The organism is Methanomicrobia archaeon (assembly GCA_016930255.1).
In the GTDB taxonomy this organism is placed as follows: Archaea; Halobacteriota; Syntropharchaeia; order Alkanophagales; family Methanospirareceae; genus JACGMN01.
Map to the genome: position 1 here is coordinate 1 of JAFGHB010000022.1, position 57,028 is coordinate 57,028.

The window sequence follows — 57,028 nt, forward strand, 5'->3', positions numbered from 1 at the left end:
GGTTCAACACTAAAAGGTATCATAGAGGGATCAAAGCCATACCAGCATCACTTTATACCGGGTAGTTTCAAAGTTTACTTAACACTACCTTCACCCACGAGATACCCGTAGAACCGATCTTTCCAGAGGCCTCGCAGACGTTTCCAGCCGGAGCCACCTCCGGCACCACGATTATCATAGTATGCCGATACATTTACGACAAGGGTGCCGTTACTCATGTCCGCCTCAGCCGAGTTGATGGTAGCGGAGAGCGTGGGGAAGTCGTGGTTCCTGTGATAATGGTCTTCCCAGAAGACGCCGTCAAATGGATCTGAAATATCGTATTTGAACGCTTCGACGCCTCCCACACACCAGATTGAACCTTCTTCATCCAGTTCCAGCCGATATGCAGTTATTAATTCGCTGTCGGTTAGTGGCGATAACGAATAATCTTCACAGTTTGTACCGGAGAGATCGGTGTCGAAGGTATGCCAGCAGTTCGCAATGCCGAGTCTGGCGTGGTTGCCGTCCCAATGGTCAGAGGGGAGAGTTGAGGAGAGGGTACAGAGAATTAACTCAGCACCTCGCATATCACCATCATATGAAGTATTTCCGTAGGGGTAATACGCTTATCGTTTGTGTGAGTGCCTCCGGGAACATCGTATTCGCCATCTGAGAAGCCGCTCCAGAGATATGTTCTATGAATCTCATGCGTATGCCAATTAGTTATATCATAATGGTCGTAAGCCACTCTGTACGGTTTATCTCCGATATTTTCTACCCAGATAAATATTGGTTCATAATCATACTCATGATATGCAGGAAAGCAAACTTGGCAGTTCCAATATGCAAAGTACTGTATCAAATATGCATCAAACCCCGAATAAGCATCATAGCCCTTGACAACACGGTAATAGACTGCGTCCGGGCATTGATCAGTTCGATTATACAACCATGGTTTGTAATCATTGGCGACTTGATAAGCAGTTTTAGAAGGGGATGTTCCGGGAACAGGATCACTACCAGTACCAACCCAGAGATCGGGTTCTGCGAAACGAGAATATTCATTTGTTGGTATTTCTCCTAATCCTAAAGCCCTTTCTTCGCCAAGTCCAAGTATATTAGCAGAGGATGGAAGTTTCGGAAGTTCCCATTCATCTCCAATACTGGCTTTGGTCACACCAGCTAGAGCTTTTTCTGTGTAACGGATATCTAACGGATAAATCCAATTGTAGTTGTAATATGTTAGTTCATTTCCTTCTATTTCATTTGGTCCTGGATTTATGTTTGTCAAAGTCTTATTTTGAGGTATCATAACCTTTAAAATACTTACTGAAGCGGGTGCATATTCGTTAAGCTCATAGGTATATCTGAATTTTCCTGTCACAAAATTATTTGTGAAGTTCCCTTTAAGAGTAAAAGTCACGATAAGGGTTTCATCTCCTCGCGTGATCTTTATATCCTGCACATCGTGTAATAACAGGTCTTCTATTCCTTTTTCAACACTTTCAATATTATTTTTAAACAATTCATGTGCAAACGGCAGGTATTCTGCATATTTACTAGGATAATAAATGCGCCATTCTCCAGATGCGGTTATATTATCTAGAATTATTATCATCAACTGATTTGACGGCTCTTCTACCGAAGAAGCTGACATTACAGGTGTTAACTTGGAATTGACCACTTTTTGTGCTTTATAACCAGTTATTGGTTTTAACACTCCTGCTATTCTGCGATCAGTCATATCCCTTTCGTTGATTTCATAATTCTCAGTAGTTGTCTCATTGTGGACAGTCATAGGGATATTTATATTCAAACCTTCATTAACCCGGGGGACATCGGTAAAGTTTTTACCCACTCCTCTCCCTTTTGTAGCATTCCGTGTAAACGCAAAGACTCGCAAACCCTTCTGTGGTTGAGCAACTTGCGGGAAGGACACGTCTCTTCCCCTCTCTTGAGGTATACCAATCAATCGCTTCTCAGGCGCTTTCAATCTCTGCAATCGCGCTATCTATGCTCTTTGCCGCTGAGGTGAGCTTTCTCGCTTCCTTCTCGCCTTTGAACCATACCGCAACAGCGAATACGCCGAAAATGACGCCGACCGCCAGTAGACCATAGATCACGATAGACTGCGTCGTGTCCGATAACGATGAAATGACCTTACTCCGGTATTTCTAACACTATTAGAAGATAGATTACTTTGCCGGTCCTTTTATATCCTTCATCCGCTCGGCATCATAGTGCACCCGCGAATGCGCATCGGACGCTAAAAGCCGGTAGCGGTGAATAAATTCCCGTATGTCGGAGGCTGATATCGACTTGAGTTGCTCTATCTCGCTCATCTTGTCTTTCGTCCAATATTCCACGGGATAGACCTCAGTCGAGGGATTCTCCTTAGCTATCTCCTCCTCGAGTTCGAATATCGCCTTATAAATCGCTTCAAGCGAGGTGATCGATTTGCTTACGAGTGCATCACCGTACCCATGCAGCGTGACGATCTCCGACGGCACCGTGCACGCCTCTATGCTTTCCATTATCGCTTCTACCTCCTTTTTGTCCGCTTCGTTATCCGCTATCTCTGAGACGGCACGTGCCAGCTCGAGCGTGTCCTCTTTGTACCGGTCAAACGCATCCGCCAGGAGCGCAATCAATCGCTCGATCATGCCTTTCAATACGCGTGACGCGTTCTCATAGTTGCCATGCTCCATGCTGTGCTCAACGATTTTTATATCGGTTTTGATCCTGGAGGTATCTAAATGCGCGATCTCCCGCCCTTCCGCTTCTAACTTCTGCGCGTCCCGCAAACAGATCCGAAACGTCTCTTCCAGGATCGCCGCAACTTCGTTCATAAAGAGTGAGAGCTCGAGTGAATCCACCTTCATACGCTCCCCGTCTCGCATCGTTGACTCCATCCGCTCTATCTGACCTCGTACATTCGCATAACCTGCGCGTTCAAGCTCGTTTAGATCCGCCACGTAATCCCTGCACTTATCCATCATCCGTGCATAGAGCACGACCTCGTGTCGGTCTTTTATGCCCTCGAACAGCTTATCCGCCCATTCAACGTCTGCAAACACCACGTTCCTGAGCTTCGCTCGGTCGATCCGTATCCGTCCATTTACCTCGCAGCCCAGTTCAAGCAAACCCTCCTTCAGCTTCTTCAACTCCTCCCTGAATTCTTTCGTGCTTATCCCGTATTTGTTCTCGAAATCGTATAACATGCGCATCTCTTCAACATAGCGATCGGCAATTCGCATGACGTCACGCTCCATCACCCGCTCCCTTACGCTCCGTTTCTTTACCGCCACGAGGTAGCGCACCAAAAACGAGACCCCTACCATCGCCGGGATGAAGAGGAGAATAACGGTTATTGCGTCGTCAGAGCCGGTATTGAAGAGGACGAAGATGCCGAGCGCGATCAATGCCAAAAACACCAATGGTACCAGAATCCTATATCCCCTCATGCGCAAACCTCCGTATCTCACGTAATCGTTCCAGTTGGTCAAATTTAAAGGTGAACAGGTTGGTTATCGATGCGATGTTCCGCTTTGTGGTGGAGACGACCAAATGGCTCTCTTTTGCGTGTGCGCGTATGACTTCCTCGACCTGCTCCCGATCCACACTCCTGCTCCTGATATAATAGTGCGGGACTTGCAGGAAGGTTACGCTCTTCTCACAGCCGGGCGGCGCATCAGAAACGCTGAACTTCTCCAGAGAGACGCGAAGAAGTGTTCTGAGGTCAAGCGGTTTGTGCTTCAGAAAGGGGAGGATATAGCCCCATAACCCTTTGGTAAGCTCCGAAGCTCGTGACAATGCCACATAGCCCGGTCCGTCATCGAACGATAATGCCTTCACAACCTCGTTCATCGGCATGGACAGGTGTCGTTCTGAATCGGCCACTGCGCCTGAGCCCTGTGCTGCTGAGGTTCCCGCGAGGAAATCCGCGATGCAGGATGCGATATACCGGTTATAGCTCGAATAGTAGTCCTCGAAATTCGGAAGGTGCGCTATTCGCTCATTATCCACGATGAAGAACGTGTTTACGTGCTCTTCGAGCCGTTCAAGCGCGTGATACGCATTTATGAGTGTCTCTCTCTTTTCACGCCTGTTTGCCGGTACAATGCCAGCGAGAACTACCGGTACGTTTAGCCCCGAGAGTATTTCTGCTATACGGGGCGTTAGATCGCTATCACCCAGACCTGAGAATACAAAAGCGACCTCAACGCCCGTTGTGCTCTTCAACGTCTCTTCTATTGTATCCGCTTTCGCGCTCTCCGGCTTGATCCTGAGCACAATTGGCCTGGCTCTTCTTACCGCCCTATAGCCGAGTAACGCTTCGAGATTCGCCTCCCCGGCATCCTCTATTCCGATAAATAGGTGGGTCATATCAGTCCTTTAAAAAATTTATAGCTTACCGCGCTTTATATGTTTTGATGAAGCGGCTTAAGTTCGTTACCGTGCTGACCATACTACTTACGGTACTTATAGTTAACACTTTGTTCTTTCTCCCGCCTGCCGCCGGCTCAGACGAGTTGAAGCGGCAGCTGCTTGAAGAGCTAATAGCTCTCGATGCGACAGAAAAGACCGATCTCTTTGCGGACTATGATGAGCTCTATCTGGCAAAGACGAAGACCCAGGCGGTGCTCCAAGGCATGGAAGGCCGGGAGGTGACATCGAGTACAAAAGCGTGGGTGGATATTCTTCTCGGCATCATTGGCGATTTCGAAACGCTCGCGGATTTGAGTGCCAGTTCACTCCCTTCAGACCACAGCGCGGCACTTGGACTCGCGGAGCAAATAAATTCCTCCATTACGATGCTTGACCAATACGACGCCGCAAAGGAGAACGGGCTACCAATGCTCGCCACGCTTGCCTTGGAACGATTTTACCGGGGCGAGGGGGAGTTCTTTGAGCTGCTTGCAAAGGGCGAGGAAGAGACGCGCGTGAAGATCGAGTATGAGAAGCTGAGCGCGGCTTCGTATAAGAAGGGCGGCGTCTATACGATCAGCGATGCAAGCAGGATGGAGTTCGAGTCCCGGAGAGACGAATGGATATACGAGCGAGATATGGAACGGGCAGCGGAGTATCTCACTGCAGCACGATCACACCTCGCGAATGCGCGAAATCCCTCTTCCGGGTTCTTCGGCGCTGCGTTCATCGAGATACTAAAAGCAAAGGAGTCGTTTGAGCAAGCGCAGAACCTCTATGAGAAACATAAGGATCCCGAGTTGGAGAATCTGAGCGGAATTGAATCAGAGATAGCAGTCGTGTATCAGAGTTTGATGCTGGAAACGCTCAAGGTTGTTGCCGTTTATCTTATCTTCCTTGTTCTCTTCACGGTTCTCCTCTGGATGGATTTTGAAAAGTGGGGTGGTGATGTGGATGATACCAGATTGGGTGAGGAACTTATTGGTTAGGAGTGCAATAGGAGCGGTTATACTCGTTGCTCTTGTGCACTGTGTGGGGATTGCGGGCGCGTCTGATCTAACAGTAAATCCTTCTTCGATAGCAGTAAGCTTCGATTTCAATCAACCAAAGGATACTGCACACTACGAGGTGCAGCGCACCATTACGATTACGAATACCAATCCTGACCCAAATTCCACGATCAGCGGCGCTATAAGTTCGATTGGCGGCGATATCAGCATTACACCGAGTCCTAATTATTTCCTCCTTCGTGGTGGCGAGTCATTACCGGTGGCCCTGACGATTGTGGCCGACCCGTCGGCTTCGCAGGGAACGCAGAGCTTTACAATAAACGTAGGCGAAGAGCACGTCACCGTCACGGTAACGATAACCTACTATGCGAGGATCGAAGTGTCACTATCACCAGCAGTAGGAAAAATTGATTTTGGAGAGGTTCGTCATGGAACTACTCCAACCTCAAACACGAGGATTAAAATTAGAGAAATATACGGGTATAAATCTGTTGCGGTCGTGTTAAAAATAAGTGGTGATAACAATTGGGTTACCTCCAGCCTAAGTGGTACGATATCGATCCCTGCAGGCGGCGAATCTGAAGAGATTGAATTTACGCTAGTGGCTCCTGACGATCCAGATCATAACGACTATTCGTGGACCTTTTCCGTGTCAAGCACGACAAGCCATACGACAATCAGTCCAAGCTCGATACACCTCGAGGCGTACATATTGATGCCACCGAAGCTTGGTAGGCTTGACGATGAAAAGTTGGACATTACGTTCGATGAGCCAAAGGGAACCGTTTCGAGATACGTGCGGGATATCGACGTGCGCGTGCGAAATACGGGTGATGAGACAATGCGGGTGAGCAGCAGCGTCTCGCAGTCACCTGGTGGTGGGATCAGTATCAACATCGTCGATTCTCCTCGGTCCGTTACCGAAAAGAGCAATAGAACCCTTGAACTACGTGTCGTTGCACCTTACAATGCGCCTGAAGGGACCTATTACGGGAAAGTGTACGTGGATGCTGGAGATGCTGGCAGTGGAACGGTGGAGATAACAATAGTGATCAAATGGCCTGTTGACTTCAGCATCGCGCCGACTTCGATCGATTTCGGCTCCATCGAGTTGGAGGAGCGCGGCTATGAGACGAAACAGGTGGAAATAACAATAACGGAGACCTATCTGTACAAATCGGTGCGGAATTTACGCTTCTCGACAACAGGTGAGGAGTACGGGAACTGGCTAAAAGCGGAGCAGGATTTCGCGGAAATCCCGCCTGGTGAGTCGAGAACTGTTACCCTCAAGATAGAACCGGGATTGGAGGCGGTGCCCAAGGACTATGCGTGGACGTACAATATTGGCGCGTACGAGATCGCGGCGAAGCACATAGCGATAACGGCGAAGATTGTTCCTCTCAATATCACCAAGGCGATAGACGGTCTTCAGTCGTTCCGGGGAACCCCGCTGTATACTAATTATCCATCCTCCGAATCGATCATAGCAAATGGCGTAGCGATGCTCGAGGTCGTCGAGAGCAGCGAGATCGGTACTGAGGACTGGGCGAAAATACCGGTTTTGATGACGGGAACGCTCTCGCTACTCTCATCGTTGAATGACGGTATTGTCTTTACCGAGGCGGCGAACTACGGAAGCGCGGTGGAGAGCTTATCGTCAGCCTCGGTCTCAACAGCCACAATCGAATCGAACTCAGATCTGAATAACGGAGTCCTATCGGGATACGCAACGGCCATATCGACTGAGGCGGACAACACGACGGCTGCGGTGTTGCGGGATGAAGCGAAGCTGCTCGAACTGCGAGGATGGACTTTGAAGAAAGCAGTGGAGTACGCACTCGCGATTGATGATATCAGTAGCTTAAACGAGGAAGAAAACGTGCTCGAAGCTGCGCTCTCCTATCAATATGCGGCTATGCTCTACGGGCTGCTCAACGATAAAGAGAAGAGATTGGAGAATGTCTACGAGGGATCGGTGCTCATGGATAGACATGACGAACTGGTAAGCGATGCAACTGACCTTCGGCTGAGAGCGGAGACGAGTATAGCAACGAGCAAGGAGAAAGACCTCACTCGAATCTGGGACTCGTATCTCCTGTTCAATCCGTATCATTACGATACCTTCGTAGCGAGCTATAGAACGGCAGAGGACTATCTGGAGACTGCGTCACAAAAGTATAAAGTCGCAGGCGAGCGGTTTCTGTACGAGCAGACCGAAGGAGAGTTGAATCAGCTCCAAAGCGAACTGCGCTCTGTACTCATTTTGTTCTTCATTGCGTGCGGTCTGTATGGCGTTCTTTTCCTCTATGCGATAACCCGGATTGTGCGGGGCACGATGGCATATCTGAGGGACGTATACGAGCGCGAGGTGGGGGATGTACTGGTTACCGGGTAAGACTAAGCAAATACCAGTAGGTACAGAAAATGGTCGATGAAATCGAAGTCAAATCAGTTTTGAACAAGCATAAGAAACGAGACGAGTGGTTCCTGGACGATTATTCGGTAAACCCATACCAGGGCTGTCCGTTCAAGTGCGTGTACTGTTATATTCGCGGTAGTAAGTACGGCACGCATGTAGCAGATACATTGACGGTAAAGATAAACGCACCGGAGATTCTGGAGAAGCAGCTTAAAAGAAGGGCGAAGAAGGGCGAGTACGGCATTATATGCTTCGCCTCGCAGGAGACGTATATCCCGATTGAAAAGGACTACAGGATAACGAGAGAACTGCTTGAGATAACTCTGCGGTATAGATTCCCCGTTCATATCGGAACCAAATCGACCTTGGTGCTCCGGGATTTAGATATGCTGGAGAAGATCGACGCGAGCGCGATTCTGCCCGAGGACTTACAGCAGAAACTCAATCGTGGCACGATCATCTCGTTCTCCTTCTCGACGCTTGATGAGCACTTAGCGAAACTCTTTGAGCCCGGCGCACCAACACCGCAGGCGCGATTGGAGACGTTGCGAACGTGTAAAGAAGCAGGGTTCTTGGTCGGTGTGAACTTCATTCCCGTGCTGCCGTTCCTATCAGATTCCGAGGAGCAGCTTGAAGCAATGATACGAACCGCGAAAGATTACGGGGCTGAGTTCGTGCTAGTTGGCGGCTTGACGTTATTTGGCACCGAGCCAACGGACAGCAAAACGCGGTATTACAAGGTCTTAGAAAAGCATTTCCCCGAACTTGTACCCAACTATAAAAGTCTGTTCAGGATTTTTTATGCGCCGCCGAAAGAATATCAAAACGAGCTTGAGCAAAGATCGAAACGGCTCTGTGAACGATGTGGGATTAGATATGGGATTATCCCTTAATGGCCGAATATTTTACTTTGGTCTGATACCTGCTGATCACTTATATCCCCAACTCTTCAACGATATCCTAGATCTTCCACAATTTTGTCTTGCGAGTCTTCCGAATCTGGCGCGCATCGATTATGGGAAATACTGTAGAAGAAGTCCAACTTAGAGGGGATATATAAATAATCCTACGGCATAGATAAAAGTAGTGAGGATCGCTTAAGCATAGAGGTGATAGTATGCTTAATTCGCTAAAAAAGATAAAAGAGGAGGTGAACCATCTTTTTAACCAGCATAATGAAATTGTAGATTATTTCTTCGAGCATGTTTGGAGTGATGAAAGGCCTTCAAAAATAGGAGAATCTAGTTCAGCTTTGGCTATTGATTTCGATTTGATTCAGTATACACCAGAGGAGAGAAAAATCCCCATTGAGTTTAAACAGAGATACCATGACTGGTATTCTTCCTGTAGCGCTCTTCTAGAAAGAAATTATAATCGAGAAAGAATAAGCGAATTCAAGTTGGAATATGATAATGAAGTTAAGCGTATCATATCAGCAGCATATATAACGCAAAGTGAGGGATATAAATTCATAGATTCATTCAAACACCAAGCTTCAATTTTAAAAGCGCTACCAAATTACTTGGAGCAGAGAGTTCAGGATATAGAATTGACTATTGCATCAACTTTAATGGATGACGAACTTCTTGAGGCTGAGTATCTACTTAATAAAGGCTTTATCAGAGCATCCGGTGCTTTAGCTGGCGTTGTATTAGAAAGATATCTAAAAATGAGATGCGATAATAACGAACCAAAACTGAAATATTCAAAAAATGCTACAATTAGCAAGTTAAATGATATTTTAAGGGATAATAACTTGGTGGATATTATCGAGTGGCGAAAAATTCAATATTTGGGGGATATTAGAAATAAATGCGATCACGATAGAAAATCTGAGCCTAAAAGAGAAGAAATAACAGATTTAATATCAAAAGTTAAAGAGATGATACATTATTACTAAGGAAAAGAAAGGACTACAGCAGGTTACGGCATGTCTGTGATCTGTTTTAAACTGATTAATGACCGATTCTTTTGTTTTGCTTTTGGGATTAATATCTATATTTTAATCAATAGAAAAATCCTGAACCATGCCTCGAAAAGTAGAAATCTTATCACCAGTCGGAAATCGTAAGGCTCTTAAAGCGGCAGTTGAGAACGGTGCCGATGCCGTTTATTTCGGCGTTGGGAAGTTCAACGCGAGACGCCGCGCAGAGAATCTCACGATTGTGGAACTTCAGGATGCCGTTAAGTACGCGCACGACAACGGCGTTAAAGTCTACAACACCTTCAATATCCTGATAAAGAATCACGAACTCCATGCGTTCTTTGCTGATATAGAAGAGGCGTATGCGCGTGGCGTAGACGGTATTATCATCCAGCACATCTCGTTTGCGCGTCTGCTCAAAGACGCGTTTCCTGATTTGAGGATCCATATCTCAACGCAGGCTGCGATAACCAACACGTACTATATTGATCTACTCTGGGGCGCAGACCGGGTTACGCTTCCTCGTGAGTTCTCTATTGAGCAGGTGCGGGACTTTATCGAAAAAGCAGATAGGAGATTAGAAACCGAGGTTTTTGTGCACGGTGCGCTCTGCTTCAGCTACAGCGGCCTGTGCCTCTTCTCCAGTTTCCTGGGTGGTCGCAGCGGCAATCGCGGCTTGTGTGCGCAGCCGTGCAGAAAGAAATACAACGACAGTTATCTGCTGAGTACGAAGGACTTATGCCTCGTCGAACGGATTCCTGAGATTATTGCGGCTGGCGTTACCTCCTTCAAGATTGAAGGTCGGCTCAGAAGTCCACGATACACCGCGCTTGCAACACGCGTCTATCGCCTCGCTGTTGATTCTTTTTATGACGGTACGTTTAAGGTCCCCGAGAAAGAACTCAAAGATCTCGCACTCGAGTTCAACCGCGAATTTACCGAGGGTTACCTGTTCGGTGCTACTGACATCGTCGCACCCGAAACGCCAAAGAACCGTGGCATCTTTCTCGGTGTTGTCGAAGAAGGCACCACAATTACACTCGACGAACCCCTATCGGTCGGTGACGGGGTCGGCATCTGGACAAAAGCTGGGATTGACGGTGCTGTGATAAAACAGATAGAAAAAAATGGAACGTCCGTAGCGGGAGCGGATGCCGGAGAGAGGGTAAAACTGTTCATTCGTGTAGCAGCAGGTGATATGATTTACAAAACGTCCTCTGAAACAAGACCGCAGTATGCACCACTAAAGTCAAAACCCAAGATAGCTACTCCGGCTAGATCAAAACGAGCGGTAACGATTCCTGAATTCGATACTTTTGAATCTAGTGACATAGAGCTTTTAGCAAAAGTATATTCAAAAGAGGACGCACAAGACGCGTTAAAAGCCGGTGCAACTATGGTTTTCTACTCGATCTTTGCGCACGATTTCGCTGAAAGCGAGGCATCACCCTATATTCCACGGATTCTGTCCGATTCAGAGTCTTTAGATGCCATACATCGATTAAACGAGACGAATCCTGATACTATTCTCCTCGGCAACCCTGGTTTATTATCTGAACTATCGAAATCAGCAGCACGAACGATTTACCTCGACTATTCCGCGAACATCTTCAACGACCTCGACATGAAATTTCTCAAGAACTACGGCGTGGTTCCTGTCGTATCAGTGGAACTTAACCTCGCTGAGCTGGCGGCATTCAAGAACAAAGAATTCGCCGTGCTCGTTCATGGCCGATCGGTTCTCATGACCACCGCATACCCCCTCCGTGAAGGGGGATCACTGAAGGACGAAAAGGGCTTTGTCTTTCCTGTACGGCGGGAATTCAGGTACACGCAGATTCTGAACAGCGTGCCCATCGGTCTCTTCAATGATGTGCAAAAACTTCGCGATGCCGGTATCAACAAAATCTTCTTCGACCTTACCGATGGCAATGCGGAGAGAATAATCGGTCTGTACACAAGGGACGTCCTCGCCGGTAACCCCGTCAAGAAATCACGGCGGCGAAAGCACACTCGCGGCCATTTCAGTCGTGGTGTCAAATAATCCCTCGAGCGCTTTCTGTGCTTGCCTGCCAACGCACAGGCTAACTCGGAGTGAAACAAAACAAACCAAAGCAAAGAATAAAAAGAAAAGGGGGTGGAGTGAGTAGAGTAGTATGGTATGGCTCACTCCGCAGCCTGTTTATTCTACTTTTACAGCTTCAGCTGCTGGTGCTGCTGCTTCTACCGCTGGTGGTACTTCCGGTTCAGCCTCCGCTTCTACTGCTTCGGACTCTTCACCTGCTCCTATTTCTCCGAATCCGAGATCCACAAACTCGATGGGTACTGCTCTTTGCAATAACGCTTCGATCTGCGAATATACCTGTCTGTCGCGGAAGTGCTTCATCGTCGCTGCTCCAGACGGGCAGACCGCATTACAGCCACCGCAGCCCTTGCACATCGCTTCGTTTACCGTCATTACTTGCATCACCTCGTCAAGTAGAAGTGCACCGTACGGGCAGACCTCTGCACAAGTGCCGCAGCCGATACAAACCGCCTCGTTTATCTGCGAGATTGCGGGCTCTATGTTCGCAATACCCTGAACCAAATACACAAGAGATCCCGCCGCCGCTGCTTTGCCCTGGGCTATACTATCCGGGATATCCTTGGGACTCGCTGCGCAGCCTGCGATGAAGATACCATCGGTTGCCGTATCCACCGGTCTCAGCTTGGGATGTGCCTCTAATAAGAAGGTATCCGGAGATTGAGAAAGTTTGAGCATACTTACGATGTCCCACACATTCGCATTCGGCTGCATGCCCACACCGAGCACCACCATGTCTGCCTCGAGCTCATACGGCTCGCCAAGTAACGTGTCCTCGGCTCGTACCACAACCCTATCACTGCCAGGTTTCTTATAGATTTCACCCGGAAGACCCCGTCGATATTTGACACCCTCCGCTTTGACATTGCCATAAAATTCTTCATCGCCCTTGCCAAACGCTCGTACATCCTGGAAGCAAACCGTTACGTTTGCGTCTGGTAGCTTCTCTTTTGCTATGTGCGCCTGTTTCGCTAAATACATACAGCAGACACGGGAGCAATATTCATGCCCTGTTTGCTTATTCCTCGACCCAACACAGGAGATGAAGACGATGTCCTTTGGCTCTTTCCCGTTTAGTTCGATCTTGCCACCGGTCGGACCGCTCGCCGCTGACAGCCGTTCAAACTGTAACCCGGTGATAACGTTGGGATACACGCCGTACCGATATTCCGGTGAAGCGGTCGGATCAATGATGTCATACCCAGTCGCCACGATGATTGTCCCGACATCTAACTCTTCCTTCTCTTCCGTCATCCCGAAGTCTATGGCATTTGGTTCGCACGCCGCCATGCACGGTGTTTTTGCTTTTCCCGCCTTAACATCCTCGAGCGTTGCGTCACCACATTTGCCCTCCTTAAACAGTAAGCAGTTCTCCGCGTCAACGGTATACAGAGGAGGAACGGCATTTGGGAACGGTAAGTAGATAGCAGTTCGGGCACTCAGCCCTTCGTCAAACTCGCTGGGAACGTCCTTCACGGGACATGCTACTTCGCATGCGCCACAACCGGTACATTTATCATTCACGTAGCGCGGCTTCCGCTTCACCGTTGTTTTATAATTACCCACGTAACCCTCGATGTTCTCCACCTCGGAATACGTCATCAGATCGATGTTTGGATGCGCTCCGATCTCTATCATTCGCGGCGTTAAAATGGATGATACCTTATCGAGCGAGGTATAAGTCCTATCGAGTTGCGCTACATGCCCGCCAATCGAAGGGGTCTTCTCCACAAGATGCACCTTATAGCCCGAATTTGCTATATCCAGTGCAGCATAGAGACCGCTTACGCCACCGCCGATCACCATCGTCTCTGGGGTGACATCAACCTTCTTCTCCTCTAGTAATTCTAACAATGAAGACCGAGCAACCGCACTTCTCAGCAGATCCTTCGCCTTCTGTGTCGCTGCTCGTTTGAAATCACCATGTGGCCAACTGCAATGCTCGCGGATATTCGCCATCTCGAAGAAGAACGGATTGAGACCTTTCCCGGCGCACGTGCCTCTGAACGTCGGCTCGTGCATTCGTGGCGAACACGCAGCTACGATCACGCGGTTAATTCTGCCTGCTTCAAGGTCCTCTCCTATGAGATTCTGCCCCGGATCTGAGCACATAAAGATATAGTGCCGAGCAAGAGCAACGTTTGGCAAGGTCGCGGCATATCTCATCACATCCTCGACGTCTACCGCCAACTTGATGTTTATACCGCAATGGCACACGTAAACGCCTATCCTCGTACTATCTTCTGGCGCGTCTTTGGCTATCCCCTCAACAGATCCCGTCATCGGGACTTTTGTATAATCATATTCAAAATCTTCTTCGGCCATCTTTCTTCCCTCCTTTATTATGCCCCCATCTTATTCGCCATCTCACTCAACGACTTAGACCCCACGCATAGTTCCTCGTCCATCTCTGCTACAGGCGTTCTCATTTTCACTTTCCCACCGGCTAACAGAGCGAGAGAAGCAGCCGCAGCAGCTTTGCCCTGCGCTACACTGTCCGGAATATCCCTGGGCGCTTGCACGCAGCCCGTAACGAAGACTCCGGGCACGTCGGTATCCACCGGCCTGAGCTTTAGATGCGCCTCTTTCGCGAAATGATCCACCGTTTCCTCGACACCCAGCATCTTTAATAACTCGTCCGTGCCCGCACTTGGTTTCAATCCGACGCCGAGCACTACAATGTCCGCTTCGAGCTCATACGGCTCACCGAGCATTGTATCTTCCGCCCTTACAATGACCTTGTTGTCACTGCCGGGTTTTTTGTATACCTCAGAGGCAAGACCTCGTCGGTAATTAACACCTTCTTCTTTTACGCGATCATAGAACTCCTCAAAACCTTTTCCAAATGCTCTTACGTCCTGATAGAGCACGGTGATCTTACACTTCGGCACCTTCTCACCGAGCAGGTGCGCGTGTTTCGCTATGTACATGCAGCAGACTCGGGAGCAGTATTCATATCCGGTTTGCTTGTTCCTCGAACCAACACAGGATATAAAAACGGCTTCATCCGGCTCCTTGTCCACGCCCTGTACGATTATCTTACCGAATGTGGGGCCGCTTGCATTCGAGTACCGTTCGAACTCCAAGCCCGTAATGACGTTGGGATACACCCCGTATTTGTATTCGGGCATCGTTCTCGGATCGATAATGTCATAGCCGGTCGCAACGATGATTGTTCCCACATTATACTCCTCTATCTTCTCTTCCATATCAAAATCAATAGCCTTCGCACCACATGCCAATATGCATGGAGGGACTTCTACGTCTTCTTTACCCTCTTTCAGGTACGCGCGCACATTTTCAATCGTTGCTTTCCCGCACTTGCCCTTCTTTATCATCTGACAACGCTCGGGATCAACGCAGTACACGGCCGGAATTGCCTGCGGGAACGGCCTGTAGATCGACCCTCTCTTCCCCAGATTCTCGTCAAATTCGTTCGGGAATTTGTATGCGAATCGGCAATCCTGCTCGCAGAGCGCACAGCCGGTGCAAATTTCTTCAATGACGTATCGCGGCTTCCGCTTTACCTTCACTTTGAAATTACCAATGGAGCCTTCCACGCCGACCACCTCGGAATAACTCATCAGGTTTATGTTCTTGTGCTTCGAAACATCAACCATTCGCGGCGTTAAGATACACGCCGAACAATCGAGAGTCGGGAACGTCTTATCAAGCTGTGCCATATGCCCGCCGATCGTCGCAGATCGTTCGACTACGTGCACCTTGAATCCGGCATCTGCCATATCCAACGCGGCGTACATCCCTGCTATTCCTCCGCCTATCACCAGTGCCTCTGGAATAATATCGACTTCCTTCTCTTCAACTTTCTCTAAACAAGAAGCTTCAACTTTGCCCTTTATTGATTGCATCAAATTCCGCGTTTTTTCTTCTATATCGCTTTTCGGTTTCTCTTTTTCTACTTCTACTTCGGCTTCAGCTTCAGTTGCCATACCTTTTCCACCCCTACTCTTTCTTCGTTACGCTACATATAAATCTTTTGCTTTTTTTCCGCGTCACGGTACTAACCTTCTCCGATCGCGCGGGAAAAGCACTGCTTCCCGTACGTTATCGAGCTCGAGCATGCTCATGAGCAGTCGTTCAACGCCGAGCCCCCAGCCTGCATGGGGCGGCATGCCGAACCGGAACGCATTGAGATAAAACTCGAAACTATCCGGACTGAGACCTTTCGCTTCGATATTCTCCTTCAGCAGCTCGTACGAATGAACACGCTGCGAGCCCGAAGAGAGTTCTAATCGCGGATGCATCAGGTCAAATGCATCGCACGTATCCTTGCCCTCGATCGGCTGCGCGTAGAACGGCTTTATCGCACGCGGCCAATCGGTGATGAAATAGTGCTCGCCTATCGTCTTGCCAAGGATATGCTCTGCAGACGTGCTGAGGTCATCGCCCCATTCGATCAGCTCACCCGCTTCTAAAAGTATGTCGATCGCTTCTTCATACCGTATGCGTCTAAACGGTGTTTTGGGCACCTGGAAATCCAACTCGAAGCTCTCCAGGCCGGGATATGCTGCGACCTTCGAGTAGACCGCGGCGATGAGCTCCTCTAAAAGCGCCATTACCGTTTCGTTCGAGACAAAGGCGACTTCAACGTCCGCGGATGTCGCTTCGTTGAGGTGCTTGGTGGTGTCGTGCTCCTCGGCGCGGAATATCGGCGCGATCTCGAAGACTGCGTCGAGCCCTGAAGCGATGAGCATCTGCTTGTACAGTTGCGGGCTCTGGTTCAAGAACGCTTCACGTTCGAAATAAGTAATGGGGAAGAGCGCGGTGCCACCTTCCGTCGCGGCACTCACGATCTTCGGCGTGTTTATCTCGATAAAGCCTCTGTCGCTGAGGAAATCCCTGATCGTTTTGAGCATACGGCTGCGAATGATAAAGATATGCTTCGTCCGTTCGGTTCGCACGTCCATGAATCGCGCATCAAGTCGCGTGTCCAGCTCGGCGCCCACTTTGCCCGTGGTGTCCAGCGGTAAAACTTGTGATGCGACGCTGAGCACGTCCATTCGCTCGGGTATGAGTTCATAACCATTCGGCGCTTTTGGCTCGCCCTTTACTATCCCTTCGATCACGACGACGGACTCACGCGGGACTTTCTTCGCGCGTTCGAACAGTTCCGTATCTATTGTCTTCTTGAAGAGCGTAACTTGGGCATAGCCTTCACGGTCTCGCACGATAAGGAAAAAGACCCCGCCGAGATCCCGCTTCTCGTGCACCCAGCCTGCGATACGCACGCGTTCGCCATCATCGTTCGTAGTTATTTCGTTCGAGTATTTCCGGTTCTCGATTGGGAGTTTCATGTCTTGCTTTCATCCTAAGTGCTTCTTCCAAAAATAAGGCTTATACGTGTAGTATACGAGCACCTTAATTAAGAAACATTTATTTAGCTCCCGATCTATCTCCAAGGTGCAGTTCGAGCTCTCGCGCATTCCGTGAATTTTTGCGTTCTCGCTAAAAGTACTTACACGACCAAGCCTTCCGCTTTTCAAAAAGCGATGTGTTTGCTTCGATATCTGTGCAATTGAGAAGGGACAAGATAAACGGATCCTGTTTTAAGAAGAGATTGGTGAGGGGTAAGGTCTGAGATATTTTTGAGGATTTTGATTATCATTCAGTGGACTAGTACTTTTTAGGTTAACCATAAGTGCTTCGATATCTGCCATGCTTCCGCTCCCCGTTTAACCTTCGTAGTCCTGTTAGCTATAAGATTAGCTAACAAAAATAGAAAAGCTTATATGTAGCATTTTACCTAACAGTACCTTTGGGAGGTATACCGCCGGAAGATGAAAAAAGGCGTGAAGGTTTTGGGTGTGATTAATGATATTTATCAGAAAGCGCCGATATTGGCAATTTGTGTGCTTTTTTTAGTAGCTATGGGCACAGTTTGCTTTGTATCTGCGTCTAATACGGCGTATAGCGTGCCAATTGGGGCAGAAGCAGAGGATTTGGCGGATAATAATTTGGTGCTCGCTTTTACCGGGGAGTTGGCTAATGGCGCTTTCAGCTCTCTCGAGGGATGGTCAGAAGATATACGCGTAACCACGGATTCGTCAGATTCTTCTTACCCAGCAATTGCGGTGGATAGCACCAACAATGTCCATATAACCTGGTATGATTACAGGGACGGAAATGAGGAGATTTATTACACCAAGTTAGACAACAGTGGAACGACGCTGGTTGATGACACCCGCATAACCACGGATTCTGCAATTTCTGGGGGGCTCAGCAATTGCGGTGGATAGCACCAACAATGTTCATATAACCTGGGAAGATTACCGGGACGGAAACGCGGAAATTTATTACACCAAGTTAGACAGCAATGGAACGACGCTGGTTGATGACACCCGCTTAACCACGGATTCTGCAGATTCTTCTTACCCAGCAATTGCGGTTGATAACACCAACTGTATCCACATAACTTGGGAAGATTTGCGGGACGGAAATGAGGAGATTTATTACAAAAATAATTGTGGCGGTGCGCCACCAGAAAATCAACCACCAATCGTGGATTTTACGTACTCTCCGCTCCAACCGATTCTCGCTGAGACTGTAACCTTCAACGCCACCGCTTCGTACGACCCAGATGGTAATATCACAGGAGCTTTGGCGATGGAAACAGTACCAACACAACAGAATCAACGATTACACATTCTTACGTTTCAATAGGTGAGTATACCGTGAACTTAACCGTAACCGATGACAAAGATGCAACGAATAAAACGTCCAGAGTGATTAAAGTTTTTCCGGACGTGCCCTACTTAGATACTGAACCAGGCACCTATCCAAGTATCTGCGGCCTCCATAACGGAACGATTGAGATGACACATACAGTTAACGTCAGTACAATCTATCTCTATCCGTGTACAGGCACTGGCGGGCATATCGAATACGCAAAGATATGGAACGCATCGTGGGAGGGGGCAGAGGCACACTGGCATGGGTACGTGGACAATTGGCACAATTGTTCGTTCGATACAAACTTTACGCTTGTGGCAGGTGCGATATACAACTACACGATCCGCACGGGCTCGTATCCGCAAATCCATCATCAACCCGAATTGTTGACTGCAAAAGGGTGGATCACGTGCTCGGAGTTCGTGGACATCAACGGTAAGAGGCACGAGGGCTGGATACCGGCGATTAGATTAGAATAAAAGTTCTTTCAGACAAGTCACTTTGAAGCACTTTGAGGCAAGAAGTAGAGTGACACCTATAAATAAAAGGAATACAGAAATAATAAAATAGCTATGAATCGCCGTCTGCAGGTGCTGAAAAATGAAGAAATTTAACCTGACAGCTACGATATGGGAAGAAGAAGGCGTATATGTTTCAAAATGTCCTGAGTTGGGTGTTGCGAGTTGCGGCGATACACCGGAAGAAGCACTCAGTAATTTGAAAGAAGCAGTGGAGCTCTACCTCGATAATGCGAGAGAGTTGGGGCTTATTGTAGAGTTGGAAACCGCTCTTACGTCCTCACATAAATTCACTTCTACCTTTGAGGTAACTGCATGAAGAAGCTGCCCGTGGTTTCTTCAGATGACGTAATCAAAGCATTGAAAAAAGAGGGTTTTGAATATGCTCCAAAGCGTGGTAAGGGAAGCCACACGGCACTTTTCAAAATTGATGAAAAAGGGCGTAAATTACTTGTTATTGTGCCAAAAAGAGAGAACTGCCCAAAGGCACTCTTTTATCCATTCTTCAACAAGCTAATTTATCGAAAGATGATTTCATTGAACTCTTGAAGACATAATCAAAACAAAGACAGAGAACAACAGACTGCCAAGGATGCCCCTAATTTATTCCTGAATGGTGCGGTTAGGGCGGTCTTTAATTAGAAGTAACACTTTCAAAAACTTTGAGCCATCATTTGTGGCTGGGAAGGTTTGTAAGTCAAACCCATTAGAAAAAGGTTTAATCCAAAACGCTGCGCTGCTTCCTTTGGTAAAGCTTTTCTTTTTTAAGAAAAGGTTTGTTGATAAGGAGGGCCGTGCCTCTTATTCGAACAGCAGCCGGGCGAGCATGCTGCTCTTCTTCTCGTCTCTTTCATCGGCCTCCTCTGAATCATCCGAATCCCACTCGACCGTCTTCGATACCGCTGCTTTTCTCGCTGCTCCTCCCCCTCTTGTCTCCGCAGCTCTACCGCCGTGCTCGCTCTTTCGCACACGGACATCGACCATAATGGGCATCTCGATGCTCGGACTCGAAAGTAACGCGACGCCCTGCGGTATCCGCTTGATCTCCTCTTCCATCTCGCTGCTCATAAACTCCAGACCTCTGCTCAACGCCTTGATATCGTTCGGATTCGTCACCTTCAGGATGATCTGCGTATTGCACTGCGAGATGACGTTCTTATCCACCCGCGCGGGTCGTTGCGAGATGACGAGCAGCCCCAGCCCGAACTTCCGGCCCTCCGACGCGATGGTTCTCAAAATATTTGAGCTGACCGCCTGCCCGAATCCCCGTTCCGGACAGAAGTTGTGCGCCTCCTCGATAACGAGCACAAACGGCGGAATCTTGCCCATCTTCCTGCCTTCAAAAACCTCTTTGCAGAGTCGGTAAACGATTAACTGCTGTAATTTCGGCTCGGCACCTTTCATATCGAGTATAGACGCCTTACCCTCTTTAACGAGCTCTTCTATTCGTGTCGGGCTGTCGGAGAGTATGCCGGTATCCCGGATCCGTTCGAGGAAGTGGATGATCTTCCATTTGGTGGTGCTCTTGCTCTCGACCACCTCCTTGATGATATCGTCGATCGTGTAAAACTCCTTTCGCGCTTTGATTTCGTTTATACATTGGTATAAAACGCCTAATTGCGCGTCAGACAACGTGAAGAAGTCATATAATTCGTTTACGCTCAGATTGATCCCATCGATGCGAAATAGCCTGTCCGCAGCTGGATTTATCGAGAAATTCGCCGGTGTGTACACCACAACTTGAGGGGCATACCCTTTCGGCGCGATCGCGAATTTATCCATCTGCCTCCGCTCTTCTTCGCTCTGGTTCTCGTATTTCAGTGAGAGATACTCGCCGTGCGGGTCAACGATAAGCAACGGGACGTTCTTGTCGAGCAGCTCCTCGATGAGCACGCCAGCCGTGTACGACTTGCCACTGCCCGTCTTCGCCAGGATGCTGCAGTGTTTCTGGATTAGCTCGTCTTTCTTCAGATAGACCGGAATGTCACGCCCGTCAAGCATACCCAGGTGGATGCCCTTGTTTTTGAGCCCCAGCGTGTCCATGACGAAACTCTGATCTGCTTTGAAGATCTTGGCATCACGCGGGAGCGTACTTTTTGGCTGCATCAGAAAGCCGCGTTCGTCTTTATACCCGATGATCTCCACGGTTGCCGTCTTCTCTTCGACGTCAACCATAGATACGACACGCCCGAGGATCCAGCCGTCTAATTCATTCCATACCTTTACGTACTCGTTCCTCCTTACCTCGCTGGAGACGGTAAAATCGAACTCGTGCAGTCCAACATCACCCGAAATCGTGCCTACTAACTTATACATCTTACACTCCCTGGATCGGATATCCGTTACCTCTCACTACCCACGTACGTACTTACGCGACGCGAAAGGATGCATCGTAACAGCTCATGCGTGACGGACGCCAAATGGAAATTATAGAGAGCAGATCCAATCAAATTGAATTGAATTATGCTATACTAATACCGCATTCACGATCCCCTCTTGACCCGGTCGGCTGGTTACGACCGCGTCGCCAAGTTCAGTCTCGATTACCGCGCCCTTTGTCGTAATGTTCCGGCGTGCGTAGAACGGATTTGCGGGATTCTTCTTCACGGTGATTATTTTAACCGTTTTCGTAGTTCCACTCTTCGGATCCGCGACATTTGCCAGTTCACATTTAAGTAGCCTCAGTTTACTGCGACCGCCGCGCGTTCTGATCGTTCGTCTTCGTGTCTCGCCGATGGTCGTGTCTGCTGCGGGCCTACCCGCCTCGTGCTCCCGCTTCTTACGATTTCGATGAAGCCTTCCTCCCGTGGACTTTCGTCTTGATTTACCTTGCCATCTCATTTTTTACGGACCCACAAACCCACATTTGTCACACTTATATAAATTACTTTGCTTTCTGCACTTCGCGCATCTACCTATCTCGTTCTCTCCGCAGTTCGGGCACGGAAAGACGGTGAATCCCTTCTCCAGCAATTTTACTCCGCAGGATGTGCAATACTCGGTCATAGCATGCTCCTCTTCTTTTTATTTCTATTTCGATTTTTAGCTTTGAAGTTTTATCTGTCTCTTCGCCGGTCGCCGTCACGCTTGTCATAGCTACCACCGTGGACGGCATACTATACTTACATCTTCCTCCATTAATAATAACATCCGCTTCTATTTCTACTTCTTCAACCCGGGTCGGCGGAGTTTTACCGGATATGTTCGCGCTCGTTGCGGTTATCGGCCCCGTCTCGTGTATTATACGCAGTGCTATTTCGTTATCTGGGAATCGAACGCCAACGAGATCGGACCCCGCAGTTACGAGATCCGGCACGCACTTTTTTCCCCGTAATAATACCGTGACCGGCCCGGGCAGCAGCTCTTTTAAAATGGCCATCAGTTCGGCGTCCACGTATGCAACGGTCTGTAGCATCTCGAATGATGAGACGGCGAGTGAGAGCGGGTTTGACAGGTCTCGACCTTTGAGTTCGTACACTTCCCGCACCGCATCCTCCGAAAGCGCATCGGCACCCAAACCGTACACCGTCTCCGTAGGGTACACGACCGTACCCCCACGCTTGATTGCAGCGATCGCGGCCCGTATCTGGTCTTCTACCTCTTTATCGGTTGACATTCCTTTTTCTTTGCGTGATAGTACGAAATTAGGAGCAAATGTAAAGAGACCGGAATGTTACTTAAACCACTCTTCAGGACGCGTAAGAAACTCAAGCTGCTCGGGCTCTCGCAATAGGTCATACAGTGCTCTGTCCTTGCTCAGCATGAGCCCACGTGGCCAGGTCTCCTCAGGCTGTAAGAATCGTATATCCGGCACATCATCGTACTCGTCGTTCTTGATAAACTCGCCATACGTCAGTTCGAAATACGCTGCTCCTTTTCGCTGCTTTATTGGCTCGTAGATCGATGAGAACGTTCGTGCAACCCAGTTCGCCATCTTTAACGCCGATTCGGACGGATTAATCGTAACGTGCCCATAATCAGGAGGAACGATAACTTTATCTCCTTTCTTCGCTTTTACCACGATTACGTCGGTTATCTTTTCAATGCCTTGTATCTCTTCACGTTTTTGCAGTAAATAATGCGCTTCGCCCTCTAATACTCCGTACATCTCTGGGTAGGTCTGTTTTGAATCATCGGGGCACGGATGATAGTGCCCTGCGGTTTTAACAAATTCCACGCCGAGGTTATTCGGCGGAATAATCGTGATGTCGTATCGCAATCCCAATTTGGCTATCTTATTCGCGTCCGCTTCGTTCTTCGATACGTCTCTGAACATATAGTACAGTTCCATATCCATGCTCGCGTTCGCTAAAAAGCGTTTATTAAACAGAACCCCCTCCATATCCTTCAGTGTCCTCGCTTCAGGGTAGAACGTTCTCTCTCCAAATTTTAATTCCTGCCACGTTGCACTCATCTCGTTAAACACTCTTATTAATAGCATGTTTACGATATTTAAATATGGATACTGCATCCACGACGATAACCGTTCAATTCGGGAGATCGTCGAAGCTTTTCGAGATTATACAACGCCCGATACCGCATATCGTTGTTGATTCGAGCAAGGAGCTGCACGGCTGGTGGAACGGAATAGAGCCGTACGGGAATCGAGAATGCACCTCGGAGAAGCTCCTGATAAACCCGTATAACGGCTGCAGCCATAACTGCCTCTTCTGTTATTCGCACGCGTTCGGCGGCTATTTCAAACTATTTCGCGAGCACGGGGTCGTTACGGTATTCAAAGATTTCGATAAACGGCTTGCGCGGCAATTGGATGGACTCACCGTTGCGAGCTGCGGCTATCTCTCTCCGGTTACCGACCCGTTCCAGCCGCTCAATGACCGATACGAACTGAGCGAGCGGATCGTAAAGGTGTTTGTCGATCGTAATATCCCGGTGCAGTTCACCACGAAGGGTAAAATAAGCGAAACGGCACTCAACCTGATCAAGAGACAGGGTCACTCGTTTGGCGAGGTATCCATCCTGACGCCGGACGAAGCGAAACGACAGCGACTGATGGTGGGCGGCGCAACAACCGAGGAGCTGGTGCGAAACCTAGAGCGGCTTACGAACGCAGGCACGTTTGCCGTGTGCCGGATTGACCCGATAATACCGTATGTGACGGATAACCAGGAAGAACTGGACGATTTAGTACAGAGGGTGGTTGATGCTGGTGCGGGGCATATCATAACGAGCTGTCTGGACATTCCTCTGGTGATGAAGCACGAACTGTACGAAGAGCTGTCGAAAAGGTTCGACGTTCCCAAAACGCACTTTGCCGATTTGTATACCGAGACGATGAGCGGACGGCTTCACGCGAAGCTAGCATACCGGCGGAAGCTGTTCGGCATGATGCGGGCGATATGCGATCGAAATAAAGTGACGATGGGGCTCTGTATGGAATTTCAATCCCTCAAAGGGAAGTACGTCACGGGTTTGAACAGGGAGTTTATGAGCTCTTATAACTGCGAAGGCATCGACGTGCCGCTTTACGTACGTGCGGGCGACAGCAAGCGGTTTGAGCCCGTTCATAGTTGTAAGGGGAATTGCTTACAATGCCATATCATGGATAGCGCGCCGGTATGTGGTATTCCGGACTTGCAGCAGGCGAGCGCGTGGAAATTAAAAGATTACCGAAGGTGGAGCCTGCAGTTGAAAGAACGAAGCGCGAAACAGCGCACGTTCGAGGTATGAGTGCTGTTCGGACACTAAGAAGCTAAGATAAGACGAGTAGCTTTTTCTTTGGTGTGCTTAATAAGATAGACGTAAAGTAATCATGAACACCGCGATTTATCTCATCAGAGCAGTGAGCCTCATTACTTTCGGCGTGATCGTGGCGAACGTCGTGCTCGAGAGCGATGCGATGCGGAAGTTATCGCCGCTTATACGACCGTTCTGTAGTGCTTCGAACCTGCCGCGTGAAGGTACTATCTCGCTTTTCGCTGCCTTTTTCAATCCCACCGCTGGGAAATCGACCCTGGCGGGGTTCTATCACGAGGGTAAACTAACCGATAACGAAACGATCGTAACGCTCGTCATGAGCACATTTCCGACCGTCGTTGGCGAATCGCTGTTCAGGGTGCATGCGCCGATTGCGCTCGTGCTGTTAGGCCCCGTTATCGGCAGCATTTATATCGCGCTCACGCTGCTCTCCGCGTTTCTACAGTCATTCGGCGCGTTCGTCTATGCGAAATTGCGCTTCCCGCAGCCGGCGTGTGTTGACGAGGAGATATATGCAGCTGCAACGGAAACAACAAAGAATCAGAAACTGAAAACGGCACTGAAGAAATCAGTTGCCACGTTGAAAAAGGTAGTACCAATAATGGTCGTGGCGTTTTTAGTGGTCGATATTCTGTTTACGCTCGGTCTCATGGACAATATTAGTGTCATCTTTGATCCGATCCTGCGCGTATTGGATCTGCCAGGGGAAGTAATCACCGCACTCGTTGCGGATTTAGCGCATTTCTCCGCAGGTTACGCGATTGTCGCCGCACTGCTCGCGAAAGGCGTGATCACGGCGAAGCAAGCGATATTAACACTGCTCATTGGCAGCATGCTCATGATAACGCTCGTCTACCTGAAGTACAGCCTTCCCATGTATATGTCGCTCTTCGGCAAGCTCGGGGCGAAGATCACCGCGATTATGTACCTGAACAGTATGGTTGCGAAGGTGCTGATGATTCTGCTCGTTGTGGTAGTGATGTGATGAGTGTTTTTATTAGATATGAGAAAAATATAATTTTTTGAAAAATAAATATGTAGTTGAGATCGATAACTTTTAAATATCATTAAGTTTATATCTTTAGCATAGTGTTTTGAAATGATAGAAAACGAAGAGTGGGACTTTAAAGAGTTTACGCCAGCTATTGCTTTATTAGTAGGTATTTCTGCAGTTTTGTTTAAAATAACAGAATACTTTAACACTAATATTGTAAATTTAAGTAATCCTGCACTAATATCAGTTTATCTTTTGGTTTCCGTTTTAATCAGTGAAATTTTAATTATTTCGTTATTTATTTTAACGAAAGGGTATATGATAGCGGCAAAGGATGAAGAATTGAAAGTATTAAGAAGAATAAATGCAATTTTAAACCGATGGCTGTTTGTTATTCCTATTTTTGTAATTATTTATTCATTTTTAAGCGTATTTTACCTTTTCGTTACAAGAAACTGGCAAGGTAACATAATCGGCTACTTTGATAGTTATTCTTGGTTGATGTTCTTTTTGGTTTCTGTATTCATTTCCGCCATTCTGTTTACAGACATATATGAGAAGTTTAAGCTTTTATCATTTCAGTATTCAAAATATCTAGTAAAAAAGAAAATTAGATCTTTAGGTCACATATTCCAATCACCAGAAGATTTAAATAAATCAAATTTTGCTATAATTTTAACCTTATTATTCTATGCTTTTTTATTAATACTTATTCCTTTTGTATTAATTATAATACCTACATTTTTGTTATGCGGCTCGTACTCGATCGAAATAGCAAATGCCTCCTATTCTTGCACTGATGAAATGATGGTGACGATATATGATACGGGTGTGCCCTCATCAAGGTGTTATATCTCGTTATATAATTTGACAAACTCTAACGAGATATTCTTTGATAATAAGGACGATATAACAATTGAAGAATCCGGAAAAAATGAATCTCATAATGGATTTATGACTGGCGAGAAGAGAGATGGGATATATTATTTGTCTATAAATACTTCTAGTCTTGTTCCAAACTATTATCTCTTAAAGTCCGAAGTAACGTACAATGATTTTCGAAACTTTGCCTTATTAAGAGCTACTAAACGAGACCATAAGTTGTTTTATCTTGCGCCTAAAAATATTAGTTGAAGTGCATTTCCCCAGAAAATCGAAACTACCACACCCGCGCCGCCCGTTGCGCCAGCTCGTTCGCATCTTGCGCCTCGCGCAGCATGCTTTCATCCAGAAACAAATAAGCAGCTCGCTTGTTGTAGTACGGCGCGCCCTTTCTCGAAAACACCGTCAAAACCTTGCCGTCGTGGTTCACTGCAACACCTTCACATTGGTAGTGACTTCGTATGACCGTCTTCACTCCCGCCATACTGAGAAATGCGTCCGTCGTCGTCTTCCCAAAGAGCATCCCGGCACCGCGTACTGACTCGAAACAGCCGTTGCCCTCGATCGGGTCGTTCCAGAGCAGCTCCTTGAACGTGCTCGTTCCCGGATGTCTCTCGCGTGCGCGCGCAATCTCATCGAGCGAGGTTATCACGCAAGGCACGCCGCCGTGCATCATCATATACCGTCCCGTAACCAGTACCGCGTAGGGTAAATACGACCACAGCTCTTTGAGGGCCCTGTAGAGATCCTTGCCCTGCTCACCAAAGCGCTTGACAAAGAACAAAGGCAGTTCATGGGGTCTGAACATCATATCCGGCGGGCCTTCGTGGTTGCCGCGCAGCAGTACCACGCGTTCACCTTTGCCTGCGAACAACTTCAACCTCAAGACCACATAGTACATCGCAACGCTTTCATCGCCCCGATCGCCGTAATCGCCCAAAAAGATAATTCGATCCGCGTTTAAAACCTCCTGCTGCTTCAGTATATGCATCAGGCTATCCAGATCGCCGTGGAGATCGCCGATAACGACCATACTTGTCACCGTGTGAGGGTCGATGCGCACCAATCCGCCCCCCTTGCGAGCACCCAACTCTTCACGCAATCGATCCTTCGCTTCCGTAATCAGTGCCGCAAACTCCTCCGCAGACGCCTTGAACGCCTGCTTCACCCATTCATCAACTTCCTCTGCCTTCATTTCATAGTCGTTACGTATGTATACCGGAATGTGGATTTTTCTGCCCGAACAATAAATAATATTCGCGTGAGTCGTAAAGGTGTTTGTGGTATGGCTATGGCCGAGTCAGCATCAAGCCGAGAACCGAAAGCGCAGCGAAACGGTCAATTGCTCTTATTCTCCACGCTCTTCCTCGTCTACAGCGTCGTTATTGGCGCGGTCATCACGATTCATCCCCTGTATCTGGAGCACTTTCTCGAAAAGCCGGAATTAGTAGGGCTCGTTGCGGCGCTCTCCTCGCTTGCCGGGATGCTCTTCAGCCTTCCCGCTGGTGTGCTCGCCGACAAACTCGGCCGGAAACGCTTGCTAATTGCTTCGTTCTTGCTCCTCGCGGCCGTACTTGTGGCGTTTTTCATCAATACAAGCCTGTACGCGTTAATCGGACTGCAACTAGCATTTGGGATGGCCATGGCGCCCGCATGGGTGATCAGCGAGGCGTTTATCAAGGATATTTCACCGAAAGGCCGGCGAGGCGAGTTCAGGTCCTTCTTTGGCACCTTCGCCAATGCCGGCCTGTTTACAGGCCCCATCATCGGAGGGTTCCTCGCGGACCGATTCGCACTACGAACCCCGTATATCTTCTCCGCGCTGCTGCTCCTTGCGTCCTTAACACTGATCCTCAAATTACGCGATAATACCGGTAATCGGCGTGGAAACACCACTAACAACGAAACAGGTAAGGACGAATTGTTAGCAGTACTCAAAGAGTTCCGGGCGCATCGAGAGCTTATGGTTCTGGCGCTCTGCACCGTTGCACTCTTCTTCTGGTATTCTGCTCGCTGGGTCTTCGGGCCGCTGTTCCTCGAACGCCTGGGCTACAGCCCCTTTATCATCGGGCTCTGGATCGGTGTTTCCGGCGCTCCGTACCTCTTTTTCCAAATACCGCTGGGTAAATTAGGCGATAAAATCGGGAAAACCAGACTGATCTGTCTTGGCTTCGCTATCTCGACGATATTCATTATTCCCTTAGGATTCCTGCAGTCGCTTCCCAGCCTCTTACTAACCGTCTTTATCATATCGCTCGGCACGACCCTGGTCGAGCCGTTACTCGAGGCGCGCGTCACGGATATCGTGCCACGGGAACGATATGGTGCTTACTCCGGCATCTTCGAACTTGCCAAGACCACCGGGGTCATGATAGGCCCGGTAAGTTCATCGCTCTTCGTTTTCCTGTTCGGCATCTCGTATTCCTTCTTACCCGCCGTTATCTTCTTCATCCTGACCCTAGCACTTTTTCTCTACACGCGCCAATCGGTATGTACGTAACGTAGAGCATAACCGTGCCGAAGAACGCGTTAAGCCATGAATGGATTGAGTCCACTATGCAACTAGGAAGAACCGGAATAACCGGAAAACCGAGGATCGGGAAGTCAACGATCATCAAGGAAGTGATACGGCGATTGAAGACCGAAGGTATAGCGGTAGGTGGCATGCTCACAGCCGACATCCACGAAGGGGGGCGACGGGTCGGGTTCTCCATCGAGGATATACGCACGGGCGAGACGGGCATTCTGGCGCACGTGCAGCTCCACCGGCACGGCCCAAAGGTAGGCAAGTACACCGTCAATCTCACCGATTTGGATGCTATCGGTGCGCATTCGATAACCTCTGCGCTTTTACAATCCGAACCGCAGATACTCATCATAGATGAAATCGGCCCGATGGAATTGAAGTCCACGCGCTTCCTCGACGCGGTAGAAAACGCACTGAGCAGTAATAAACAGCTCATTGTTACCGTGCATCAGCGCTCAGCGCACGACTTGGTACGGCGGATAAAGAGCACGTTCGAGATACTGGAAATTACTGAAGCGAACCGAGAGGAAATGGTGACAGTAATCCTGAAGATGGGGGAGAACAGTCTTAATGGAGAGGGCTAGGGGCAAATCGCACGTCACCATACACTCTGAATAACCCCAGTTGCACATAAAGTCGGCTTTCAGTATCGCACAAATTTGCCGTCAGTTGTGCTCGTGAGGATAGAATTTGGAGTATCGCTAAACCCCAACCAAAATTACCGTCAATTTTTGGGTTTGGCGTCTCATAAATATCCCCCGCCCTCAACACGAGAGAATGCCCTAAACTTCTCCATAGCTCTTCTTTGCTATTTTTTCCATCTCGCTCTTATTTTAAAACGTAACCGATGATTGCACCAAAAATCCCGTAAACTACTGCTGAGATGATTAACTCGCAGTGTGGGTACATAAACAATGAGCTGATATAGCCTAAACCAAAACGAGCGAAGAAACGCACTAAAAATAGTGAGATGGCACTAATATGTCCTGTTACCAATGTGATAGCTGTACCAATCACGCCGACTGCACCGCCTATTATCGCGCCTATCTGCCACGATTTCAACTTTTTTAACCAATATCTCTTTCCCATTTTAGCCCTCAAGAAGATCAGGATAAGCTCTGATCACAGTGCTCTCAGCTTTTAATAGGTTCAGTGTGTCTTCGATCTCTTTATACTGCACATTCTCATCAAATTCGATGTATATCCATTCAACTTCTTTTGCCTCCAGCGAGTATTTATCAAGATGCTCTTGAAGTTCCGTTATACTATATTCTCTATCATCTTTACCGAAACAATTTTCGAAGAAAACAAATATGTCTTCATCTTCCCGTTTTACTGCCGTGAGTTCTATCCGTTCCTCTTCCAATAAAGTCTCCTTTAACGTGTTAAACTCGGCCACGGGGATTACGGCGTAATAAAGCGGGCTGATCCAGTATACTCTTTTTGCGGTAAATGATACCGGTAGGTTCTCGCGCAAAAGCTCTTCGGTCCCAGACGTAATGTTATCATCTTTCAAACCTAAACGAATCCCACCAGCGTAAAGTCTACCCTCATACGTGTTCACTGCTATCACCCAAATAACGGCTGCTATGAGTACCAACACTACTACAATCACTAGATTTTTTTGTTCATGCCCTTTAATCCGCCTATCTTTACCTATTTCTTCTTCTCACTATATACCTGAACCAATAACGCCAATCGCACTCCTATCCCCGTCGCCTTCCACGGTATTTTACGAAAACTACCACCAACGATAGAAACACACATCCTGCCAGAATCCATAATAATATCGTTGTATTCGTAAAAATATCGTAAAAAGTATCACATAGTGATGGTTCGGGGCTTTCAGCCACGATAATCTCCCAACCATCGATCATCTCGTGGTGTAACCGCTCGTTCTCTGGTGTACGCTCGTAAACCCAGAGGGTAACTCTATATATTGACCTGTCTATGTCAGACGCAGCGATTTTCATCTCAGGGTCCTCTTTCCAGTTCTCTATTTGATCCCTGATCCAGGCTGCTTCTTCATCAGTTGCCGGTTCCGGAGCTAAGGTGGGTGCTGAACCGAGAGCGATACCTGTTGCTAGCACTGCTAAGATGATACCAATCGCACATAGCTCTTTCATCTTCTTCTATCACTCCCTAATGTTTTATAAGTGCTTATTATTTACCTTATGTTTATTTTTGTTGATATTACTCTCATCCTCTTTATTTCTATAAAAAGGGAAAAAAGCTAACCTCTAAAGAGGTTAGCAAAAATTGTCGTAGCTCCTTACCCCCGATGTTTTAAAGTATCATTCATTTTTTCTCTTTGTGTCTTCTTATTCCATTGGTCTGGTAGAGTCTTCGGCCACAATGATGTTCCAGCCATCGATCATCTCGCCGTGTAATCGCTCGTTCTCTGGTGTACGCTCATAAACTCAAAGGACAACCATCTTTTCCGCGTGATATATTGCAGTCGTGCTAATTCGCGTCTCCAGCATTTCTTATAATTCCCCTATTGCATCATATTTGTCTCAGCGGTGATCTCTGGTGACTTTTGGTCTTCTGCCACAATTATTTCCCATCCATCGATCATCTTTCTATGCAGTTGTTGGTTCTCCGATGTACGCTCATAAACCCACAGAGTAACTCTTTTTATCCCTCGGTCTATGTCCCATGCAGCAATTTGCATTTTGGGATTCTCTTTTAGGTCTTTTATCTTGGATTTCATCAAAGCTACGTCATCATCGGTCACTTGAGCCAAACTTATCTTACTACTTGATACGTTACAATTTTCATCTATATACCAGGAATAAGAGGTAGTCGCATCTATGTTGTCGCAACCGACATCGTTAGTGCTCTGAACTAAAACATACGTATCGTCCGTATCAGTGCCACAGGGCATCTGCCAATCCCCAGGCTCGATATCGTCCTCTCTATACTGAAAGAACCGCCAGTTATCAAAGTCACTCGTGCTGCCTCCCTCGTGCTCTGCGCAGACCGCATGATAAAATTCGAGATCGTTATTCCCTATGTAAGTATAATACACCGGGTCATCCTGACTTCCGTCATCCCAATCGGGATAGCAGTGCTCTGGATAAATGGCACTCCATTGCCAATAGCACTGCTCTATTTCATCCTCAAAAGCCGGCGCGTATTGACTCTCTCCTGACCACCGTATAATCGCATTGTGCCTACACACTGCATCATTCCAGCTTTCCGATCCTCCCTGGCAATCGGATTGTCCACCTCGATAGTCCTCTATTACACCGGTCACGTATCCCCTAGATTCAATATCTAGATTTTCATCGATTACCTTACCGCCACATCCACATCCTTCACATTCTGCTTCGGCTGTTTGGGAATCTCCTAGATAGAGTTGTGTAGATCCTAGAGCTACACCTGTTGCTATCACTACTAAAACACCAATCGTCCAAATCTTAGTCATCATTTTTTCCACATCACCCCCTAACTTTTTTGGGTACTTATAAAGCGCCCCTCCTCGGCGCTTCGCCTTCCTTCTGCGGCTTTTCGCCCGTCAGGGATTCGCACCCTGTACGGGCCTCTCCTGCTTTTTTCTACACCTCATCTTCGCGCTCCTGAGCGCGAAATGTTGTGAGTTGTTTCAGCTTTAACTTAGTTAATAACCTATAGCACATTTATTATTAACCGTTGCCAATATTGCCGAAGGAAATCAATATTAGCTAACGCTGTCAGTGATCTGCACACCAAATAAGTTTCCTATAATCAGCCACGAGACTATCTCTGAGGAATCGGCCGATTCACAGAGGATCTTGGTGATCCCCATAGATTTCACCTTTAGAAGGAGGGAGGATAATTAACAAGCTTTCTTTCCTTTCCGCTTCCATAAAATTATCCACCTTTGCTGCTCAAGCGCCCCTCCTCGACGCTCACTAATCACATCGTTCAACCCCTGATAAAACCATCTTTTCGTTCACATTCGCCGAACGAAAAGCGAAGGTTTAAATAAAAATTGTATTTTCTACTCTTCACTGGCTGGTGAAGGAGTCAAAAGCGATTTCTCCCATTGATGCCCAACGTTGATAACTTCCCCCTGTTCAATGTCAACGAAAACCATTAATGTGACATTTCCTATTTTTATCGGAACTACCGGGACTTCACCTGAAAAGTTCTCTTCGGGACCCGCTATCTCAATATGTGCTTTGCTTACATCCCCTATTTCGTATTCCTTGTTACGTATTTCTGCCCTAACCCGTTCATCCTTTAATGCAATTGCTATTGCATATCCCCTATCTTCTTCGCTTAAGTCGTGCTGCGGAGGCATCTCACCGTGCGTCAGATCTATTTCCGTAGCTAGCCCCCCGAAACGCTCCCATCGCCATTCTCCGTAATAAGGGTGCGGGGTAGCAAAATATCTTTTCCAATGAGCTTCTACTTGCACATCGTAGCTTTTACCGGCTTTTAAATCGAACGTATACTCAAAATGATAGGGTTGTCGATACTGTAACGTTATGTTTTCTGAGGAAGTTACCTCACGATCTCTACTATTAGGCACTCCAGCAAGCACGAGAATTCTCACGGGTAGGTCATCAGGCAGTGGTTCATCTTTGCTTGAACTTGAATACAGTGAGGAATCTTTATAGCGATAGGTAACATCTCCGGATAACGCCACCCGGTCCGTCGTTTCGTTGATACGAGTAACGTCCGTCCAGTTTAAATGCTCGATGTAGATATTACTATCTGGATTACTGATTATGATGAGGTTCGTATGGAATAAAAGAAGATAGAGGACAATCAATACCGGAACGCCAACGGCAATGATTGCCTCAATGATATTCTTATTTCTTGTTCTCATTTTTACTCTTCTGTTCCTTAACAGACGTAAACGTATCCGTTAGACCACTCGTCATCTCCGCATATATTCTCGTATACATTCTCTTCGAAGTTAAAAGATGCCTGCCTTGCCAATCGTACCATGACATCAAGTTTGTGCCCGTCCAGGTATTTGGGTCCCACAACGCGAAATTTTGCTGAGTGTCGTGATACCCACGTACAACAACGGCATGACAGTTCCCCCACTGGCTCTCCTCGGTTATATAAAGTGGCCATTCGGTGTTTATTCTCTGCATTACGTGATTTATAGTACTCAGTAGTGAGCCCTGGTAATCGCCTTTATAGCAAGGAACATCGACTTCGTCGAAGTAAAGTTCTGCTTCTGTGGGAGACATCGGAGCATAACCATTCCATACCCAAATGTCCCAGATATCTGGAGAATTGCTATTCCAATACTCTTCAAGCATTGCCGCACAGGTCTCACCACACGCTCTGCTGGCAGCATCGTAACCATGTCCATCGTAATACAACTCCCACTGACTACGCTGTGGTACATCAAGATATTTAGATCCTCTTGCGTCCATTGGTTGATCTGGATCATGAACGACCTCATCAATCAGACCGTCTGAAGTACCGCGAAAAGCTACCTCATACTTCGTCTCATCAATAACTACTGATCCATGCAAGCCCCCGATACTATCTTCGAAGAATTCACCTTTGAGGGAAATCTGATTGCTCTTGTCGCTTAATTCGACGGCACACGCATACATTCTTGTAGCACCTTCATATCTTGTCATCGTTTTACCATGGAGATCCCTGTAAATCGGCTTAGCATCTTTGGGGACATTCCATCCCACGAAAATTTTCTCTGCTTTCCCTTCAAGATCCACGGCGTATGGCGTATCATCAATGGTAATTGTACCTGCGAGCAAAAGGCAATTCTTCCCATCAATGGTACCGGATAGATACGCCTGAGCTGTTCTGTCCCCAGAAGGCTCGATTACTAGACCTCCTGGCTTATCTAAGCATAAAGTAATCTGCTTGCTTGTAGTAGCAGTTGATGCCGCATATTCTTTGGTCTGATCCTGAGCTATGGCCAGCCCGACACTGCATATCAGTATCCCTATTACGCCTATTACCCATATCTTCTTCATCTTCTTCTAGCACTTCCTAATTTTTGGTATTTCGCAAGCGCCCCTCCTCGGTGCCGCGCTTTCCTTCTTCGCCTTTTCGCCCGTCAGGGATTCGCACCCTGTACGGGCCTCTCCTGCTTTTTTCTACACCTCGTCTTCGCGCTCAGGAGCGCGAAATGCTGTGGCTTGTTTCAGCTTTAGATGATGAAATAATCTATAGCATATTTATTATTAACTGTGTTCGATATTACCGATAGAACTCAATATTAGCGAGTGCTTGCGGTGACCTGTACGTCAAACGAGTTCCTTATAATCTAGTGCATATTCTTTCAAACCTTTTTGACGCTTTTTGAATGACGTCCGGTGAAAAAACGTTCGCCAATCGAGTGATAGGAAAAATAAAAGGGGGAGTTAGTAAACCACCCCCAACGATTCCAGCTCTTCAGCTTGCACCGCGAGCACATAGTCGTGAAACGGCTCTTCCCTCCCTTCTGAATCAATGACCGTTCCAGTGAATGCGTATACCGGCAGAACAAAATCTTGTTTCGTTATTCGCGGTTCCATCCAATATCCAATGGATATCTCGTTGATAGTTGCTCGATCTGCCATCATCTCCAACGGTGGTTGTACACGGTTCTCGCCGGCAATTAGCTCTTTATATGCTTCTTCCGGTGTCTTTAGTGAAATTTCTCTGTAGGGCTCTATCGCTCTCCAATTCATTACTATTTCATGGACTTCACTATTATTACCTATGATCACTGCTAATTCATCGTGGCCATATACTGGTAGGCCGTTGACGCTTCGAGAAAACCGCACGGCTAAGGACACATCGTAGGATATGATGGGTTCACTTGAACCCGCTCTCCAAATCTCGTATGTTTCAGAAACGCCCACATTTTTGAACTCTGCGTCTTCGGGCAATAGTTTTCTGGTCGAAAGATAGTCAGAAGCGATCTCCTTTGCATCGTTTTCGGATGGTAGGATGGGCTGAGAGTCGACAGAAGCGGGATACTCCTTATAATACTGGATAGCTCCCGAAGCCTTATAAACGGTTACTTGCTTTCTTGTCCCTTCCGCCTCATCTACTAGACGAATCTTATCGTTTATACGAAGCTCTGCATTTTCAGTCAACCCAAATGTTCTACCAATGCCCTTTACGTAGTCGCTTGTAACCTCTGGAGTTACCGTTTTATATACAAGATATGAATCACGTATCTCCGGAAAGGTGGCATTCAGCACGAATGTTGTTTCAGCACCTTCCTCGGACGGAGGGAATAGACCGGGAACCGCGTTAGTTCCTGTGTGCTCAACCCAAACCGTTGCAGCCGCAAATAGCACTGCTACCGTGACGACTATCCCTAAGATTACCCATAGTTTTTGTGTCATTTTTTTTCTTCAATCCTAACTGCAACTATATGTCCACGTAGTATACCCTGAATTTACGGTTGGATCGGCGATAACAGAACCTTCACCCCAGATGTGGTCGTTCCCGCATGCTGAATTTTCGCCGATTATCCGTACCGTGTAATCTGAGCCATGTGTCTCGTCGATAGCGTGATACCACGCGTCTTTAACCGTCTCTCCGTCTAATAGATTATCTGCAAAATTACCGCCATCAACACAGTTCAGTGAAGAGGTTGTAAATCCACAGATCAAATGCACCCCATTGAGACCATAGTGGCTACCCTTAAACCTATCTGGCTTTTCTGTTGAGTGACAGCCATGTAAGGCAATCCACTCCAAATCGTGATCTCCCCATTCGATCTCGTTGAAAAAACTCACCCACTTCGTATAGGTTGAAAGCTCCAGTCTGTTATTTTGCGCATGCCCCTGGTACCAGGCAATGTCGACACCATCGATGTACGTGGAATCTTGCCCATCGTGTTGAAAGTGCTCTTCTTTCGTGTTAGTATTACCTTTATCAAATTTTCGAGTCCAGCCAGCACTGCCCAATCCATTATAAAATGCTTTAGCGGAATCATCACTATTTGGGAGATCACTGTGGGGCCAGCTATAATCTGTCACCCATTCAATGCCCACCTCAGGGGAGGTAGCATCGTTATCATCACCAGTCCCCGCAGTAGCACATGACATGAGAACCACCGAACTTACTGCTAGTATCAACGAAAGCTTCAAGCACACTGCTCTTCTTTTCATTTATAACACCTCCTAATTTTTTGGGTATTTATAAAGCGCCCCTCCTCGGCGCCTCGCCTTCCTTCTGCGGCTTTTCGCCCCTTCTTTGATATTTGATATTCTAAAGTTTGGCCTACACAACTAGCATTATCCACAAAATAGCACCTATAATGACAAGAAAAAATCCGAGTTTTTTGTTACTATTTATTAGTATAGCTCCAGTTCCTATAATACTGAGACAAATACCCGAGTATATCCAAAATCTAAATACTACTCCAAATACAATAATATCGTACATGAAAAGGAGCATAAATGGGAGAAAGCTCACCGCTAGCACCGAAGGTATTTTACGAGACCACCCGCTATAAATTCCAACTATGAGTGGTAATGCAATTCGTCCGATTTGCGCGTAAAGCGGTCCATATTTTGGAGATATTTGCAATATTACGGGGAAAAAAGGAAAGAGGAGGACTATAAAAAATACTAACAAAGTTAGTACCACGCTCCTCCATTTTATATGTTCATACTTCATGCGACTCTTCTCCTTCTATATTTTCATATTTCATGCGGTTAACTCGATAACTGGTGCTAACCCGTCGTTATCCCCCAAGTCATCATTGCCTAAGTCGGTATACCAAATATCTCCAACGAACCCTTCATCTGCAAAGTCATCCTTTACAAAATCTTCTGCGTCTTCATAGCTGATATATTGGTGTCCCGTTCCCGTCCAACGCTCATAGTGTACGTTGGCATCACTCCAGTCATCCGCCCAGTGAGGATCTGAATATTCACTGCCGAAAATCCGTATGTGATACCTGTACCCAAAGTAATCACCGTTTTCAAGTTGATAGTCTTGCACTTTCCAATAGGCTGTGCCACCATTCGCTGTGTCGTCGATGTACGTCCGCGCTGACCAACCTGTAGCACCATCCCATGTATTATCGATCCAATTCTGCATGTCATATTGAACATCCCAAGCGTTACCAGTATTATAAAATATCAGATTTATGGGATCATCTTCCACCCCGGGGGCGAGGACATCTTGATAAGCCCAAAAATTTATGCATTTCTCGCCGACTTTGACTAGCTTCAACTTGACTTCAATATCATCTGGAGTCTCTTCTAGCTCCTCAGCCCAATCCTTAATCGCTTGATTCACCAATTTTTCACCCTTTTCTCCCAAATTCTTTCGAAGGAAATTGAAATGCTCTTCGTTGGCTTCTAAGAATTCTTCCATACTTGGTTTCTTAATTGTTACGATCTCTTCCCTAATCTCTGAAGGGATCATCTTTTTGTTATTATCTGGAAGAACCGTAGCTGTTGTTGCAGCTATTGCAGTGATTAACACCGCTACAACGATTGTCGAGATAAGCGTCTTTTTCATTTTACCCTATCACCCCCTAACTTTTTTGGGTACTTATAAAGCGCCCCTCCTCGGCGCCTCGCCTTCCTTCTTCGCCTTTTCGCCCGTCAGGGATTCACACCCTGTACGGGCCTCTCCTGCTTTTTTCTACACCTCGTCTTCGCGCTTCTGAGCACGAAATGTTGTGAGTTATTTAAGCTTTAAATTAGTTAACATCCTATAGCCTATTTATTATTAACCGTTGCCAATATTGCTGCTAGGAAGTAGTATTAGCTAACGCGGTCAACGATATTAACGCTAGATAAGTTTCCTATAATCGGCTACGAGAACTATCCTGGGGGAATCTGCCGATTCAAAGAGGTTTCCGGTGATTTCCATGAACATCGCCTTTAGAAGGGGGAATTAACGAGTCTTCTTTCCTTTTCTATCCGATCCGATTCGCTTCCTATCTTCACCAAAACCAATAAGGCCACGGAAAAACAGTTCTTTGATCGCCTAGCGACATGCGGCATCACCTCAAAGATCGCTTGAAGATCGGTATCGCTTCCCGTTTATGCCGCGACGCTTCCACCATTCGTTTTACCCGTTCCACCACTTCGGATTCGTAACCGCTCGTGCTCTCTAAATCCCCCATTTCCAGTGCGGTAAGAGCACGATCCAAAGCCGCATAGCTCATACCGATCTCCGCTTCGTCTGTTTGGCCCGCCCAGAGACCTGCACTCGGCGCTTTCTCGATTATCTCTTCGGGAATGCCAAGCGCCTCCGCCAATTCCCGCTCTTCCGTCTTCAGCACGTCGCCGAGCGGCAGTATATCCGCAGCGCCATCGCCGTATTTGGTAAAATACCCAATAGAAAGCTCGCTCTTGTTCCCCGTGCCGACGACCAGATAGTTGAGCTGATTCGCGAAGTAATAAAGGCAGATCATCCGGAGACGCGGTTTGAGGTTCGCAATTGCCATATCTACGTCACCATCCACGTCACCATCGTGCGGGCGCTCTTCCACATCTAACAACTCCAGCAAGAGCGTGAAGACCGGTGTGAGGTCGATCTCCTTCGTCTCGATGCCAAACCGAGCGGCAACCAGCTTCGCATGTGCTACGTCTTCGTTACGTGAAAAGCACGGGAGTATCAAGCCCAAGGTGGTATCGGGAAACGCTCGTTTACATAACACGGCAACGACGGACGAGTCCAGTCCGCCACTCATGCCCACGACCACACCCCGGGCACCTGCTGCCTCCACGCGTTCTCGTATCCAGTCGCTTATACGCGATGCCAAGTCCGTTGGTTGCATACCCCTTCTCGCACCCTGCCCATCTACATTTATATCGGGAAGTACATGTTATAAGTTACCGTAAAGAATTTCACGAAACGATGAGGAATAAGGGTTTCATTGCAATTATACCCGTTAAAGGCACAATTACCGCCGAGGGTTCGTATTTCGGAGTTATGGCCACATCGCAAGAGATACTCTGGGCGATCGAGGATGCGGAGAAACGGAAGAAGGTAAAAGCAGTGGTATTCGAGATTAATTCGCCGGGCGGGACTCCCTTTGCCGCTAAGGAAGTAGCAACGCGTATAAAGGAGATGGAGAAGCCGACCGTAGCGTGGGTACGAGAATACGCGACCTCAGGCGCCTACTGGATTGCGAGTGCATGCAATGAAATTGTCGCCGATGAGTTGAGCACACTGGGCAGTATCGGCGTTTTGAGCATCAGACCGGATATTGGCGAGTTACTGAAGAAGTTCGGCATCGACGTGGAAACGCTCAAGACGGGCATGTATAAGGGGCTAGGGCTGCCGTACGAGAAGCCGACGGAGGAGGAACGGGAGTTGCTCACGAAGGAGCTGGACGAGATCAAGGATACGTTCTTGACCGCTATCGCTGAGAACCGGAACCTGAACGACGAGACCGTACAGGAATTAGCCACCGCCAAGGTGTATTTAGGACGGGAAGCACAGAAAATGGGTTTGGTCGACCATCTCGGCGGAAAGGACTTGGCGATCGCCCGGGCAAAGGAACGGAGCGGCATAAAACGTGAGAAGCTCCGGTATTATGAGGAGCGAAGGCGACGGGGATTTTTGCGACGGTTGATTGAAGAGCTGCTGCTGCGGTGACCGTATTGGATAGATGGATAGATGGAGGGGGTATTTGAATCCGATCTCAGCTTAATACGGCTCCCGATCGCCCCAAGACTCTTCGTCCTTACCGATTTGCGTCTTGTACGAATCAGAATCTTCGTGAATTCGTTCCATATAGCGCTTGCGCCACGTTTCGGCCTCTTGCTCGTGCTCTTCTCTCGCTGCTCGTTCTGCCACGTAGCGCTGTTTCCATTCCTCTACCTCGTTCAACGCTTCGTTAGAGAACCTGCCTTGGTTCCGCGCTTCCCATTGCGCCGTTTCGTAGTTATCACTCACGGTCTTGAGCCTTTTCGAGACCTGAGCTAACTTGACAAGTGCAATCAGCAAGCAAAGGAGGAGACCGAGCGCTATGAGCCACGCGATCATTTATTTGTTAGACCCCCAGGCATGAAGAACGTTTACAACCATTGGTTTCACTCCGAGCAGACCGCGAATTGTATGCTTTATTAAAGTTCCCTTCCTTTTAAAAGTACATATACACAGTACAGTACTGCGTTACGTTACTGGGCCATCCCGGCAGAGAACGGAGAGCGAACGATTATGCGTGAGAACGAAGCGAATGAGAAGCCGACAAGAATACCCTGGGACGACTACTGGATGAATATTGTCAACGACGTCGCGACGCGTTCGACCTGTTTGCGGAGAAAGATAGGCGCGTTAGTGGTGAAGAACGATATAATCGTTTCAACGGGCTATAACGGCGCACCACGAGGTTTTCCGCACTGTCTCGATGTCGGATGCCGGCGTGACAAACTGAATATCGCGTCAGGTGAACGACATGAAGAGTGCGTGGGCGTGCACGCGGAACAGAATGCGCTCTTACAAGCGGGTCGGGACGCGGACGGCGCGACGCTCTATGTCAATGCGTTTCCGTGCAAGATCTGCGCGAAACTGATAATAAACGCGGGGATACAGCGCGTCGTGATCTCCGGTGAATACAGCGATACAGAAGGGCTGGAGTATTTGAAGCAGGGTGGTATAACGCTTACCTTTATGCAGCGCGATTAACAGGCTTATGAACAAATCGAGTAGACCGCAGTACACGTTGGATTGCGAAACGTATACGGAGTTAGAGCGTGTAATAGAGGAGATGGACGATTCTGTCGACGCGGTTATTGTCGAGGGCGTCCGGGACAAAACGGCGCTGGAGGAACTGGGCATCACGAAGGAGATTATCATGTGCTCTTCGCGGCCGGATACCGAGTTCGTCGATTATCTCTGCAGTAGATACAAGCGCGTTACGATACTGACCGACTATGACCGCGCGGGCAAGAGCGTTAACAAGCGATTAATCGCACGGCTGGAACGCGCAGGTGTGAAGGTGGATAATCAGTACAGGGAGCGAATCGGACGGATTCTGGGGCTACGCGGCATGAAGGACATCGAATCGGTAAACTCGCTCAAGAAACGGATTATTTGACGCCTAAGAGCTCCAGCATGCTCCTGAGTTCCTTGACACTGAATTGGCCCGGTGCTACTGCTTCCTCACCTTCGATATACCCGTAGGTCAATACCGATCCGTACAGTGGCGCTATGAGACGCAGATGCTTACCCACAGGGCCCATACCGATCGTTGTGATCACCTTGCCCGTTTGTGTGAGCGTATCAGTAAGATCGAGTACCAGCAGTGCATCGCTGAATGTTTGCGGCGTCACCGCGATCTTCGCAATGCTCGCGCCCTCGTCGTACATGTGTGTAACGATCGCTTCGAGCTCCGAACGTGATGGCGTACCGTTAAAATCATGAAACGAGCAAATAACAGGAACGCGAAGGCTTTTCGCCTTCTCTACTAACATCTGTTTTTCCTCCGGCGGAGAAGAAAGCTCGATGTCTACCGCATCCACGTTAACGGTGTCGAGGATGCTGATGAGCAGTGCAATTCGCTCCAATTCGGTGCCAGTGAACGCGCCGCCTTCTTCCTTCCTTCTGTTCGTTGCAATCACCGGCACGTCGAGCTGCGATACGAATCCTTGTAGCTTCTTTATATCGCGATCTTCCTCGTTCATGAGGTCTATCCGCAATTCTATAGCGTCAGCGCCCTGGTCTCGCGCGCGCGTCGCGTCGTGGACGGACAGCGTGCTCAGTACGCCGACGATAACCGGTGCGTTTCCCAGTAATGCTAACGCGTTCATTTTTACTTACTTGCGGGTTGAAGCAGCACGAGAGCCGAGGTTGGTTCTTGTAGAGATGATTATTGGCCAAGCTTCTTAAGGATTTCGTGCCGGTCCTTACAACGAGACAACCCCGCGCCTTCTCCGCTTTACTTACTCACTCACTTACTCAGTTACGCTAAACTTTCGATAAACTCCTGCTCTAAAACGGGCGCAGGCACGATATCGAGGAACATGACGCACGATTCACGCAGAATCTCCAGAAATCGGTTCGCTTCGTCTTGCGATAAGCCATAAAATTCGGTGAGATCGCCAAACGGTGTCAGTACGATGCACGTGCCGACACTAGTGGTTTTACCCTTCGAGAATCTGTCTACTGAGACGTCCTTCAAAAACGTTTTGATCAATGCAGACGCGTCGTAATCAGCTATGGTCCCCGTCATTGCGGCGCGGTTCACGTGTCGAAGGTACACGTCTTTGAACGTCTCGTAAAAGTACCGCTCGATGTCGTCCAGAGCCTCGTCGAAGTCAGAGAACGAGGTGTTCTTGCATAACGCGTTGAGGAACTCTTCACCGGCGGCCAGCGCGTCCTTCAGCTCCTGCTCATCATCCTTCAGGAAAAGGGTAAGGAAGGGTTTCAATCGCGCTCCGAATAGAAACTCGTCGCTACGCAGCATCGGGACGTCAGTCCGGTAGCGCACCCGGAATCGTACTATCAGTGTCGTTAGGTAAACACCCAGTGCTTTCGCATCGGTGTCTATCCGCTCCTGCCCGAACCAGGATACCGGTTCTTCTGTCATCAGGTATAATAAAGGTGTGAGAGGATATTAGGTTTACGCGTCGCATCGTGTCGCGCCGTACTGCGCCACACCGCAGCACGGGGAACACTCTTTGTAGACGAGGACAGGAAGAGCTGAAACGGTGAATGACGGGCTTTTGAATGCTCAGCAGTCAGAGGGCAGAAACTTGTTTATCGGTAAACAATAGTATAGCTTAATAGGAGGTGATAGAACTGGTTCGCATTAGACCGTTCGAGGCAGGCGATACTACCCGGCTGTTAGCGATCGAGAAGTTGTGTCCGCACGGTAACGAGCAGTGCGCTGTGGGCGTGGACAAAAAATCGAGCATCACCGCACGCTATGCGCTGTATGATAACTGGAACGTCCTTGTAGCCGAAGCGGACGATGAGGATGATGAGGCTGAGGCGGGAGCTGGTGAAGTTGGTGGTTGGATCGGCTGGACGGTGAAGCAGTCGCCCACGCAGCACGAGCCGTACGTCTATCTCGCCGAGGTGATGGTGCATCCGGACTTCCGGCGAAAGGGGGTGGCTACCACCCTGGTGAACGAGGCGGAGCAGCATGCACAAGAAACGGGATCGAATCACCTGTATTGCTACATCTACGGCCCGAACGATGCGTCGAAAGCGTTGTTCGAGCAGCTGGGCTATTCGAGCATGAGAGCGCTCAAATCATGTGCCGTAACGGCCTATAAAAAAGCGGAGATCGCAGAGGATCACTATACGATCGAACGCGTTACGATACGAGATATTCCCGCGGTCGTGCGTCTTATCAACGAGTATTATGCAGGGTACGCGCACTTCGCGCCTTACACGCCTGAAGGGTTTGTTTCGCATCTGACCGGAATGCCGGGCTACGGCCTGGAGCGGTTCTGGGTCGCTCGCTCGCAAGACGGGGCGGATAGTGGTAGGGTGGTGGCCTGCGCGGGTTTATGGGATTGGTCAGTACTGGCAGAGATGTGCTATACGCACGAGCCGCGCCTGTGGAAGGTGATGCGCGCGCTCTATGGCTTCCTGAGCCTCTTTGGTCCCATGCCGCGGATACCAGCCGAGGGCGAGTATTTCAGGGTCTATTTCATGACCGATCACGCATTCGAGCCTGACCATGCCGCGGCGATGTCAGCCCTTATTAGCACGCTCAATAACGTCGTGCTCGATGCCAACCGCGATTTCTTCGTCGCCAATCTCGATCCGGACGACCCGCTCGTTGAGGTCATCAAAAAGTTCAAACCGCAGATCGATACGTGGCATATCTATGCCAAAGCGATCGAACGCGACGTTAAATCAGAACTACCAGCGTTCAGTCCCTTCTACGTTGATATCAGGGATTGTATTCTCTGAGTTCTTTTCGAAGCAAGGCGGTGAACCCCCCCATCGACATGGATAAGAAGGAGATGTTGCGGTAGAGAGTTATGAGTCTACAAAACAGTGATTATGCGAAAGATTTATAAATTGCTTCACCTAGATAAGAATCAGTTGTTTATGGAGTGAATAGAATGGAGGATAATATACAATCTTCACGGGTGATATTCTTTTTAGGTGCTGGTGCATCCGTTGCTGCTGGGGTTCCCGATACGTATTCCTTTGTTGAAGAATTTAGAGAGAGTATAAGTGACGCTGCTAAAAAAGAATCAATTAATCAAATAATCGAGACTCTAGAGGAGTGGAAAGGATCAGAGATTGACATTGAACTCTTATTAGAGACATTAACAAAACTTGAAAGGAAAGATGAAGAACCACTAACATCGTTTTTTAAAGAAGATAAGTTCGCTTTAAGCGATTTAACTCTAATAGAACCATTGATAAAAGATTTGAAAGATTTTATTAAAAGCAAAGCTATTGTATCAGAGGAGTCAATAAAATATTTGGAACCAATTCTTGGATTCTTGGAAGAACCTTTAGATATTATATCGGTGAATTATGACACCTGTATAGAGCAGTTCTGTAATGTTTACAGACGTGTCTATCAGGATGGTTTTGAACTTGAATGGAATCCAAAGACTTTTGCTAAGGAACACACAGATATTCGTCTTTATAAGTTACATGGATCAGTAATGTGGTATCAAAGCGACAAAGCAGGTTACGTCAAAGTACCTATTAGGACAATGGAAAGCGAAATAGAACTTATTACTCGTGAGAAAGCTATTAACCTCATGCTTTACCCAATGCAAAAGTGGGATTATGCCGAACCGCTTTTAGAACTGCTCGTGGAGATAAAACATCGTCTTGAGTCAGAAACGTGCAAGTTTTTGGTTATCGTGGGGTATTCTTTCAGAGATGAACATATCAGAAGGCTACTTTGGGATGCAGCGAGGAAAAACAAAAAACTCACGTGTATATTGATAGATCCGAAGGCATATCAGATTTACTCTAATAAACTTAAATATTATGATGATGCGTCAAAAATTCCCTCATCATTGTATGAACGTGTTGTTTGTTTGCCGTATAAATTTGAGAAAGTATTCCCTTCCGTCAAAAATTATTACTTACTCAATCTGCAGAATGGTCTTGGTCGTTATGATTCTTTACGTCAACAAGAAACCATTGAGGGTAAAAAGATAGACTGGATTGCTTGCATCCCTGAGTTGGTAAATGCAGAACATTGTGAAATAGTAGAGCACTTACTTGATCGAATTAATGTAACTAAATTTGAAAGAAATTTAGAATTGAACCTTAATTTGCTACTGAAAATGTTTGTTAATTACTCAGCCAGTAACCAAACAGAGAAGGCAGCTGAATATTTCCAAAAATTCATTAGTTTTCTTCAAACAATCTTTGTGGAAAGATTAGATCTAGAGGTTTCGAGAGAGCCTAGATTCCCTTCTATTCTGTGGAATTGCATTCCCACCGATTCAGGTAGGAGTTATCATGATACGAACCAAATAAAGATATTCATTGAAAATTTGTTTGATTTTTGTAACGAGAGAGTAGAGTGGGTTCAAGAGTCAAGCGATGATTTTTGGAAGGTTAACGAAACGCTAAACTCACTAAATATATATCTGGAGGAGTTTGTAGATGAAACCAAGGATTTTGGAGCGTATATTACTCTGAGGACTAAAGAAATAGCGGATGTCGTAGGGGATGTCGAAGAATTTAGAAAAAAATACCAAGGAAAAGCGCTTGCGTCGAATGAAGAACAAAATGAGCTGAGATCAAAGATTGTGAACATCGAGAAAAACATTTTAACAGGAATTTTAGGGGAGTAGTTAACGTCAAATTTTTGACGGATTCACACTACCTATTACAAAGGCATTGGATTATGGTATTAAGCAGTAAAAGAGACTTCAAATCACATCGCATGGTAATGATCAGGATTAAAAAAATAACTACGAATAACCTCAAGTTGATTATAGGAGCATCGTAACCGAAAATGAGTGATTGGATTGTCGGCTATCTCATGGGCATGGCCGCTGGTATCGCTGTAGGGTTTGCGAGTGGCCTGGCAGCGGGCAAGAAGCAGAAACCGTGGTCTGAACTGACCGAGCAGGAAAAGAAGATGCGGAAGCTCCTCATCGGTACAGGAATCGCTCTTCTGGTGTTGGGCGTTGTTGTCTTCGCAGTACTTACGTTCGGGCTCTAAGTTCGCGCGTTAGAAGTTATCCTTTCTGTGCTCTGGTCAGGGCAATTCCGTTATTTAAAGCTGCCCGAACCGAAAAGAGGAACGGACTATTGCAGAAGTGGGGGGACACCGCCTGAGCAAAGTACTGACTGCATGCAACCGATCCCGGAAGATAATGGTGCAGTGCGGTGCGGTGAGGTAAGAACGCGCATAAGGAACCAGGTATCTTCCAGTCTGGTCGAGCAAGGTAAGTATAAAATATCCGCATCCCAATTGTAGACAAGGGAGTGTTTACGTATGGAGACGAAAGTGAAAGATTTGACTGTTACTGAACTGCAATCGTTAATAACCGATACAATCAGAGGTGCCCTAGAAGACGTCATCGAGGATATAGTAGCGCTCTCAAGTGACGAGCATCTCCGCTCTATTGCAGAGGCACGACGCGATTATAAAGAAGGTAACGTGAAGCCGCTTGAGGATATCCTTGATGTATAAGATCGTAGTTACCCAGCGGGCGCTGAGAGACCTGGAGACATTGAGAGGAATACGCAACAGAGAATCACGCTGAAACTCAAGGAATACGCTGAAGAGCCTCTTACGTATGCACGAAAGTTAATCCACACTAAAATAGGAACGTACCGATTCAGAATTGGAGATTACCGTGTCATCTTTGATATTGAGGACGAGTACCTGGTAATTTTGAGAATCGGGCATCGAAGTAGTATTTACAAATAGTGAGATAGAACTATTTAATGGATAAAGATTCATTCATTTGGATTGGTCCGCAGTATTCTGAGTCCTACATGTAGCTATCACACGCTGCCAGTACAAAGGTGAGGGTAGAGTTATCTTAACCAAATCCCGTCATATCAGTAACCACTATGAATGAAATACGATACGCGCCAATTGGAGTTATCCATTCACCGTTCAAAGAGCCGCAGAGCATGCCCATACAGGCCGCAGCCGCACACGATGTCGAGGGCACGGTTGAGATCTTTCCGGAATACGCGGACGGGCTCACCGACATAGAAGGCTTCTCGCATATCTATCTGATCTTTCATTTCCATCTTTCGCACGGCTATTCCTTAACGGTAAAGCCCTATCTCGACGATCAGTTACACGGCGTCTTTGTTACCCGGGCACCGGCACGTCCCAACCCTATCGGCCTATCGATTGTGCGGCTCCTCAAAGTAGAGGGCGTGAAACTCTACGTTCGCGATCTCGATATCGTCGATGGTACGCCGCTTTTGGACATCAAGCCGTACGTTCCTGAATTCGACGCCCGAGAAGTAGAGAAGATCGGGTGGCTTAACCAGCACGTGCATAAGCTGCATACAACAAAAGATGACGGGCGATTCATACTATAAACCCGCCCCGAAACCCTCCCCTCCGTAAGCAGCGCTGAAAGAAGCTTCTACCTGCCCCTAAAGAGGAACCTTTATATGTCCTGGCGCGTCGATAGAAATAACCATGGCAACCGTGTTAAAACAGCAAGAAAGCCTTAACGCAGCCTTTTATAAAAGAGCTGGCGTTGGTTTCGCATGCGCGGGCATCGGCGTGATCATCATCATATTTTTTACTCGAGCTGTGGTTGTTGGCGGCTTCTTACTTATCGCAGGAACGGTTTTGATACGAGGAGGGCATAAATTTCACCTCGGTGCAGTGGGCGAAAATCGCGTGGCGAACGTACTGGCCCGCTTCCCTGACGAGTGGTTTATCTTCAATGACATGGTTGTCGGACGTTCTCAAATTGATCACCTTGTTGTCGCTCCTGTTGGCGTTTTCACCATCGAGACAAAGAACTACCGGGGCACGATCTACGGAAACGCGGCAAAGCAGAAGTGGTCCCAGGTTATCAACCATCACGAAACAACTTTCTATAACCCGGTTAAGCAAGGGATCGGTCATTCTGTAGCATTGAGCAAATTCCTCGCGGAATGCGGTTTAAAGAACGTCTGGGTTGACACGATCGTGGTTTTCGCCGAGCCACGGGTGAATCTTAAGGTGTTCTCGCCCAAAGTGCCGGTAATCTATCTATCCGAATTACGTGAATTGTTAAACAAGCAAAAACAGGTTATGGACTCTGGCTACTGCACTAAGATCGCTACCTGCGTGTCCACGTTAATTCCTGCTTAGTGTAAGTAAAGAACAGGCCTCGTTGAAGTCATTACATTACCGCTTTCTGCTTTGAGCGTGATAAGCGGCGAAAAAAACAAATCGGCTGAGAAAGAAGTAGCACCCCCTTTATAAGCAGGTATAAAAAACAGCAGCTCTACTGCTCATTCATTCATTTCTTATTTCTCCGCTTTAGCTTCAACATTGGCTTTAAACACGCCGCAGCCAGCCGACATAGTTAGTCCTGCTCATACCAGCTCGTCATATTCATCCGAGCACCGTCACGCTCGTCAAAGTACGTGCATCTCCTGCCCGTCTTGCCTTGTATAAGTCCTTCATTGTCTTATTCGTTAGAATTCCGTACCTCACACGCCGTTGTCCCAAGAAGTAAAAAAACAGAAGGTTTATCCCTTAGGATAGGATATAGAAAATCCGGTGGTGATGAAAACACATGTATGCCGAACTCTCAAATAAACTAAAGGGTATTCTGAGGCTCGAAAGCTCTCCGATTGCTATTGCGTTCTCTACCGAACCTCCGGAAGGCGTTGAACAACTGAAAGGGCGAATGAGACTCTGTCAAATGCTCGATAAAGTCAGACTTGACGGAGAATCGTTCTATACGGTCTACGAGAACCATGAGTGTGACGGAGGCGCTTATAGCTGTGGGATGATAACGCCGAGTGAACGGCTGAAGACCGGCGAGTTCCTTGCCCGGGATTTGGGGCTCTTTGGCTCTACGAGAGCTGCAAGGCGATTTATCAGCTCGATCCCGAGAATCGAACCAGAAACCGTCAAAGTGGTTTCTTTTTCGCCGCTCGAATCCGCAACATTTGAACCTGACATCGTTGTTCTCATCTGCAATGCGAAGCAAGGCATGAAAATCGCCGAGGCCGCTGCATACGAATCGGGTAAGAATACCCTGGGCTTAACAGGGCCGCCTATCTGTTCAGCAGTGGTTGCTTACCCCTTTTTGTCCGGAGAAGTTGTTTACAGCCTGGGTGATATGGGTGCAAGGAGGTCTATGAAACTCAAAGATGAGGATATCTTCGTTGCGATACCCGCAGAGCTGTTGCCCGAGATCGTGGCGAATCTTGGAAAACTGAGATAGAGTTAGTTGCAATGAACCTTCTTTCCTCGCGCTTGTTCGGTCTACGCGTAACCTTCTCGCACCCGTTATCTTTAGGTTAGTAAAACTCTAATGCAGTTTCACCGAGAAGAATGAAAATCGAGAGCATTCCCGCCCTGGGATCTTATATCTACGCATTTATTGCGCGCAAGAGCCCGCCGTTACGGGACTTGTGTAAAGCGGTGGCGGCTGAGGTTACCGGAACGATCACCGCAGGACGGATATTGGATATCGGAACCGGCCCGGGCTATCTGCTTATCGAGATCGCTGCACGCGCGCCCGGTTTAGAACTCGACGGTATTGACCTCTCGCCCGCAATGGTGAAAATAGCGCGTAAAAACGCAGCAAAGAAGGGCGTTGCGGACCACGTGCGGTTTCAACGCGCGAATGCCGCCGATCTGCCCTTTGACGATGGCTCTTTCGACTTAATCCTAAGCACGCTCAGCTTCCATCACTGGTCACGACCGCTCGAGTGCCTCACGGAGATTCGTCGTGTCCTCAAAGCGCAGCACGAAGCCTAGATCTATGACGCGCGGCGCGATACCACGAACGAGGTCAATGCAGCATTCAGAAATGAATATGGCCGGTTCTTAGCGTTCCTCTTCCTGAGGCTCGTACGGGCGCACTCATCGGTCACCTTACGCGAGCTGGAAATGCTGCTCGCTGCTCCTGAACTGCGCTTCGCGCGAGCTACCATCATTGATCGTGGCGTCTTCCTTAAATTGCAACTCGTGAAGTAAAGTGTAGTGAAGTGAACCAATAAAAGAGGACGCTTCGCCTACCTTAACGTACGTCTCGGTAACGGGTGTGCATAAAGCGAACTTTATTTTATATATAATGGGATCTAACTATAGAGCGATACTTAATTGCGAGATGGGGGTGATAAGAAGCAATGGTGGTTGAACAAATCTCTCGTTCTACCACACCGGTCGTCCTTGCCAAAGGCGATACGGTGGTCTCACAGGGTACCGGTTTCTTTTATTTATACCTGCATCGGAACCTCAATCTTAAAATTCTCTACCTCGTTACCGCGTATCACGTTCTGACCGGCTCGAGCCCGTCAGAGCAAAAGCCGCCTCAAGGCGACAGCATCACGTTCCAGTTTCATCGTTCCGCGGAAGTACCCGGCGATATTAAGATCGTGCACCTCCCCTTGTTTACGAAGGACGAGAAACCACGTTGGATAACAAGTTCATCCTGTCCTGAAGCCGATTTAGCGGTAATACCACTCCTCAACACCCTGTACAACGGCTGCGACGTAAAAGCGCTCTCCCCGGAATGGGCCGAGGGCGATATAAAGATCAGACCAGCGACGACCGTGACGCTGGTCGGGTATCCGGACGGATTTTATGACAAAACGAATGCGCTGCCCGTCTGGCACACGGGAAGTGTGGCAAGTGAACCCGAAATTGATTTCGATGCCAAACCTCTGTTTCTCGTAGACGTGTCTGCCGTTTCCGGTATGTCCGGCGCTCCCGTCTTCGCCATATCCTATGGCACGTATCAACGGAAGAACGGCAGTATAAAGGGAGAGGTTCAAAAGTTCCTGGGTCTCTACGCACACACGAGTGGGAAGCCTGGGGGTAAGGAGAAGTATCTCGAATTAGAAGAAAGCCACGACAAGAAATCAGGCCTTGTCGAGTACGAAGCTCGTACGATAGGTCATGTCTGGAAAGCGAGTCTCATTAAACAGACATTAGACAGTATTGATTTCGACCAGTATAATAAGGAGATCCTGGTGAATTTTATGTAATTGCGGCATGTTGCCGTTGCCGTTGCCGTTGCCGATAGATCGCTCGCTCTACTCTCTACGCTCAAAAATGTTATTTGTACATTCCATCCGCTAATTACGCGTTGACCTGAAAAGAACCAATTGAACCCACAAACGTTTTCTCTCGTATCGGCACCCTCGTTATCGCGCCCACTCCCGCCTCATGCAGTTCTCGATGGCAACATCCTTTGTGGGATATAAATCGAGGATTATTTCATCGGGACGGAACCACAGTTTTATCTCGCGCTCTGCCTCTGTTTCATCGGAAGAGACATGAATGACATTCTCAAAAAGGCCTGATCTAAGTATTCTACCGTACCCGCCCCGGATAGAGGTCGGTTCTGCCTCTTCGGGATTGGTTGCGCCGGCAAGTTCTCTGCATTTTCTTATCGCGTCCTCACCCCAATAAACCAACGCCATCACTTTCCTGCAGCTGTGCAGTTCCCCCTGTATATACCGTATCAACTCTTCAAAGAACGGCTCATCTTTAAGGTGCCCATAGTGCTCCTCCGCCAACTCCCGTGAGACACGCACCATTTTCGCCGCCACAATCTTCAGCTTTGCTTCTGATAATCTCGTTAAAATGTTCCCGGTCAACGATTTTCTCAACCCATCTGGCTTGATGAGAACTAATACCGCCTGATCCATACGTTTTGCCTCGTTCTTACGTTCTCCCTTCTCAGTTATAAAACTGAGTGCTGTCTATAATTTTTCAGTACTCTTACCGCTCGTGCTACAAAAGAGGAAGGCAATAGGTCTCAATACGTCCGTCCGTCAGCGTTAAATAAATAGCGGGACAGGTGCTAAATCCGAAGCAAGATAGAACGCATGGGTGCTTACATGATATAAAGCCACCAAAAGCGAAAGCTTTATTTGAGTGCTGAACTAATTGAGGTAACGCAGGAGGATACTGCTAGTATAAGACATGAATAAAAAACCTGTGGCGGTGGGAGTTGTGGTGGTTGTCGTCGTAATGATGCTGGGCTTTTACGTTTGGGGAGGTTTCCAGAAAACGAACGATATGACAACTGTCGATGAGAGCGGTAGTACGTCCATCGATGAACCCGTTCTGAGATCCACAATTGATCAAATGCCTGTGGAAGTCCTAAGCGATGCTGAAAAGGCGGGCATCCTGTATATGCGCGAAGAGGAAAAATTAGCCCACGACGTGTACCTCACGCTCTACGAGCAGTGGAATCTACCAATTTTTAATAACATTGCGCGGTCTGAACAGACCCATACTGATGCGGTTAAGACGCTTATCGATAAATATGGATTGGTCGACCCGGCTACGGCTACAATCGGATCGTTCAGCAACCCTGAACTTCAAGCGCTCTACGAAAACCTTGTCAATGATGGAAGCATATCATTGCAAGACGCACTCAACGTTGGCGCTGCGGTAGAGGAAATTGACATACTTGATTTGCAAGAGTACCTTGCAGAGACCGATAACGAGGACATAACGCTGGTGTACGAAAACCTGATGAAGGGATCACGAAATCACTTACGGGCTTTTGTTTCAACCCTCGAACGGCAAGGTTACGACTATACACCGCAATACCTGAGCCAAGAAGAATTTGATGCGATCGTAAGCAGCCCCTTAGAACGAGGACGGTCCTGATTCTTATCCCCACCCAAAATGGCTGGGGGCTATACAAAAGGGGATAATGGACTGTACAGCCCGTAGTGAAAACCGTGCGAGAGGTCGCCGAAACGGCTCGGGAGGAAGCAAGTGGTAACTACCGCCCCAAAAAGCTTTCAGTTACATTACCCGTGTTCGAATAGCCGCGGCTTTCCCAGTAGCCTCGGTACGTAACGTCGTCCGATAATTCGATCTCCGTTATCCATTTTATCCACTTGTAGCCCCATTTACTCTCTGCTACGAGCTCGAACGGGAACCCGCGCTCTGGCGGAAGCGTAACGTTGTTCATTTTATACGCCATGATGATATCATTATCCTGGATATACTCAAGCGGAAAAGACGTGGTGTAGCCGTCATAGGCGTGGAATATAACGACCGTTGCATTTGAGTCGGGATTCGCTTCCTGTAGTAAATCCCCAACCAACACACCCTCCCAGAGAATCGTTACACCCCAGCCCTCGACGCAGTCCAATCGCACCACTTTTTTCCGGGGGTCGAAGGCACCAACGACCTCATCATACGAATACGTTTGAGGATTCTCCACAAGACCCGTGATTCTAAGCGCATAGCTCTCTTTGTCTACGTGCTGCGGGCCTTTTATCGAATTCTCTCGGAAATCATCGATCGAAGAAAGGTCTTCGCCTTCATACGCGGTAATCTCAACATAATCCACGGGTTCTGCTTCTTCTGCTTCTTCTTGTTGAACGCAGCCACTGAACAAAATGCTCGCTGCAATGACGAATACCAGAAAACCAAAAGTGAGGAACTTCGAGTGCTTCATGGTTTTTCAGGTCTATACTAATGAGATTGTACTGGTCGGTTAAAAAGTTTTGTGAACGGAAACCCGTTAAGGTCGAAACGTCGACGTGAGTATGGAGTGTAGAGAGAAATCGAACCGGATAAGAGCGTTACGTGAGTTGCTGGTTATTCACGTGCGTGCTCATGCTACTGCTACTGGTCACCCACTCTCCCGCCTTGAAATCCAATGCTAACGAGTTGATGCAGTATCGTTTCCCGGTTGGTTTCGGGCCGTCGTCAAATAAGTGGCCGAGGTGACTGCCGCAGTTCTTACAGACAATCTCCGTACGTTCCTCATCAAATCTCGTATCGGGCTTCAACTCCACGGCATCCTGAACAACATCAAAGAAACTCGGCCAGCCACAGCCCGAATCGAATTTTGTATCCGATTCAAATACCTTATTGCCGCACGCTTTGCAATAATAGCTCCCACGTGCCTTGGTTTTATAATACTCCCCACTAAATGCAGTCTCGGTACCTCTCTCCCTCAAGATATGATACTCCTCGGGCGTCAGTTTCTTTTTGTACTCCGCTTCGCTTCTTCTCTTCATGGTACGTACGGTACTTATGTAAAGCTTCTCCTAGCAATTACTGGTCACTTCAGGGCCGGGTTATCGCCCACCCGCCCGTTATTTAAGAGAGGCGGCATATCGCCCAATCACTGCAGTGCTTTGCGAGTCTGTATCGCGTGATGTAATAGTTACAGCCCTGATTGTTCTTTGTCTGATCCTCGTGTACAATAAAAGCCGTGTGTAAGCCCCATCTCCGCTGTTACCGGGCATCTACCACAGATGCAGCCTTCTTCTTCGGTAATACAGGTGCTCTTCCCTATCGTCGGGAAACAAAATCCGCCTTTTTCTCCACATTCAACCCAGCTTGGACATCCCGCACAGATGCACATGCTTAAAACCATCTTCTTCTTCCCTTCCAGTTCTTGAGGATCCATTGCCATAAAAACCACCTCGTTATTTATTAGCCGAATACACTATTGTCTGGACGAACTATATATACTATGCGTTTTCCCTACAGCAGAGACTATTGGCGACCTCTCCCGATCTGAGTGAACGAAGTTCCGAGGAAAAACGTCAAATTGTGTCGTATCCGTATCCACATTCGCAGAACTCACAGCCGTTACAAAGGACTTTGGATAGCCCAATTCAGTAGTGTGGAACCGTGCATGAGGACGGGAATCCATGAGTGTCAGTACAGCTAGCGAAAAAATTTTAAGCTAATCCACATTGATTATTAACCGGAGGTGAAAAAGACGATGAGAAAAGCTGCAGTGTGTCTACTAGTCGTAGCAGCACTCATACTTGGTATGATCTTCGCGGGTTGTATCGAAGAAGATGAAACTCCTTCGCCCGTACCGTCAGAACAATACGACACACCCACGCCGGGAAGTCAGAATACGTTTAGCCTTGAAGAGGTCGCACAACACAATTCAGCTCAGGATTGTTGGATCGTGGTTCAGGGTAAGGTGTATAATGTCACCACTATACCCTGCCATGGTGGCGGTGGAGGGCCGTTACTACTCGAAAGTTGTGGAACAGATGCGACGGAACTATGGGAAACAAAGCCGGTTACGGAAGAACCGCACTCCCAGAGTGCCCAGGACATCTTGGATAATTACTATATCGGCGATTTAGAATAGCAACAAAAACAGCAAGTAGACCTCGAAAACCTCAGGCTAGAAAAGGCCACTCAAAGTTCAACGTCTCCACAATACCCACCTATACACGAATTTTCGATAGATAGTTAGTGCATAGTCTCACGTAAAGAACGGTGCAGGACGCTGCAGATCCAGAAGCAGAGGATGATGGATGCATGCGGGAGTACTGATTGTTTTGGAGCCGGAAACGGCCAAAAACTTATTCCTCCCTGGCTTTAAAGACGCCACAGCCGACATATTTCTGCTCGTACCAGATCGTCATATTCATTTTGGGGCAGAGATACCGCTCATTCTCTACTTTACTCTCGTCGAAATACGCGCACTTCCTGCATAAATCCTTCATTGTCGTTTCAACCCGCATGCTGAACCAACCGCCATTAGCCCTGCGTATAGATCTATATTCGCTTTGTACGTGAAAAACATTGCGGCGACTGCACTGCACTGTACATCCCTAAGCACGAGAGAGACGGATAGGTATGACCCACATTTTCACCACGTACTAACTAAACTACTGCTGACGAGTGCTGAGTGCCGCTTGCGCCCTTCATAACCCCCTCCCCGTCACAGACAGACCGTGGCGCAAAAGCGTCACCGCATAAAAGCATGAAGAAGGACAGGTGGTGGTTTCTTACTTTCACTGGCTGGTAACGGAGAAAAAAGCGTGTTCCGTCCAAAAGTCGGGAGCACCCCTGCAGCGA

General features: G+C 47.8%; 61 protein-coding genes. 30 read left to right on the forward strand and 31 right to left on the reverse strand.

The window, feature by feature from the left end; all coding sequences use genetic code 11:
- Positions 1-74: 74 nt before the first annotated feature.
- The 5 genes from JW878_03420 to JW878_03440 form a co-directional block, all read right to left on the reverse strand.
- The gene (locus tag JW878_03420; GenBank protein ID MBN1762117.1) at positions 75-569 is read right to left on the reverse strand and encodes a hypothetical protein; all 495 of its coding nucleotides are present in this window, start codon (positions 567-569) and stop codon (positions 75-77) included.
- Entirely contained in the window at positions 551-1,840 is a 1,290-nt protein-coding gene (locus tag JW878_03425; GenBank protein ID MBN1762118.1) for a hypothetical protein, read from the reverse strand. Before JW878_03425 ends, JW878_03420 begins: the two co-directional genes overlap by 19 nt.
- Positions 1,841-1,961: 121 nt before the next feature.
- The gene (locus JW878_03430) at positions 1,962-2,105 is read right to left on the reverse strand and encodes a hypothetical protein (protein MBN1762119.1); all 144 of its coding nucleotides are present in this window, start codon (positions 2,103-2,105) and stop codon (positions 1,962-1,964) included.
- A gap of 72 nt (positions 2,106-2,177) precedes the next feature.
- Entirely contained in the window at positions 2,178-3,446 is a 1,269-nt protein-coding gene (locus tag JW878_03435) for a hypothetical protein (GenBank protein ID MBN1762120.1), read from the reverse strand.
- Positions 3,433-4,368, reverse strand: a complete 936-nt coding sequence (locus JW878_03440; GenBank protein ID MBN1762121.1) for a hypothetical protein — start codon at positions 4,366-4,368, stop codon at positions 3,433-3,435. Before JW878_03440 ends, JW878_03435 begins: the two co-directional genes overlap by 14 nt.
- A 47-nt stretch (positions 4,369-4,415) precedes the next feature.
- On the opposite strand from JW878_03440, the gene JW878_03445 reads away from it, so the two are divergent.
- From JW878_03445 to JW878_03465, 5 genes are all read left to right on the forward strand, one after another.
- Complete coding sequence (locus JW878_03445) at positions 4,416-5,399, forward strand: hypothetical protein (GenBank protein MBN1762122.1); 984 nt, start codon at positions 4,416-4,418, stop codon at positions 5,397-5,399.
- Positions 5,365-7,815, forward strand: a complete 2,451-nt coding sequence (locus JW878_03450) for a hypothetical protein (GenBank protein ID MBN1762123.1) — start codon at positions 5,365-5,367, stop codon at positions 7,813-7,815. The genes JW878_03445 and JW878_03450 overlap by 35 nt, the downstream gene beginning before the upstream one ends.
- Before the next feature lie 29 nt (positions 7,816-7,844).
- Positions 7,845-8,732: a radical SAM protein gene (locus JW878_03455; GenBank protein ID MBN1762124.1), complete on the forward strand. Its 888-nt coding sequence runs from the start codon at positions 7,845-7,847 to the stop codon at positions 8,730-8,732.
- A gap of 224 nt (positions 8,733-8,956) precedes the next feature.
- Complete coding sequence (locus tag JW878_03460) at positions 8,957-9,739, forward strand: hypothetical protein (GenBank protein ID MBN1762125.1); 783 nt, start codon at positions 8,957-8,959, stop codon at positions 9,737-9,739.
- 127 nt (positions 9,740-9,866) lie between these two features.
- Positions 9,867-11,807 (forward strand): U32 family peptidase, encoded by a 1,941-nt coding sequence (locus JW878_03465; GenBank protein ID MBN1762126.1) that lies wholly within the window; start codon positions 9,867-9,869, stop codon positions 11,805-11,807.
- A 138-nt stretch (positions 11,808-11,945) separates the two neighbouring features.
- Here JW878_03465 and JW878_03470 read toward each other — a convergent pair whose 3' ends face one another.
- The 3 genes from JW878_03470 to aspS form a co-directional block, all read right to left on the reverse strand.
- Entirely contained in the window at positions 11,946-14,129 is a 2,184-nt protein-coding gene (locus JW878_03470; GenBank protein MBN1762127.1) for a CoB--CoM heterodisulfide reductase iron-sulfur subunit A family protein, read from the reverse strand.
- A gap of 59 nt (positions 14,130-14,188) precedes the next feature.
- On the reverse strand, positions 14,189-15,796 hold the full coding sequence (locus tag JW878_03475) for a CoB--CoM heterodisulfide reductase iron-sulfur subunit A family protein (protein ID MBN1762128.1): 1,608 nt from the start codon (positions 15,794-15,796) through the stop codon (positions 14,189-14,191).
- A gap of 63 nt (positions 15,797-15,859) precedes the next feature.
- Entirely contained in the window at positions 15,860-17,161 is a 1,302-nt protein-coding gene (gene aspS / locus JW878_03480) for an aspartate--tRNA(Asn) ligase (protein ID MBN1762129.1), read from the reverse strand.
- Between the two features lie 483 nt (positions 17,162-17,644).
- On the opposite strand from aspS, the gene JW878_03485 reads away from it, so the two are divergent.
- The 5 genes from JW878_03485 to JW878_03505 all read left to right on the forward strand — a co-directional run bounded on the left by JW878_03485 (position 17,645) and on the right by JW878_03505 (position 19,603).
- Entirely contained in the window at positions 17,645-18,103 is a 459-nt protein-coding gene (locus JW878_03485; protein MBN1762130.1) for a hypothetical protein, read from the forward strand.
- Positions 18,096-18,527, forward strand: a complete 432-nt coding sequence (locus tag JW878_03490; protein ID MBN1762131.1) for a hypothetical protein — start codon at positions 18,096-18,098, stop codon at positions 18,525-18,527. The genes JW878_03485 and JW878_03490 overlap by 8 nt, the downstream gene beginning before the upstream one ends.
- A complete protein-coding gene (locus tag JW878_03495; protein ID MBN1762132.1) occupies positions 18,503-19,015 on the forward strand; it encodes a PKD domain-containing protein in 513 nt (170 codons plus the stop codon). The genes JW878_03490 and JW878_03495 overlap by 25 nt, the downstream gene beginning before the upstream one ends.
- 121 nt (positions 19,016-19,136) lie before the next feature.
- Positions 19,137-19,373 carry a type II toxin-antitoxin system HicB family antitoxin gene (locus tag JW878_03500; protein MBN1762133.1) on the forward strand — a complete coding sequence of 79 codons (237 nt, stop codon included), beginning with the start codon at positions 19,137-19,139 and terminating at the stop codon, positions 19,371-19,373.
- Positions 19,370-19,603, forward strand: coding sequence for a type II toxin-antitoxin system HicA family toxin (locus tag JW878_03505; protein MBN1762134.1), 234 nt, complete (start codon positions 19,370-19,372; stop codon positions 19,601-19,603). The genes JW878_03500 and JW878_03505 overlap by 4 nt, the downstream gene beginning before the upstream one ends.
- Before the next feature lie 252 nt (positions 19,604-19,855).
- Here JW878_03505 and JW878_03510 read toward each other — a convergent pair whose 3' ends face one another.
- From JW878_03510 to JW878_03525, 4 genes are all read right to left on the reverse strand, one after another.
- On the reverse strand, positions 19,856-21,370 hold the full coding sequence (locus tag JW878_03510; GenBank protein ID MBN1762135.1) for an ATP-binding protein: 1,515 nt from the start codon (positions 21,368-21,370) through the stop codon (positions 19,856-19,858).
- Positions 21,371-21,520: 150 nt separating this feature from the next.
- Positions 21,521-21,895, reverse strand: a complete 375-nt coding sequence (locus JW878_03515) for a 30S ribosomal protein S8e (protein MBN1762136.1) — start codon at positions 21,893-21,895, stop codon at positions 21,521-21,523.
- A gap of 70 nt (positions 21,896-21,965) precedes the next feature.
- A complete protein-coding gene (locus JW878_03520) occupies positions 21,966-22,670 on the reverse strand; it encodes a threonylcarbamoyl-AMP synthase (protein ID MBN1762137.1) in 705 nt (234 codons plus the stop codon).
- Between the two features lie 57 nt (positions 22,671-22,727).
- Entirely contained in the window at positions 22,728-23,468 is a 741-nt protein-coding gene (locus JW878_03525) for a glucose-6-phosphate isomerase (GenBank protein MBN1762138.1), read from the reverse strand.
- Between the two features lie 44 nt (positions 23,469-23,512).
- Between JW878_03525 and JW878_03530 the strand changes: the two genes are divergently transcribed.
- The 3 genes from JW878_03530 to JW878_03540 all read left to right on the forward strand — a co-directional run bounded on the left by JW878_03530 (position 23,513) and on the right by JW878_03540 (position 26,900).
- Positions 23,513-24,745: a radical SAM protein gene (locus JW878_03530; GenBank protein MBN1762139.1), complete on the forward strand. Its 1,233-nt coding sequence runs from the start codon at positions 23,513-23,515 to the stop codon at positions 24,743-24,745.
- 82 nt (positions 24,746-24,827) lie between these two features.
- The gene (locus JW878_03535) at positions 24,828-25,757 is read left to right on the forward strand and encodes a nucleoside recognition protein (protein MBN1762140.1); all 930 of its coding nucleotides are present in this window, start codon (positions 24,828-24,830) and stop codon (positions 25,755-25,757) included.
- 114 nt (positions 25,758-25,871) lie between these two features.
- On the forward strand, positions 25,872-26,900 hold the full coding sequence (locus tag JW878_03540) for a hypothetical protein (protein ID MBN1762141.1): 1,029 nt from the start codon (positions 25,872-25,874) through the stop codon (positions 26,898-26,900).
- A 25-nt stretch (positions 26,901-26,925) separates the two neighbouring features.
- Here the strand turns inward: JW878_03540 and JW878_03545 are convergent, their stop codons facing one another.
- Positions 26,926-27,843: a metallophosphoesterase gene (locus JW878_03545; protein MBN1762142.1), complete on the reverse strand. Its 918-nt coding sequence runs from the start codon at positions 27,841-27,843 to the stop codon at positions 26,926-26,928.
- 90 nt (positions 27,844-27,933) lie between these two features.
- Here JW878_03545 and JW878_03550 point away from each other — a divergent pair, with 90 nt between their 5' ends.
- Positions 27,934-29,148 (forward strand): MFS transporter, encoded by a 1,215-nt coding sequence (locus JW878_03550; GenBank protein ID MBN1762143.1) that lies wholly within the window; start codon positions 27,934-27,936, stop codon positions 29,146-29,148.
- A 56-nt stretch (positions 29,149-29,204) separates the two neighbouring features.
- Complete coding sequence (locus JW878_03555; protein MBN1762144.1) at positions 29,205-29,759, forward strand: NTPase; 555 nt, start codon at positions 29,205-29,207, stop codon at positions 29,757-29,759.
- A 244-nt stretch (positions 29,760-30,003) separates the two neighbouring features.
- Here JW878_03555 and JW878_03560 read toward each other — a convergent pair whose 3' ends face one another.
- The 10 genes from JW878_03560 to JW878_03605 all read right to left on the reverse strand — a co-directional run bounded on the left by JW878_03560 (position 30,004) and on the right by JW878_03605 (position 39,895).
- A complete protein-coding gene (locus JW878_03560) occupies positions 30,004-30,264 on the reverse strand; it encodes a hypothetical protein (GenBank protein ID MBN1762145.1) in 261 nt (86 codons plus the stop codon).
- Position 30,265: 1 nt separating this feature from the next.
- Positions 30,266-30,739, reverse strand: a complete 474-nt coding sequence (locus JW878_03565) for a hypothetical protein (protein ID MBN1762146.1) — start codon at positions 30,737-30,739, stop codon at positions 30,266-30,268.
- A 142-nt stretch (positions 30,740-30,881) separates the two neighbouring features.
- Positions 30,882-31,301, reverse strand: a complete 420-nt coding sequence (locus JW878_03570; protein ID MBN1762147.1) for a hypothetical protein — start codon at positions 31,299-31,301, stop codon at positions 30,882-30,884.
- A 371-nt stretch (positions 31,302-31,672) separates the two neighbouring features.
- The gene (locus JW878_03575; GenBank protein MBN1762148.1) at positions 31,673-32,608 is read right to left on the reverse strand and encodes a hypothetical protein; all 936 of its coding nucleotides are present in this window, start codon (positions 32,606-32,608) and stop codon (positions 31,673-31,675) included.
- Between the two features lie 552 nt (positions 32,609-33,160).
- On the reverse strand, positions 33,161-33,994 hold the full coding sequence (locus tag JW878_03580) for a hypothetical protein (GenBank protein ID MBN1762149.1): 834 nt from the start codon (positions 33,992-33,994) through the stop codon (positions 33,161-33,163).
- The gene (locus JW878_03585) at positions 33,978-35,126 is read right to left on the reverse strand and encodes a C39 family peptidase (protein ID MBN1762150.1); all 1,149 of its coding nucleotides are present in this window, start codon (positions 35,124-35,126) and stop codon (positions 33,978-33,980) included. The genes JW878_03580 and JW878_03585 overlap by 17 nt, the downstream gene beginning before the upstream one ends.
- Before the next feature lie 390 nt (positions 35,127-35,516).
- A complete protein-coding gene (locus JW878_03590) occupies positions 35,517-36,491 on the reverse strand; it encodes a hypothetical protein (protein ID MBN1762151.1) in 975 nt (324 codons plus the stop codon).
- A gap of 15 nt (positions 36,492-36,506) precedes the next feature.
- Positions 36,507-37,262, reverse strand: a complete 756-nt coding sequence (locus JW878_03595; protein MBN1762152.1) for a hypothetical protein — start codon at positions 37,260-37,262, stop codon at positions 36,507-36,509.
- Positions 37,263-37,803: 541 nt separating this feature from the next.
- Complete coding sequence (locus JW878_03600) at positions 37,804-38,625, reverse strand: hypothetical protein (GenBank protein MBN1762153.1); 822 nt, start codon at positions 38,623-38,625, stop codon at positions 37,804-37,806.
- 490 nt (positions 38,626-39,115) lie between these two features.
- Positions 39,116-39,895 carry an NAD+ synthase gene (locus JW878_03605; protein MBN1762154.1) on the reverse strand — a complete coding sequence of 260 codons (780 nt, stop codon included), beginning with the start codon at positions 39,893-39,895 and terminating at the stop codon, positions 39,116-39,118.
- Positions 39,896-39,975: 80 nt separating this feature from the next.
- Between JW878_03605 and sppA the strand changes: the two genes are divergently transcribed.
- Positions 39,976-40,719 (forward strand): signal peptide peptidase SppA, encoded by a 744-nt coding sequence (gene sppA, locus JW878_03610; protein MBN1762155.1) that lies wholly within the window; start codon positions 39,976-39,978, stop codon positions 40,717-40,719.
- Between the two features lie 51 nt (positions 40,720-40,770).
- Here the strand turns inward: sppA and JW878_03615 are convergent, their stop codons facing one another.
- A complete protein-coding gene (locus tag JW878_03615; GenBank protein MBN1762156.1) occupies positions 40,771-41,109 on the reverse strand; it encodes a hypothetical protein in 339 nt (112 codons plus the stop codon).
- A 174-nt stretch (positions 41,110-41,283) separates the two neighbouring features.
- On the opposite strand from JW878_03615, the gene JW878_03620 reads away from it, so the two are divergent.
- Together JW878_03620 and JW878_03625 are read left to right on the forward strand one after the other, a co-directional pair.
- Entirely contained in the window at positions 41,284-41,751 is a 468-nt protein-coding gene (locus tag JW878_03620; GenBank protein MBN1762157.1) for a dCMP deaminase family protein, read from the forward strand.
- 7 nt (positions 41,752-41,758) lie between these two features.
- Positions 41,759-42,163 (forward strand): toprim domain-containing protein, encoded by a 405-nt coding sequence (locus JW878_03625; protein ID MBN1762158.1) that lies wholly within the window; start codon positions 41,759-41,761, stop codon positions 42,161-42,163.
- Here JW878_03625 and aroD read toward each other — a convergent pair.
- Positions 42,156-42,875 (reverse strand): type I 3-dehydroquinate dehydratase, encoded by a 720-nt coding sequence (gene aroD / locus JW878_03630; protein ID MBN1762159.1) that lies wholly within the window; start codon positions 42,873-42,875, stop codon positions 42,156-42,158. The genes JW878_03625 and aroD overlap by 8 nt on opposite strands.
- 152 nt (positions 42,876-43,027) lie before the next feature.
- Entirely contained in the window at positions 43,028-43,654 is a 627-nt protein-coding gene (locus JW878_03635; protein MBN1762160.1) for a hypothetical protein, read from the reverse strand.
- A gap of 203 nt (positions 43,655-43,857) precedes the next feature.
- Between JW878_03635 and JW878_03640 the strand changes: the two genes are divergently transcribed.
- The 10 genes from JW878_03640 to JW878_03685 all read left to right on the forward strand — a co-directional run bounded on the left by JW878_03640 (position 43,858) and on the right by JW878_03685 (position 52,203).
- On the forward strand, positions 43,858-44,991 hold the full coding sequence (locus JW878_03640) for a GNAT family N-acetyltransferase (protein MBN1762161.1): 1,134 nt from the start codon (positions 43,858-43,860) through the stop codon (positions 44,989-44,991).
- 155 nt (positions 44,992-45,146) lie between these two features.
- Entirely contained in the window at positions 45,147-46,856 is a 1,710-nt protein-coding gene (locus JW878_03645; protein ID MBN1762162.1) for an SIR2 family protein, read from the forward strand.
- 164 nt (positions 46,857-47,020) lie between these two features.
- Entirely contained in the window at positions 47,021-47,230 is a 210-nt protein-coding gene (locus tag JW878_03650) for a hypothetical protein (protein ID MBN1762163.1), read from the forward strand.
- A 276-nt stretch (positions 47,231-47,506) separates the two neighbouring features.
- Entirely contained in the window at positions 47,507-47,704 is a 198-nt protein-coding gene (locus JW878_03655; protein ID MBN1762164.1) for a hypothetical protein, read from the forward strand.
- 39 nt (positions 47,705-47,743) lie between these two features.
- Entirely contained in the window at positions 47,744-47,944 is a 201-nt protein-coding gene (locus tag JW878_03660) for a type II toxin-antitoxin system RelE/ParE family toxin (GenBank protein MBN1762165.1), read from the forward strand.
- 146 nt (positions 47,945-48,090) lie between these two features.
- A complete protein-coding gene (tsaA, locus tag JW878_03665) occupies positions 48,091-48,576 on the forward strand; it encodes a tRNA (N6-threonylcarbamoyladenosine(37)-N6)-methyltransferase TrmO (protein MBN1762166.1) in 486 nt (161 codons plus the stop codon).
- A gap of 103 nt (positions 48,577-48,679) precedes the next feature.
- Complete coding sequence (locus tag JW878_03670) at positions 48,680-49,345, forward strand: NERD domain-containing protein (GenBank protein ID MBN1762167.1); 666 nt, start codon at positions 48,680-48,682, stop codon at positions 49,343-49,345.
- Between the two features lie 430 nt (positions 49,346-49,775).
- Positions 49,776-50,432, forward strand: coding sequence for a DUF169 domain-containing protein (locus JW878_03675; GenBank protein ID MBN1762168.1), 657 nt, complete (start codon positions 49,776-49,778; stop codon positions 50,430-50,432).
- 110 nt (positions 50,433-50,542) lie between these two features.
- Entirely contained in the window at positions 50,543-50,971 is a 429-nt protein-coding gene (locus JW878_03680; protein MBN1762169.1) for a class I SAM-dependent methyltransferase, read from the forward strand.
- Between the two features lie 371 nt (positions 50,972-51,342).
- Positions 51,343-52,203: a trypsin-like peptidase domain-containing protein gene (locus tag JW878_03685; protein MBN1762170.1), complete on the forward strand. Its 861-nt coding sequence runs from the start codon at positions 51,343-51,345 to the stop codon at positions 52,201-52,203.
- 159 nt (positions 52,204-52,362) lie between these two features.
- Here JW878_03685 and JW878_03690 read toward each other — a convergent pair whose 3' ends face one another.
- Positions 52,363-52,869 carry a nucleoside-diphosphate kinase gene (locus JW878_03690; protein ID MBN1762171.1) on the reverse strand — a complete coding sequence of 169 codons (507 nt, stop codon included), beginning with the start codon at positions 52,867-52,869 and terminating at the stop codon, positions 52,363-52,365.
- Positions 52,870-53,194: 325 nt separating this feature from the next.
- On the opposite strand from JW878_03690, the gene JW878_03695 reads away from it, so the two are divergent.
- Positions 53,195-53,842 (forward strand): DUF2202 domain-containing protein, encoded by a 648-nt coding sequence (locus tag JW878_03695; GenBank protein MBN1762172.1) that lies wholly within the window; start codon positions 53,195-53,197, stop codon positions 53,840-53,842.
- A 118-nt stretch (positions 53,843-53,960) separates the two neighbouring features.
- Here JW878_03695 and JW878_03700 read toward each other — a convergent pair whose 3' ends face one another.
- The 3 genes from JW878_03700 to JW878_03710 all read right to left on the reverse strand — a co-directional run bounded on the left by JW878_03700 (position 53,961) and on the right by JW878_03710 (position 55,562).
- Positions 53,961-54,644, reverse strand: a complete 684-nt coding sequence (locus tag JW878_03700) for a molybdopterin-dependent oxidoreductase (GenBank protein ID MBN1762173.1) — start codon at positions 54,642-54,644, stop codon at positions 53,961-53,963.
- 127 nt (positions 54,645-54,771) lie between these two features.
- Positions 54,772-55,212 carry a peptide-methionine (R)-S-oxide reductase MsrB gene (gene msrB / locus JW878_03705; protein MBN1762174.1) on the reverse strand — a complete coding sequence of 147 codons (441 nt, stop codon included), beginning with the start codon at positions 55,210-55,212 and terminating at the stop codon, positions 54,772-54,774.
- Positions 55,213-55,361: 149 nt separating this feature from the next.
- On the reverse strand, positions 55,362-55,562 hold the full coding sequence (locus JW878_03710; protein MBN1762175.1) for a DUF2769 domain-containing protein: 201 nt from the start codon (positions 55,560-55,562) through the stop codon (positions 55,362-55,364).
- A gap of 366 nt (positions 55,563-55,928) precedes the next feature.
- Between JW878_03710 and JW878_03715 the strand changes: the two genes are divergently transcribed.
- The gene (locus tag JW878_03715; GenBank protein ID MBN1762176.1) at positions 55,929-56,312 is read left to right on the forward strand and encodes a hypothetical protein; all 384 of its coding nucleotides are present in this window, start codon (positions 55,929-55,931) and stop codon (positions 56,310-56,312) included.
- Positions 56,313-56,529: 217 nt separating this feature from the next.
- Here JW878_03715 and JW878_03720 read toward each other — a convergent pair whose 3' ends face one another.
- Positions 56,530-56,691 carry a hypothetical protein gene (locus JW878_03720; GenBank protein MBN1762177.1) on the reverse strand — a complete coding sequence of 54 codons (162 nt, stop codon included), beginning with the start codon at positions 56,689-56,691 and terminating at the stop codon, positions 56,530-56,532.
- Positions 56,692-57,028 lie beyond the last annotated feature (337 nt).

What these genes read in the sequence shown, in the direction of transcription:
- JW878_03420 (MBN1762117.1), bottom strand. Translation starts at nt 569, where the DNA reads ATGCGAGGTGCTGAGTTAATTCTCTGTACCCTCTCCTCAACTCTCCCC.
- JW878_03435 (MBN1762120.1), bottom strand. Translation starts at nt 3,446, where the DNA reads ATGAGGGGATATAGGATTCTGGTACCATTGGTGTTTTTGGCATTGATC.
- JW878_03440 (MBN1762121.1), bottom strand. Translation starts at nt 4,368, where the DNA reads ATGACCCACCTATTTATCGGAATAGAGGATGCCGGGGAGGCGAATCTC.
- JW878_03445 (MBN1762122.1), top strand. Translation starts at nt 4,416, where the DNA reads ATGAAGCGGCTTAAGTTCGTTACCGTGCTGACCATACTACTTACGGTA.
- JW878_03450 (MBN1762123.1), top strand. Translation starts at nt 5,365, where the DNA reads ATGATACCAGATTGGGTGAGGAACTTATTGGTTAGGAGTGCAATAGGA.
- JW878_03455 (MBN1762124.1), top strand. Translation starts at nt 7,845, where the DNA reads ATGGTCGATGAAATCGAAGTCAAATCAGTTTTGAACAAGCATAAGAAA.
- JW878_03460 (MBN1762125.1), top strand. Translation starts at nt 8,957, where the DNA reads ATGCTTAATTCGCTAAAAAAGATAAAAGAGGAGGTGAACCATCTTTTT.
- JW878_03465 (MBN1762126.1), top strand. Translation starts at nt 9,867, where the DNA reads ATGCCTCGAAAAGTAGAAATCTTATCACCAGTCGGAAATCGTAAGGCT.
- JW878_03470 (MBN1762127.1), bottom strand. Translation starts at nt 14,129, where the DNA reads ATGACGGGATCTGTTGAGGGGATAGCCAAAGACGCGCCAGAAGATAGT.
- JW878_03475 (MBN1762128.1), bottom strand. Translation starts at nt 15,796, where the DNA reads ATGGCAACTGAAGCTGAAGCCGAAGTAGAAGTAGAAAAAGAGAAACCG.
- aspS (MBN1762129.1), bottom strand. Translation starts at nt 17,161, where the DNA reads ATGAAACTCCCAATCGAGAACCGGAAATACTCGAACGAAATAACTACG.
- JW878_03485 (MBN1762130.1), top strand. Translation starts at nt 17,645, where the DNA reads ATGAAAAAAGGCGTGAAGGTTTTGGGTGTGATTAATGATATTTATCAG.
- JW878_03500 (MBN1762133.1), top strand. Translation starts at nt 19,137, where the DNA reads ATGAAGAAATTTAACCTGACAGCTACGATATGGGAAGAAGAAGGCGTA.
- JW878_03505 (MBN1762134.1), top strand. Translation starts at nt 19,370, where the DNA reads ATGAAGAAGCTGCCCGTGGTTTCTTCAGATGACGTAATCAAAGCATTG.
- JW878_03510 (MBN1762135.1), bottom strand. Translation starts at nt 21,370, where the DNA reads ATGTATAAGTTAGTAGGCACGATTTCGGGTGATGTTGGACTGCACGAG.
- JW878_03515 (MBN1762136.1), bottom strand. Translation starts at nt 21,895, where the DNA reads ATGAGATGGCAAGGTAAATCAAGACGAAAGTCCACGGGAGGAAGGCTT.
- JW878_03520 (MBN1762137.1), bottom strand. Translation starts at nt 22,670, where the DNA reads ATGTCAACCGATAAAGAGGTAGAAGACCAGATACGGGCCGCGATCGCT.
- JW878_03525 (MBN1762138.1), bottom strand. Translation starts at nt 23,468, where the DNA reads ATGAGTGCAACGTGGCAGGAATTAAAATTTGGAGAGAGAACGTTCTAC.
- JW878_03530 (MBN1762139.1), top strand. Translation starts at nt 23,513, where the DNA reads ATGGATACTGCATCCACGACGATAACCGTTCAATTCGGGAGATCGTCG.
- JW878_03535 (MBN1762140.1), top strand. Translation starts at nt 24,828, where the DNA reads ATGAACACCGCGATTTATCTCATCAGAGCAGTGAGCCTCATTACTTTC.
- JW878_03540 (MBN1762141.1), top strand. Translation starts at nt 25,872, where the DNA reads ATGATAGAAAACGAAGAGTGGGACTTTAAAGAGTTTACGCCAGCTATT.
- JW878_03545 (MBN1762142.1), bottom strand. Translation starts at nt 27,843, where the DNA reads ATGAAGGCAGAGGAAGTTGATGAATGGGTGAAGCAGGCGTTCAAGGCG.
- JW878_03550 (MBN1762143.1), top strand. Translation starts at nt 27,934, where the DNA reads ATGGCTATGGCCGAGTCAGCATCAAGCCGAGAACCGAAAGCGCAGCGA.
- JW878_03555 (MBN1762144.1), top strand. Translation starts at nt 29,205, where the DNA reads ATGCAACTAGGAAGAACCGGAATAACCGGAAAACCGAGGATCGGGAAG.
- JW878_03560 (MBN1762145.1), bottom strand. Translation starts at nt 30,264, where the DNA reads ATGGGAAAGAGATATTGGTTAAAAAAGTTGAAATCGTGGCAGATAGGC.
- JW878_03570 (MBN1762147.1), bottom strand. Translation starts at nt 31,301, where the DNA reads ATGAAAGAGCTATGTGCGATTGGTATCATCTTAGCAGTGCTAGCAACA.
- JW878_03575 (MBN1762148.1), bottom strand. Translation starts at nt 32,608, where the DNA reads ATGATGACTAAGATTTGGACGATTGGTGTTTTAGTAGTGATAGCAACA.
- JW878_03580 (MBN1762149.1), bottom strand. Translation starts at nt 33,994, where the DNA reads ATGAGAACAAGAAATAAGAATATCATTGAGGCAATCATTGCCGTTGGC.
- JW878_03585 (MBN1762150.1), bottom strand. Translation starts at nt 35,126, where the DNA reads ATGAAGAAGATATGGGTAATAGGCGTAATAGGGATACTGATATGCAGT.
- JW878_03590 (MBN1762151.1), bottom strand. Translation starts at nt 36,491, where the DNA reads ATGACACAAAAACTATGGGTAATCTTAGGGATAGTCGTCACGGTAGCA.
- JW878_03595 (MBN1762152.1), bottom strand. Translation starts at nt 37,262, where the DNA reads ATGAAAAGAAGAGCAGTGTGCTTGAAGCTTTCGTTGATACTAGCAGTA.
- JW878_03600 (MBN1762153.1), bottom strand. Translation starts at nt 38,625, where the DNA reads ATGAAAAAGACGCTTATCTCGACAATCGTTGTAGCGGTGTTAATCACT.
- JW878_03605 (MBN1762154.1), bottom strand. Translation starts at nt 39,895, where the DNA reads ATGCAACCAACGGACTTGGCATCGCGTATAAGCGACTGGATACGAGAA.
- sppA (MBN1762155.1), top strand. Translation starts at nt 39,976, where the DNA reads ATGAGGAATAAGGGTTTCATTGCAATTATACCCGTTAAAGGCACAATT.
- JW878_03615 (MBN1762156.1), bottom strand. Translation starts at nt 41,109, where the DNA reads ATGATCGCGTGGCTCATAGCGCTCGGTCTCCTCCTTTGCTTGCTGATT.
- JW878_03620 (MBN1762157.1), top strand. Translation starts at nt 41,284, where the DNA reads ATGCGTGAGAACGAAGCGAATGAGAAGCCGACAAGAATACCCTGGGAC.
- JW878_03625 (MBN1762158.1), top strand. Translation starts at nt 41,759, where the DNA reads ATGAACAAATCGAGTAGACCGCAGTACACGTTGGATTGCGAAACGTAT.
- aroD (MBN1762159.1), bottom strand. Translation starts at nt 42,875, where the DNA reads ATGAACGCGTTAGCATTACTGGGAAACGCACCGGTTATCGTCGGCGTA.
- JW878_03635 (MBN1762160.1), bottom strand. Translation starts at nt 43,654, where the DNA reads ATGACAGAAGAACCGGTATCCTGGTTCGGGCAGGAGCGGATAGACACC.
- JW878_03645 (MBN1762162.1), top strand. Translation starts at nt 45,147, where the DNA reads ATGGAGGATAATATACAATCTTCACGGGTGATATTCTTTTTAGGTGCT.
- JW878_03650 (MBN1762163.1), top strand. Translation starts at nt 47,021, where the DNA reads ATGAGTGATTGGATTGTCGGCTATCTCATGGGCATGGCCGCTGGTATC.
- JW878_03655 (MBN1762164.1), top strand. Translation starts at nt 47,507, where the DNA reads ATGGAGACGAAAGTGAAAGATTTGACTGTTACTGAACTGCAATCGTTA.
- tsaA (MBN1762166.1), top strand. Translation starts at nt 48,091, where the DNA reads ATGAATGAAATACGATACGCGCCAATTGGAGTTATCCATTCACCGTTC.
- JW878_03670 (MBN1762167.1), top strand. Translation starts at nt 48,680, where the DNA reads ATGGCAACCGTGTTAAAACAGCAAGAAAGCCTTAACGCAGCCTTTTAT.
- JW878_03675 (MBN1762168.1), top strand. Translation starts at nt 49,776, where the DNA reads ATGTATGCCGAACTCTCAAATAAACTAAAGGGTATTCTGAGGCTCGAA.
- JW878_03680 (MBN1762169.1), top strand. Translation starts at nt 50,543, where the DNA reads ATGAAAATCGAGAGCATTCCCGCCCTGGGATCTTATATCTACGCATTT.
- JW878_03685 (MBN1762170.1), top strand. Translation starts at nt 51,343, where the DNA reads ATGGTGGTTGAACAAATCTCTCGTTCTACCACACCGGTCGTCCTTGCC.
- JW878_03690 (MBN1762171.1), bottom strand. Translation starts at nt 52,869, where the DNA reads ATGGATCAGGCGGTATTAGTTCTCATCAAGCCAGATGGGTTGAGAAAA.
- JW878_03695 (MBN1762172.1), top strand. Translation starts at nt 53,195, where the DNA reads ATGATGCTGGGCTTTTACGTTTGGGGAGGTTTCCAGAAAACGAACGAT.
- JW878_03700 (MBN1762173.1), bottom strand. Translation starts at nt 54,644, where the DNA reads ATGAAGCACTCGAAGTTCCTCACTTTTGGTTTTCTGGTATTCGTCATT.
- msrB (MBN1762174.1), bottom strand. Translation starts at nt 55,212, where the DNA reads ATGAAGAGAAGAAGCGAAGCGGAGTACAAAAAGAAACTGACGCCCGAG.
- JW878_03710 (MBN1762175.1), bottom strand. Translation starts at nt 55,562, where the DNA reads ATGTGCATCTGTGCGGGATGTCCAAGCTGGGTTGAATGTGGAGAAAAA.
- JW878_03715 (MBN1762176.1), top strand. Translation starts at nt 55,929, where the DNA reads ATGAGAAAAGCTGCAGTGTGTCTACTAGTCGTAGCAGCACTCATACTT.
- JW878_03720 (MBN1762177.1), bottom strand. Translation starts at nt 56,691, where the DNA reads ATGCGGGTTGAAACGACAATGAAGGATTTATGCAGGAAGTGCGCGTAT.